Annotated in this window: 47 protein-coding genes (2 of these 47 only partly in view); 29 read left to right on the top strand and 18 right to left on the bottom strand. The window is 69.8% G+C overall.

What is annotated here, in order from left to right:
- The 6 genes from MA876_RS14385 to MA876_RS14360 form a co-directional block, all read right to left on the bottom strand.
- Positions 1-317, bottom strand: the beginning of a protein-coding gene (locus tag MA876_RS14385; RefSeq protein ID WP_248150835.1) for a mannitol-1-phosphate 5-dehydrogenase. It extends 835 nt beyond the left edge of the window; 317 of the gene's 1,152 nt are visible here — the first part of the coding sequence; it begins with the start codon at positions 315-317; the stop codon falls past the left edge of the window.
- The gene (locus tag MA876_RS14380; protein ID WP_248150832.1) at positions 317-754 is read right to left on the bottom strand and encodes a PTS mannitol transporter subunit IIA; all 438 of its coding nucleotides are present in this window, start codon (positions 752-754) and stop codon (positions 317-319) included. The genes MA876_RS14385 and MA876_RS14380 overlap by 1 nt, the downstream gene beginning before the upstream one ends.
- A gap of 123 nt (positions 755-877) precedes the next feature.
- Positions 878-2,431 (bottom strand): PTS mannitol transporter subunit IIBC, encoded by a 1,554-nt coding sequence (locus MA876_RS14375; RefSeq protein WP_248150829.1) that lies wholly within the window; start codon positions 2,429-2,431, stop codon positions 878-880.
- On the bottom strand, positions 2,428-4,101 hold the full coding sequence (ptsP, locus tag MA876_RS14370; RefSeq protein ID WP_248150826.1) for a phosphoenolpyruvate--protein phosphotransferase: 1,674 nt from the start codon (positions 4,099-4,101) through the stop codon (positions 2,428-2,430). The genes MA876_RS14375 and ptsP overlap by 4 nt, the downstream gene beginning before the upstream one ends.
- Positions 4,102-4,104: 3 nt before the next feature.
- The gene (locus tag MA876_RS14365; RefSeq protein WP_248150823.1) at positions 4,105-4,380 is read right to left on the bottom strand and encodes an HPr family phosphocarrier protein; all 276 of its coding nucleotides are present in this window, start codon (positions 4,378-4,380) and stop codon (positions 4,105-4,107) included.
- A gap of 45 nt (positions 4,381-4,425) precedes the next feature.
- Positions 4,426-4,776, bottom strand: coding sequence for a PTS sugar transporter subunit IIB (locus MA876_RS14360; protein ID WP_248150821.1), 351 nt, complete (start codon positions 4,774-4,776; stop codon positions 4,426-4,428).
- Positions 4,777-4,933: 157 nt separating this feature from the next.
- Between MA876_RS14360 and MA876_RS14355 the strand changes: the two genes are divergently transcribed.
- Complete coding sequence (locus tag MA876_RS14355) at positions 4,934-6,856, top strand: BglG family transcription antiterminator (RefSeq protein WP_248150811.1); 1,923 nt, start codon at positions 4,934-4,936, stop codon at positions 6,854-6,856.
- A gap of 249 nt (positions 6,857-7,105) precedes the next feature.
- Here MA876_RS14355 and MA876_RS14350 read toward each other — a convergent pair whose 3' ends face one another.
- The 5 genes from MA876_RS14350 to MA876_RS14330 all read right to left on the bottom strand — a co-directional run bounded on the left by MA876_RS14350 (position 7,106) and on the right by MA876_RS14330 (position 12,941).
- Entirely contained in the window at positions 7,106-8,218 is a 1,113-nt protein-coding gene (locus tag MA876_RS14350) for a hypothetical protein (protein WP_248150809.1), read from the bottom strand.
- 83 nt (positions 8,219-8,301) lie between these two features.
- Positions 8,302-8,886 carry a GNAT family N-acetyltransferase gene (locus MA876_RS14345; protein WP_248150806.1) on the bottom strand — a complete coding sequence of 195 codons (585 nt, stop codon included), beginning with the start codon at positions 8,884-8,886 and terminating at the stop codon, positions 8,302-8,304.
- Between the two features lie 9 nt (positions 8,887-8,895).
- Positions 8,896-10,281, bottom strand: a complete 1,386-nt coding sequence (locus tag MA876_RS14340; protein ID WP_248150803.1) for an MFS transporter — start codon at positions 10,279-10,281, stop codon at positions 8,896-8,898.
- 105 nt (positions 10,282-10,386) lie between these two features.
- Complete coding sequence (locus MA876_RS14335) at positions 10,387-12,114, bottom strand: phospho-sugar mutase (protein WP_372491535.1); 1,728 nt, start codon at positions 12,112-12,114, stop codon at positions 10,387-10,389.
- Complete coding sequence (locus tag MA876_RS14330; RefSeq protein WP_248150802.1) at positions 12,111-12,941, bottom strand: purine-nucleoside phosphorylase; 831 nt, start codon at positions 12,939-12,941, stop codon at positions 12,111-12,113. The genes MA876_RS14335 and MA876_RS14330 overlap by 4 nt, the downstream gene beginning before the upstream one ends.
- A 92-nt stretch (positions 12,942-13,033) precedes the next feature.
- Here MA876_RS14330 and MA876_RS14325 point away from each other — a divergent pair, with 92 nt between their 5' ends.
- Positions 13,034-14,482, top strand: coding sequence for an NAD(P)H-quinone dehydrogenase (locus MA876_RS14325; protein ID WP_248150800.1), 1,449 nt, complete (start codon positions 13,034-13,036; stop codon positions 14,480-14,482).
- Positions 14,483-14,503: 21 nt separating this feature from the next.
- Here MA876_RS14325 and MA876_RS14320 read toward each other — a convergent pair whose 3' ends face one another.
- The 3 genes from MA876_RS14320 to MA876_RS14310 form a co-directional block, all read right to left on the bottom strand.
- Positions 14,504-14,965, bottom strand: a complete 462-nt coding sequence (locus tag MA876_RS14320) for a hypothetical protein (RefSeq protein ID WP_248150798.1) — start codon at positions 14,963-14,965, stop codon at positions 14,504-14,506.
- A gap of 32 nt (positions 14,966-14,997) precedes the next feature.
- Positions 14,998-16,779, bottom strand: coding sequence for an acetyl/propionyl/methylcrotonyl-CoA carboxylase subunit alpha (locus MA876_RS14315; protein ID WP_248150782.1), 1,782 nt, complete (start codon positions 16,777-16,779; stop codon positions 14,998-15,000).
- A gap of 75 nt (positions 16,780-16,854) precedes the next feature.
- Positions 16,855-17,529 (bottom strand): Maf family protein, encoded by a 675-nt coding sequence (locus MA876_RS14310; protein WP_248150779.1) that lies wholly within the window; start codon positions 17,527-17,529, stop codon positions 16,855-16,857.
- An 89-nt stretch (positions 17,530-17,618) separates the two neighbouring features.
- Here MA876_RS14310 and MA876_RS14305 point away from each other — a divergent pair, with 89 nt between their 5' ends.
- The 4 genes from MA876_RS14305 to MA876_RS14290 are packed head-to-tail and all read left to right on the top strand — an operon-like array spanning position 17,619 to position 21,890.
- The gene (locus tag MA876_RS14305; protein WP_248150777.1) at positions 17,619-18,932 is read left to right on the top strand and encodes a class I SAM-dependent RNA methyltransferase; all 1,314 of its coding nucleotides are present in this window, start codon (positions 17,619-17,621) and stop codon (positions 18,930-18,932) included.
- Positions 18,929-19,603 (top strand): response regulator transcription factor, encoded by a 675-nt coding sequence (locus MA876_RS14300; protein WP_248150775.1) that lies wholly within the window; start codon positions 18,929-18,931, stop codon positions 19,601-19,603. The genes MA876_RS14305 and MA876_RS14300 overlap by 4 nt, the downstream gene beginning before the upstream one ends.
- Positions 19,600-20,859 (top strand): sensor histidine kinase, encoded by a 1,260-nt coding sequence (locus MA876_RS14295; protein ID WP_248150773.1) that lies wholly within the window; start codon positions 19,600-19,602, stop codon positions 20,857-20,859. Before MA876_RS14300 ends, MA876_RS14295 begins: the two co-directional genes overlap by 4 nt.
- Positions 20,856-21,890 (top strand): hypothetical protein, encoded by a 1,035-nt coding sequence (locus tag MA876_RS14290; protein ID WP_248150771.1) that lies wholly within the window; start codon positions 20,856-20,858, stop codon positions 21,888-21,890. The genes MA876_RS14295 and MA876_RS14290 overlap by 4 nt, the downstream gene beginning before the upstream one ends.
- A gap of 260 nt (positions 21,891-22,150) precedes the next feature.
- Here the strand turns inward: MA876_RS14290 and MA876_RS14285 are convergent, their stop codons facing one another.
- Both MA876_RS14285 and MA876_RS14280 read right to left on the bottom strand, forming a co-directional pair.
- On the bottom strand, positions 22,151-22,366 hold the full coding sequence (locus MA876_RS14285) for an acyl-CoA carboxylase subunit epsilon (RefSeq protein ID WP_248150769.1): 216 nt from the start codon (positions 22,364-22,366) through the stop codon (positions 22,151-22,153).
- Positions 22,363-23,952, bottom strand: a complete 1,590-nt coding sequence (locus MA876_RS14280; RefSeq protein ID WP_372491534.1) for an acyl-CoA carboxylase subunit beta — start codon at positions 23,950-23,952, stop codon at positions 22,363-22,365. The genes MA876_RS14285 and MA876_RS14280 overlap by 4 nt, the downstream gene beginning before the upstream one ends.
- Positions 23,953-24,053: 101 nt before the next feature.
- Between MA876_RS14280 and MA876_RS14275 the strand changes: the two genes are divergently transcribed.
- From MA876_RS14275 to MA876_RS14225, 11 genes are all read left to right on the top strand, one after another.
- Complete coding sequence (locus MA876_RS14275) at positions 24,054-24,851, top strand: biotin--[acetyl-CoA-carboxylase] ligase (protein WP_248150767.1); 798 nt, start codon at positions 24,054-24,056, stop codon at positions 24,849-24,851.
- A gap of 80 nt (positions 24,852-24,931) precedes the next feature.
- On the top strand, positions 24,932-25,486 hold the full coding sequence (locus tag MA876_RS14270; RefSeq protein ID WP_248150751.1) for a PH domain-containing protein: 555 nt from the start codon (positions 24,932-24,934) through the stop codon (positions 25,484-25,486).
- Between the two features lie 31 nt (positions 25,487-25,517).
- Positions 25,518-26,654: a 5-(carboxyamino)imidazole ribonucleotide synthase gene (locus MA876_RS14265; RefSeq protein ID WP_248150748.1), complete on the top strand. Its 1,137-nt coding sequence runs from the start codon at positions 25,518-25,520 to the stop codon at positions 26,652-26,654.
- Between the two features lie 94 nt (positions 26,655-26,748).
- Positions 26,749-27,216 (top strand): 5-(carboxyamino)imidazole ribonucleotide mutase, encoded by a 468-nt coding sequence (purE, locus tag MA876_RS14260; RefSeq protein WP_248151135.1) that lies wholly within the window; start codon positions 26,749-26,751, stop codon positions 27,214-27,216.
- Positions 27,213-28,691 (top strand): LCP family protein, encoded by a 1,479-nt coding sequence (locus tag MA876_RS14255; RefSeq protein WP_248150745.1) that lies wholly within the window; start codon positions 27,213-27,215, stop codon positions 28,689-28,691. Before purE ends, MA876_RS14255 begins: the two co-directional genes overlap by 4 nt.
- Before the next feature lie 3 nt (positions 28,692-28,694).
- The gene (locus MA876_RS14250) at positions 28,695-29,813 is read left to right on the top strand and encodes a glycosyltransferase (RefSeq protein ID WP_248150742.1); all 1,119 of its coding nucleotides are present in this window, start codon (positions 28,695-28,697) and stop codon (positions 29,811-29,813) included.
- A gap of 117 nt (positions 29,814-29,930) precedes the next feature.
- Complete coding sequence (locus MA876_RS14245) at positions 29,931-31,760, top strand: cell wall-binding repeat-containing protein (RefSeq protein WP_248150739.1); 1,830 nt, start codon at positions 29,931-29,933, stop codon at positions 31,758-31,760.
- Positions 31,761-31,965: 205 nt separating this feature from the next.
- Complete coding sequence (locus tag MA876_RS14240) at positions 31,966-34,134, top strand: cell wall-binding repeat-containing protein (protein WP_248150736.1); 2,169 nt, start codon at positions 31,966-31,968, stop codon at positions 34,132-34,134.
- 67 nt (positions 34,135-34,201) lie between these two features.
- Positions 34,202-35,110, top strand: coding sequence for an ABC transporter permease (locus MA876_RS14235; protein WP_248150733.1), 909 nt, complete (start codon positions 34,202-34,204; stop codon positions 35,108-35,110).
- Positions 35,107-35,844 (top strand): ABC transporter ATP-binding protein, encoded by a 738-nt coding sequence (locus tag MA876_RS14230; RefSeq protein WP_248150730.1) that lies wholly within the window; start codon positions 35,107-35,109, stop codon positions 35,842-35,844. Before MA876_RS14235 ends, MA876_RS14230 begins: the two co-directional genes overlap by 4 nt.
- A 1-nt stretch (position 35,845) precedes the next feature.
- Positions 35,846-37,801: a DUF6541 family protein gene (locus MA876_RS14225; protein ID WP_248150716.1), complete on the top strand. Its 1,956-nt coding sequence runs from the start codon at positions 35,846-35,848 to the stop codon at positions 37,799-37,801.
- Between the two features lie 4 nt (positions 37,802-37,805).
- Here MA876_RS14225 and MA876_RS14220 read toward each other — a convergent pair whose 3' ends face one another.
- Together MA876_RS14220 and MA876_RS14215 are read right to left on the bottom strand one after the other, a co-directional pair.
- Positions 37,806-38,162 carry a DUF2304 domain-containing protein gene (locus MA876_RS14220; protein ID WP_248150712.1) on the bottom strand — a complete coding sequence of 119 codons (357 nt, stop codon included), beginning with the start codon at positions 38,160-38,162 and terminating at the stop codon, positions 37,806-37,808.
- The gene (locus MA876_RS14215) at positions 38,162-38,857 is read right to left on the bottom strand and encodes a glycosyltransferase family 2 protein (RefSeq protein ID WP_248150710.1); all 696 of its coding nucleotides are present in this window, start codon (positions 38,855-38,857) and stop codon (positions 38,162-38,164) included. The genes MA876_RS14220 and MA876_RS14215 overlap by 1 nt, the downstream gene beginning before the upstream one ends.
- 126 nt (positions 38,858-38,983) lie before the next feature.
- Here MA876_RS14215 and MA876_RS14210 point away from each other — a divergent pair, with 126 nt between their 5' ends.
- The 12 genes from MA876_RS14210 to MA876_RS14155 all read left to right on the top strand — a co-directional run.
- A complete protein-coding gene (locus MA876_RS14210; protein ID WP_248150708.1) occupies positions 38,984-41,164 on the top strand; it encodes a cell wall-binding repeat-containing protein in 2,181 nt (726 codons plus the stop codon).
- 157 nt (positions 41,165-41,321) lie between these two features.
- Positions 41,322-42,485, top strand: coding sequence for a glycosyltransferase family 4 protein (locus tag MA876_RS14205; RefSeq protein WP_248150706.1), 1,164 nt, complete (start codon positions 41,322-41,324; stop codon positions 42,483-42,485).
- Positions 42,486-42,588: 103 nt separating this feature from the next.
- The gene (locus tag MA876_RS14200; RefSeq protein ID WP_248150704.1) at positions 42,589-47,841 is read left to right on the top strand and encodes a cell wall-binding repeat-containing protein; all 5,253 of its coding nucleotides are present in this window, start codon (positions 42,589-42,591) and stop codon (positions 47,839-47,841) included.
- Between the two features lie 145 nt (positions 47,842-47,986).
- On the top strand, positions 47,987-49,087 hold the full coding sequence (locus MA876_RS14195; RefSeq protein WP_248150702.1) for a DegT/DnrJ/EryC1/StrS family aminotransferase: 1,101 nt from the start codon (positions 47,987-47,989) through the stop codon (positions 49,085-49,087).
- A complete protein-coding gene (locus MA876_RS14190) occupies positions 49,084-50,070 on the top strand; it encodes a Gfo/Idh/MocA family protein (RefSeq protein ID WP_248151132.1) in 987 nt (328 codons plus the stop codon). The genes MA876_RS14195 and MA876_RS14190 overlap by 4 nt, the downstream gene beginning before the upstream one ends.
- On the top strand, positions 50,067-51,041 hold the full coding sequence (locus MA876_RS14185) for a glycosyltransferase family 2 protein (RefSeq protein WP_248150699.1): 975 nt from the start codon (positions 50,067-50,069) through the stop codon (positions 51,039-51,041). Before MA876_RS14190 ends, MA876_RS14185 begins: the two co-directional genes overlap by 4 nt.
- Positions 51,025-51,456, top strand: a complete 432-nt coding sequence (locus MA876_RS14180) for a GtrA family protein (RefSeq protein ID WP_248150696.1) — start codon at positions 51,025-51,027, stop codon at positions 51,454-51,456. The genes MA876_RS14185 and MA876_RS14180 overlap by 17 nt, the downstream gene beginning before the upstream one ends.
- Positions 51,453-52,874, top strand: coding sequence for a glycosyltransferase family 39 protein (locus MA876_RS14175; RefSeq protein ID WP_248150693.1), 1,422 nt, complete (start codon positions 51,453-51,455; stop codon positions 52,872-52,874). The genes MA876_RS14180 and MA876_RS14175 overlap by 4 nt, the downstream gene beginning before the upstream one ends.
- A 5-nt stretch (positions 52,875-52,879) precedes the next feature.
- Complete coding sequence (locus MA876_RS14170) at positions 52,880-54,856, top strand: cell wall-binding repeat-containing protein (RefSeq protein WP_248150678.1); 1,977 nt, start codon at positions 52,880-52,882, stop codon at positions 54,854-54,856.
- Between the two features lie 168 nt (positions 54,857-55,024).
- Entirely contained in the window at positions 55,025-56,161 is a 1,137-nt protein-coding gene (locus tag MA876_RS14165; protein ID WP_248150668.1) for a cell wall-binding repeat-containing protein, read from the top strand.
- Between the two features lie 35 nt (positions 56,162-56,196).
- A complete protein-coding gene (locus tag MA876_RS14160; RefSeq protein WP_248150665.1) occupies positions 56,197-57,396 on the top strand; it encodes a glycosyltransferase in 1,200 nt (399 codons plus the stop codon).
- Between the two features lie 39 nt (positions 57,397-57,435).
- Positions 57,436-57,671: the beginning of an ABC transporter ATP-binding protein gene (locus MA876_RS14155; RefSeq protein ID WP_248150662.1), read on the top strand. It continues 1,549 nt past the right edge of the window; 236 of the gene's 1,785 nt are visible here — the first part of the coding sequence; its start codon is at positions 57,436-57,438; its stop codon lies beyond the right edge, outside the window.

Raw genomic sequence — 57,671 nt, 5'->3', positions numbered from 1 at the left:
GCGAGCGCGGCGACGATGTTCGGGGCGACGAACTTCAGGATCGTGGGGCCCACGGCCGTTGTCACGACGTTCGCGCCCGCGATCTCCTCTATGACCTGATCCGGATGCTCGGCGCTGTTGATGGCGCGGAATCCGGTGACGACGGTGTCGACGCCGCCCTCGCCGACCTCGTGCACCGTGTACTCCGAGACGCCGTTGATCGCGTCGACGAGGGGCGCCGCGACATCCGAGAACACGAGCTCGTACCCGCCCTGGTGCAGGAGCAGGCCGACGAACCCCCGGCCGATGTTGCCGGCGCCGAAGTGGACGGCCTTCATCACACGCCCGTCGCGGCGACGAGCCCGTAGAGCTCCTCGGGCGTCGAGGCGGCCTTCAGCTTGGCGACCTCGTCCTCGTCCGAGAAGAGGATCGCGATCTGGGACAGGATCTCGAGGTGCTCGTCGCCCTTGCCGGCGATGCCGACGACGAAGGTCACCGGCTCGCCGCCCCAGTCGACCCCGCCGTCGTAGCGGACGACCGACAGGGCCGAATCGAGGATCGTGTGCTTGGTCTCGTTCGTGCCGTGCGGGATCGCGAGCTCGTTGCCCATGTACGTCGACACGGTCTGCTCGCGCTGCTGCATCGCGTCGAAGTACGCGTTCGTGACGGCGCCGGCGGACTCGAGGATGTCGGCGGCCTCCTTCATCGCCTCCTCGCGCGTCGCGCTGCCGGAGTGGATGCGCACCTGACCGATGCTGAGGACCTCGCGTGCCATGATCATGCCTTCCTGTCGTCCGCGGGATGCCGCGGAACCGTCTGTTTCGAACGTACCGATGTGATCGAGCAAAAGCCACGGGGCCGGAGGCCTCCCGCCGTCCGGCCCCGCAGCGGTCTGGAATCAGCTCTCGTGCTGGTCCTTCACGAGCTCCACGACCTCGTCGTACTTCGGCGAGTTCATGAAGTTGTCGACCGAGACGTGCACGGCATTGGGCGCCTGTGCACGAGCGCGATCGGTCAGCTGGTTCTGCGTGATGATCAGGTCTGCCGTGCCGTCGAGGTTCGCGATCGCCTTGTTGACGACCGTGACGTCCTCGACGCCCGCCTTCTTGATCTTGTTGCGCAGGACGCTCGCGCCCATCGCCGACGAGCCCATGCCGGCGTCGCATGCGAACACGATGTTCTTGATCTCGCGCTCGGTCATCGTGGCCGGCTCGATGCCGCCGCCCGCCTGCGTCGCGGCGCCGCCGCGCAGGTTCGCGAGCGAGTCGGACGACTTGCCCTTCGCCGCCTCAGTCTGGGTGATCGCGGCGCCGAACGCGTCATCCGTCGCCGCCATGGCTTCGAGGTCGCGCTTGCGCGATGCACGAAGGATGACCCACGAGACCACGAAGGTGACAGCCGCGGCGAGGACCACCGACAGGATGACGGCGAAGTACGACCCGTCGGCTGTCTGCGCGAGCACGGCGAGGATGCTGCCGGGTGCCGCAGGTGCGCGCAGCGCGCCGCCCAGGAGCATGTTCGTCGTGACGCCGGTCGCGCCACCCGCGATGAGGGCGAGGATGAGCATCGGCTTCATAAGGGCGTACGGGAAGTACACCTCGTGGATGCCGCCGAAGAACTGGATGACCGCCGCTCCCGGAGCCGAGGCGCGCGCTGCGCCCAGACCGAAGAACGTGAAGGCCAGCAGCAGACCCACACCGGGGCCGGGGTTCGCCTCGAGCAGGAACAGGATCGACGATCCCTCCTCAGCCGACTGCTGGATGCCCAGTGGCGTCAGCACGCCGTGGTTGATGGCGTTGTTGAGGAACAGGACCTTGGCCGGCTCGATGAGGATGCTCGTGAGCGGCAGCAGGTTCATCTCGACGAGCCAGTTGACCGCATTGCTGAGGATCTGCATCAGGCCGTTGACCAGCCAGGCGATCGGGTAGAACCCGACGACGGCCATCACGAAGCCCCAGATGCCCGCCGAGAACATGTTCACGAGCATCTCGAAGCCGGCCTTGATCTTGCCTTCCCAGAGGGAGTCGAGCCACTTCATCGTGTAGGCCGCGAGCGGAGCCATGATCATCGCGCCGATGAACATGTGGACCTGGCCGAGCTGCGATGCGCCCTCGGGCAGTGCCGCGTTGACGTCCGCGATGAGCTTGTCGGATCCCGCGATCGCACCCATGACGGCGATCGAGGCGACCACGCCACCACGCACGCCGTAGACGATGCTGCCACCCGTGTAGGCGATGATGATCGGCAGCAGGTAGTGGATGAACGGCCCGACGATGGTGGCGAGGTCGGCGTTGGGCGTCCACCCCACGTCGATGAAGAACGCCGTGAAGATGCCCCACGCGATGAGCGCGGGGATGTTCGGCATGATCATGCCGGACAGGTACGTGCCGAAGCGCTGGACTCCGACTCGTACCGAGCTGCCGCCCTTGGCGGGCGCTGACGCCGTTGTCATGACTGTGTCTCCTTTGATCGGGTCGCGGCATCCTGGGCCGCTGTTCTTGCGGATGCCGCGTCGTTCGCGGCGAGGGCTGCCTCGGCGATGACACGCGCATCGTCGAGGGAGTGCTGGAGCAGGGTCGCCCGCACGTCGGCGAGCGCTGTCGGCGCCATCGAGAGCGAGGTCGCGCCGAGGCCGACGAGCACGACGGCAAGCAGAGGATCGGCCGCCGCCTCGCCGCAGATGCCGACGGGCTTGCCGTTGATGCGGCCCGCGTCGCCCACTTCGCGGATGAGGCGGAGGACGGCGGGGTGCCACGGGTCCTGGAACGACGCGACCGACCCGAGCAGCCGGTCGGCCGCCATCGTGTACTGGGTGAGGTCGTTCGTGCCGATGGAGGCGAAGTCGGCGTGACCGAGCACACGGTCGGCCAGGAGCGCCGCCGAGGGGACCTCGACCATGACGCCGGCGGTCTTGATGCCGTAATCGCGGCAGAGGTCGACGAAGTACTCCGTCTCCTCCATCGTCGCGATCATCGGCGCCATGACCCAGAGGTCGGCCTGCGTCGCCTTGTCGGCCTCGGCGAGGGCCGTCAGCTGCTCGCGCAGGATGTCCTCGCTCGCCCGCAGGGCGCGGATGCCGCGAAGGCCCAGCGCAGGGTTCTCCTCGTGCGCATCGTTGAGGAACGCGAGGGGCTTGTCGGCTCCGGCATCCAGCACGCGGACCACGACCTTCTTGCCGGGGAACGCCGCGAGGAGCTTCGTGTAGGCCTCGCGCTGCTGCTCCACGGTGGGCGCCTGGCTCGACGACAGGAACAGGAACTCCGTGCGGAACAGTCCGACGCCCTCGGCGCCGAGCTCGACCGCCTCGGCAGCGCCCTCGGGCTTGCCGAGGTTCGCCAGCAGCGGCACGGGCGTGCCGTCGGCGAGAGCGCCGTCGGTGATGGGGGCGGATGACGCGTCCCGTCGGGCGTCGGCGCGGTGCTGCGCCTGGGCGAGCTCCTCGGCGGTCGGGTCGGCCGTCACGACGCCCTTCGCGGCATCCACGATCACGACCTCGCCGTCGGCGAGGTCCTTCGCGGCGGCCGTGCCGACGACGGCGACGATGGACTTCTCGCGGGCGAGGATCGCCGTATGCGAGGTCGGTCCGCCCTCCGTCGTGATGAGTGCGAGCACCTTGTCGAGGTCGAGCAGCGCGGTGTCGGCGGGTGCGAGATCCTTCGCGACGAGGACGAAGGGATGCCCGGGGTCGGGCACGCCCGGCGCCGGAAGACCGCGCAGCCGCGCGATGACGCGCTGGGCGACGTCGTCGAGGTCGGCGGCGCGCTCGCCCAGGTACCCGCCCATCGCGACGAGCTGGTCGCGGAACGAGGCGAAGGCGTCGTGGACGGCGAACTCGGCCGTCTTGCCCGCGGCGATGCGCGTGTCGATCTCGGATTCGAGCGTCGGGTCCTCGGCCATCATGGCCTGCGCCTCGAGGACGTCCTGCGCCGCGCCGCCCGCCTGGGCGCCGCGCGACTCGAGTTCGCGGGCGACGGCGGCCACGGCATCCCGCGCCCGCGCCGTCTCTTCATCGGCGCTCAGCGCGCTCGGCGCGTCAGCCGGTGCCGGCAACGGCTCGGCCATGCGCGCGACGGGGCCTTGGGCGACGCCCAGGCCGATGCCCACTCCACGGAGTTCGGTCATGGCCTACTCCGCATCGTGATCGGTCGTGAGCAGTTCGCTCAGCTGGTCGAGCACGGCTTCGGCGTTGTCGCCGTCGGCCGTGAGGGTCACGTAATCGCCCTGCTCGATGCCGAGCGCGATGACGCCGAGGATGCTCGCCGCGTTGACGGGTGCTCCGGCGTCTTTGGCGAGGGTGACGGGGATGCCGGACTCCTTCGCCGCTTGTGCGAACAGCTTCGCGGGGCGGGCGTGCAGGCCATGGGAGGAGCCGATCCGGACAGTCCGGGTGAGAGTGGGCAAGGCCTGTTCCTTTCTCTTCGTTGCGTATCGTGCGGGTGCGTGGTGTCAGGTGGGCCGGTCGCTGCTCGCGGTCGGAGCGATCCCCCCGGAGTCTCCGACCGCGTCGCGGACGAGTTGCAGCGTCCGGGAGCCGTCGAGATCGCTGAAGATGTCGGACGGCAGCAGCACGACCGTCGTCCCTCGGTGGGCCGCATCGTGCTCGATGCGCGTGAGCGCGTGAGCCAGGTGCGGGCCGACGAGGACGACGTCCGCGGCATCGAGGTCGATCGGGAGCGACAGCTCGGTGCCGGCGAAAGCGGTGTAATGCATGAGCCCGATGTCGTGCGCCGCATGGCGCACGCGCTGCGCGACGAAGGTGCTCGACGCACCCGCTCCGCAGACCACCAGGATCCTCATCGATCCGCCTCCTTCTTCGCCATTCTTGTGAAAACGCTGGGAGCCGACAACCACACCTTCTTCCGCGGGGGCGGAAACCGCGACCCTGGTGCGGGGCATGCATGGTTGACTGGCCTGGACGCGCGCCGGGGGGCTTGCGCACGCGAAGAGGAGTGCCGTGACGAGAGCGAGACAGGACCGCCTGCTGGGGCTCCTCGCGCGCGACGGCGACTGGGCGACGGCGGCCAGCCTCGCCGACAGCCTCGGTGTCACGCCCCGCAGCATCCGGTCGTACGTCACGGCCGTCAACGCCCGTGTGCCGCAGGGATCCGCGATCGAGTCGGGCCCCCAGGGCTATCGTTCGGGTCCGGATGCCGCGGCCGCGCTGCGCGTGACGGTCGGCGCCGACGCGCCCCGCGATCGCCTGCACACGCTCGTGAGGCGACTGCTCGACGCCCCCGACGGGATCGACGTCTTCGAGACCGCCGACGCCCTGCACGTGAGCCCCGCGACGCTCGACGCCGATCTCGCCCGGGTGCGCAGCCTGCTCGGCGGAACGGAGCTCACCCTCGAGCGCTCCGCCTCGCAAGCCCGCCTGCGCGGCACCGAGATGGCTCAGCGGCGGCTGCTGTCACGGCTCGCCCACGACGAGATGGATGCCGGATCCTTCGACCTCGAGGCGCTGCGCCGCACCCTCGGCGAAGGCTCGGTCGGCGCCCGCGCGTTCGGCCCGTTCAAGAACGATCTCGTGACCCAGCTCGGCGCGCTCGGCTACTTCGTGAACGAGATCGGCATCGCCGATGTCGTCATGCACATCGCGATCGCGGCCGACCGTGTGTCGCGCGATCGTGGACTCGAAGGCGCAGGCTCCGCCGAAGTGCGCCCCGCGCAGCAGGAGGTCGCGGCGATCCTCGCGTCGCTGTCGGAGCAGCACCTCGACGTGCGCCTGGGCGCCGGGGATCTGCAGCACCTCGCGACGCTCGTGCTCACGCGTGTCGTCGCGCCCGGCACCGACACGCCCTCCGACCACGCGAGATCGCGCCTCGAGCCCGAGGTCGAAGCGGTCGTGCGCGATGTCGTGGGGCAGGCGGCATCCGAGTTCCTCGTCGACATCGCGCACGAGGACTTCATCCTGCGCCTCGCGCTGCACGTGCAGAACCTGCTGCATCGCGCGAAGGAGCAGGCGTGGTCGCGCAATCCGCTCACGCGCTCGCTCAAGTCGACGTACCCGATGATCTTCGAGGTCGCCGTCTTCATCGCCTCTGGCCTGCACGAGCGGCTCGGCATCCCGCTCCTGGACGACGAGATCGCCTACATCGCGATGCACGTCGGTGGCAGGCTCGAGCGCAGCCGGCGCGCCGACCAGCTGCTCGCCGCGACGATCGTCTGCCCGGGGTACTACGAGCTGCACGAGCTGCTGCGCTCATCGGTCGACCGTTCGCTCGGGCAGGCGATCGAGGTCGTGGGCGTCGAGACGCGCGTCGACCCGGACTGGTCCTCCATCGACTCCGACCTCGTGCTCACCACGATCGATCCGGCCGTCGCGGGCGACCGGTTCGTGCGGATCCAGCCGTTCCTCACCGACGCCGATGTCGAGCGCGTGCAGGCCGCCGCCGGCCGGATCCGGCGCGCGCGCCGCCTCGCGCGGCTCCGCGAGGAGCTCGAGCGGTACTTCTCGCCCGACGCCTTCGTGCGCGGGCTCGACGGACAGTCGACGGATGACGTCATCCATCGCCTCGGCTCGCTGCTCATCGCGCAGGGCGTCATCGACGACGACTACGTCGAGCGCGCGATCCAGCGCGAAGAGCTCTCGTCTACCGCCTTCACCGACGCGCTCGCCGTGCCGCACGCGATCGGCATGACCGCTTCGCGCACCTCGATCGCGATCGGCATCGCCGACCCGTCGATCCCGTGGGGCGAGGGCCGTGTGCAGGTGGTCGCGCTCGTCGCGTTCTCGGAGAACGATCGCGAGGCGTTCCAGACCGTGTTCGAGCAGTTCGTCGAGGTCTTCAGCGAGCGCGACAGCGTGCAGCGCATCGTACGTCGGTCGTCGGACTTCGCCGGCTTCCTCGACGAGCTGGTCGCGGTCATCGACGGCTGACCCCTCCACCCTCGCGAGAGCGCTGGGATTGGGGCGGCCCATTCACGTGGGGCGCAGGGGTGGCCAGTGGCGCTGGGATCGGGGCGGCCCATTCACGTTGGGCGTAGGGAGTGGCCTGTGGTGCTGGGATTGGGGCGGCCCATTCACGTTGGGGCGTGGGATCGCCCGCCCCAAGGCGAATGGGCCGCCCCAATCCCGGTCTGGCGGGCTCAGCGCTCAGCCCCGTCAGAGCGACTGTGGGCGCGATCGTCACAGACCGGGCGGGACGATCCCGAAGGTGCGGAGGCGCGCGCCCAGCTGGTCGGCTGTTCCGATGTGCGGCCAGCCCCAGCGCGCCATGCGGCGCTGCGTGGTGCCCCGGATCCAGTCCTCGCGCTGTTTCTCGCGGTCGAGCACCTCGCTGCTGGTGCGGTCGTCCAGCATCCTTCCGTCGACGTACTTGATGGCTCCGTCGAACTCACCGAACGCGTTGACCTCGTCCAGCGCGAAGTCGACGAAGTACGAGGAACCGCCAGGCGCCGGCACCGCGTGCTGGAGCCCGACTGCTCGGAAGCCCAGCTGATGCAGTCGCACGCGACTGACGCTTTCGCCGGGAAGCTGTGCGCGGCCATCCGCGAAACTCACGACGCGTCGCGCCCGATTCTGACCGTGTGCCGAGCGCCGCACGATATCGAGCACTTGCTCGCGGACCGCTTGTGCGTCATCAGCGCGATAGGACCCGCCCTCGTCCCAGCACAGACGTCTGAGCGCGGCATCCGCAATGACCACGCCCTGCTCGAACGAGGCAGTCCGGGCCACGTCGGCGACCGTCTGCAAGAGGCTGGTGAACCGCAGTCCGTCCGTCGCGTCGAACTCCTCGATATCGCCGCGATGACGCACCAACCCGGCGACGGCACCCGGACGCTCCGGGCGTGCGATGACGTGCACCCGATCCGGTGAGGGCCGATACAGCGGCAGACCGTGCAGAGCCGCCGCCGTCTCGTGCGAGAACACGAGCGGATCAGCAGTCACGAGCTGTGCCGCGGTCGCGCGCGCGACGACACGGTCTGCCGGAAATCCGGCACGCATCGCATCGCCATCCGCGTAGACGCCGTAGCGGATCCGCACCAGCGCGCTGTCGGCCACTGCCTGGGCGAGCGAGCGCTTCGATGCGCCGGAGGCGATCAGGTCCTTGTAGCGGTGCACGTGGATGCGAGGCATCGGGTCATCCTCGAACACTGCGGTCGATCGACCGCTCTCATCGCCAGCACGCTCTGAGCAACTGCACCGGGTCGGCTTCTGTGGAGGAGTCCGGAATCCGGCGCGCACTCCTCGCGATTGGGGCACGGCATTCCCTTTGGGGCGCGGGATCTCGCGCCCCAAAGGGAATGGGGCACCCCATTCCCGAATGAGGCGCGCGGGTCCGAATGAGGCGTGCGGGTCCGAATGAGGCTCGCGGGCGGTCGTCAGTGGCGGGCGAGGCGCTCGATGAGGCCGAGGCGCACGGCGGGCCACTCGGTCGGCAGGATCGAGAACACCACCGTGTCGCGCAGCGTGCCGTCGGGACCGAGGCGGTGGTTGCGCAGCACGCCGTCCTGCTTCGCGCCCAGGCGCGCGATGGCGGCGCGCGACTGGCGATTGTGCCAGTGCGTGCGGAACTCGACCGCGATCGCATCGCACGAATCGAACGCGTGGCCGAGGAGGAGGAGCTTGGATGCCGTGTTCACGGCCGTCCGCTGAGCCTCGACCCCGATCCACGTGTGGCCGATCTCGACGTGTCGGTTCGCCTGGTCGATGTTGCAGAACGTCGTGGTGCCGATGACCGTGTCCGTGTCGAGTCGTCGCACCGCCCAGGCGTTCATGTGCCCTTCGGCGACCCACGCGAGGCGCTGCGCGACGTCCGCCGCCGCGCTCTCGGGCGTCGGGACCGACGTGTACCAGGCATGTTCGAGACCGATGGATGCCTCTCCCAGCGCGGGTGCGTGGTCCGGCGAGAGCGGCTCGAGGCGTACCCACTCGTTCTCGAGGACGGTCGGTCGAGTGAGGAGCATGCCCCGAGCCTAGGGCCGGTCGCGTGGCAGCGCCGACCCCGGTTGCGCCCGGTCCGCCTCGGTCGGCGAGTCGACGGCCTCGGCGCGGGTCGACGCTTCGCGCGCCGCGACGATCGCACGTCGCCCTGCCGGAAGCCAGACCGCGAGCCCGACGACCACGAACGTCAGGACGCCGGCCGCGATGAGCAGGATCTCGATCGGCAGCACGTCGGCGAGCGGACCGAAGACGACCATGCCGAACGGCATCGCGAGGGCCATGACGATGCCGACGAAGCCGAACACCCGCCCTTGGCGCTCGGGCTCGACGGTCTCCTGCAGAAGGGTCATCGACGGCGTCGAGAAGAACGGCACTGCCAGGCCCACCAGGAACATGAACCCGAAGAAGACCCAGATGTTCGCCGAGAGGCCGAGCGCGATCGACAGCACGCCGAACACGAGCGACGAGACCACGATCATGCCGACGCGGCTGCGCTTGGCGAAAAGGGACGCCACGAGGATGCCGCCGAGCATCATCCCGATGCTGAACGCGATCTCGAGAACGGCGAGGTTCACGACGTTCTGCGCCTCGCCCGCGGGGAACGTGCGGACGAGCATGAGCGGCGTCAGATTGGACGGCGCGACGGTGAGCACGAAGATGATCGCGAACAGGACGAGCAGCCACCGCACGAACGCGTGATGTGCGATGTACCTCACACCGTCGACGAGGTCGGCGAAGTAGCCGCTCTCGGTGTCGGCCGCGCGCCGCACGGCGCGCACGGGGATGAGCGCGAGCAGGCCGATGCCGATCACGGCGGTCACGACGTCGATGAAGAAGATCGGGATGAGTGCCGCCGCCGAGCCGTCGTACACGACCGATGCCCACGCGTAGAGCGCACCGCCGACAACGGGGGCGAGGAGCATCATCGCCGACTGGATCGAGCCGTTGACGCCGTTGACGCGGATGAGGTTGCGCGTCGGCACGATCTGGGGGAGGAGCGCCGACACAGCGGGCGTCTGGATGCCGGCACCCGCCGAGCGGATCGCCAAGGTCAGGAAGATGAGCCACACCTCGGCGAAGCCCGTCATCATGATGATCGCGAGGGTCAGCGTCGATGCCGCGATGACGGCATCCGCCCCCATGATCAGGAACTTGCGGTTGTGCCGGTCGGCCCACACGCCGCCGAAGATCGACACGACCGCCTGCGGCAGGAACCCGAACACCGCCGCGAGGGTCATGATGAGCCCGGACTGGTAGGTGATCGTGAGGTACCAGAACACGGTGTACTGCACGAGCATCGAGCCGAACAGGCTCGCCGTCTGCCCGCTCAGGAACAGGATCGTGCTGCGCAGCCAGTGAGGGTGATCGGATGCCTCGGCCTCGACCTCAGCCGATTCAGCGCGCGCGTCGTCAGTCACCTTCGTCGTCCTCGTTGGTATCGCGATATATCGTGAGCCGTTACGCTACCACGAGCCCCCGACGCAGCCCGTCGCGGCCGAGCATCCGAGCCCCTCCGGAGCGCGTCAGCCGATCGCGTCGAGGAGATCCCGCGCACCCGAAGACAGCGCCGCGATGCGCTCCTCGGCGTCGGCGGGGGAGTCGCCGCGCACGTCGAGGTAGAGCTTGAGCTTGGGCTCCGTGCCGCTCGGGCGCACGATGATCCGCGACCCGCCCTCGAGCCAGAACCGCAGCACATCGCCGGGCGGGAACCCGTCGACCCCCTCGAGCAGATCGTCGACCTTCTCGACCGCGACGTCACCGATGGACGCGGGATGCTGCGCCCGCAGCGCGGCCATGATGCGGCCGATGTCGGACAGGTCTTCGACCCGCACCGAGATCTGGTCGCTCGCGAAGGAGCCGAACGTCTCGTCGAACTCGGCGAGGAGGTCCGCGAGCGTCGCGCCGCGCCCCCGTGCCTCGGCGACGAGACCGAGCATGGCGATCGCCGCCGAGATGCCGTCCTTGTCGCGCACGGTCTCGGGGTTCACGAGGTAGCCGAGCGCCTCTTCGAACCCGAAGACCATGCCCGGCGCGCGTGAGATCCACTTGAAGCCCGTGAGCGTCGTGTGGAAGTCGAGTCCGTAGTGCTCCGCCACCGCGCCGAGTCCGGGCGACGACACGAGCGAGCACGCCAGCGAGGCTCCCTCACCGGGCGAGGCGAGGCGCGCCGCGCGCCATCCGAGCAGCAGACCGACCTGGTTGCCCGTGAGGCGGCGCCAGCCGCCGTCCGCCGCGGCATCCGGAATCGCCACCGCGAGGCGATCTGCGTCCGGGTCGTTCGCGATGATGAGTTCCGCCTCGGCGGCCCGCGCGGTCTCGAACGCGAGGTCCATCGCGCCGGGCTCTTCGGGGTTGGGGAACGACACGGTGGGGAACCGTCCGTCGGGTTCGATCTGCGCCTCGACGACCGTCGGTGCGGGATAGCCGGCCGCCTCCAGGATGCGCGACAGCGTCTCGGCGCCGACGCCGTGCATCGCCGTGTACACCCAGCGCAGCCCCTCGGCGCCCGCGGGTGCCGGGGCGACGGCCGCGGTCGCGGCGACGTAGTCCTCGACGACGGTCTCGGCAGCGGTCTCGTAGCCGAGCGATCGCGGGATCGCGGCCAGGTCGCCGACAGCCGCGACGCGCTCGATGTGCGCCGCGATCTCGGCATCGGCGGGCGAGACGATCTGCGCCCCGTCGTCGACGCCGCCCAGGTAGACCTTGTACCCGTTGTCGTCCGGCGGATTGTGGGATGCCGTCACCATGACGCCCGCGTCGGCGCCGAGCCGGCGCACGGCGAACGCGAGGACCGGGGTCGGCAGCAGGCGGGGGAGCAGGATGGCGCGGAGCCCCGCGCCCGCGAAGATCTCGGCCGAGTCGACGGCGAAGACGTCGGAGTTGCGTCGTCCGTCGTAGCCGATCACGACGGTCGGCGGGGTGTCGCCCTCGTTCTTCTCGAGGAGGTAGGCGGCGAAGCCGGCGGCCGCCTGGCCGACGAGCACGCGGTTCATGCGATTGCTGCCGGCGCCGAGGCGCCCGCGCAGACCCGCCGTGCCGAACGCGAGGCGACCGGCGAAGCGGTCAGCGAGATCGCCCACAGCGTCCGGAGCGCCGGACGACGCGGCCTCGATCACATCGCGCAGTTCGGCGCGCGTCTGGCCGTCGGGGTCCTGCGCGAGCCACGCCTGCGCGCGGGCGAGCAGGTCCGAGGAGGCGCCGGGTGCGGCATCCGTCCCCGCCGTCTCGTCGACGGCATCGTCGCCGTTCACAGTGCGCCGATCACGCGGGCCAGGAGCGATGAGATGACCGGTTCGGCCTCGCGGCCGGCGTCGATCACCTCCTGATGGCTGAGTGGGGTGGTCTGGATGCCGGCCGCCATGTTGGTGATGAGCGACATTCCGAGGATCTCCATGCCGGACTGGCGCGCGGCGATCGCCTCGAGCGCCGTCGACATGCCGACGATGTGGCCGCCGAACGACTTCGCCATCTGCACTTCGGCCGGCGTCTCGTACTGCGGGCCGCGGAACTGGCAGTAGACGCCTTCGTCGAGCGACGGATCGATCTGCCGCGCGACGTCCCGCAGGCGCAGCGAGTAGAGGTCGGTCAGGTCGATGAAGGTCGCGCCCTCGAGCGGCGATGCGCCCGTGAGGTTGATGTGGTCGCTGATCAGGACGGGCGTGCCGGGCTTCCACGTGTGGCGGATGCCCCCCGCGCCGTTCGTGAGCACCATCGTGCGTGCGCCCGTCGCCGCGGCGGTGCGCACGCTGTGCACGACACGGCGGGGACCGTGGCCTTCGTAGAAATGCGTGCGTGCCCCGATGACGAGGACGTTCCGGCCCTTAGGCGTGCGCACGCTGCGCAGAGTGCCGACGTGGCCCTCGAGTGCGGGCTTGCTGAAGCCGGTGACCTCGGTCGCGGGGAAGCTGGCCGTCGTCTCGCCGATGAGCTCCGCGGCCTTGCCCCACCCGCTCCCGAGCGTGAGGGCGATGTCGTGGCGGTCGACTCCCGTCAGGCGGGCGATGTCTTCCGCGGCCTCGGCGGCGATCGCGAAGGGGTCCGCGGTGGGGTCGTCGAGGGGGTTGTTGGTCTCTGACATGCCCCGAGTCTAGGAACGCGCGCCCGTCGGGGCCAGAGATCCCGTGCGACGGGAGTGTCGTGGCGCGCCCGGTCACAGGGGAGAATGGATGCATGTCCTTGAGCTTCGAGACCACGCAGTCCGTCGCCATCCTCGGTGGCGGCCCCGGCGGCTACGAAGCGGCGATCGCCGCGGCCCAGCTCGGAGCCGAGGTGACGCTCGTCGAGCGAGCCGGTGTCGGCGGCTCGGCCGTCATCACCGACGTCGTGCCGTCGAAGTCGCTCATCGCGACCGCCGACGCGGCCGTCGCGATCAAGGGCGCGAGCGACCTGGGTGTTCAGCTGTTCGCCAAGACGGCCGACGGCAAGCCCCTCAAGCCCGAGATCGCGATCAACCTGACCGCCGTGAACAAGCGGCTGCTCTCGCTCGCGCGTCAGCAGTCCGACGACATGCGCGCATCGCTCGTCGAGGCGGGGGTCAAGATCATCTCGGGCCACGGCCGCCTCGAGGGCGACAACGCCGTCGTCGTGTCGACCGAGCCGGGCGGCATCGACTTCGACCGTGTCGAGGCAGACACGCTCGTCGTCTCGGTCGGCGCTTCGCCGCGCGAGCTCGACAGCGCCAAGCCCGACGGCGTCCGCATCCTGACCTGGACCCAGCTCTACGACATGAAGGCGCTCCCCGAGCACCTGATCGTCGTCGGCTCGGGCGTCACGGGCGCCGAGTTCGCCGGCGCCTACATGAACCTCGGCGCGAAGGTCACCCTCGTCTCGAGCCGCGACCAGGTGCTCCCCGGCGAGGACGCGGACGCCGCGGCCGTGCTCGAGCGCGTCTTCAAGCGCGGCGGGATGACGCTGCTGTCGAAGTCTCGGGCCGAAAAGGTCGAGAACACCGGGTCGGGCGTCCTCGTCACCCTGTCGGACGGCCGCACGGTCGAGGGCAGCCACTGTCTCATGGCGGTGGGCTCGATCCCCAACACCGCGGGCATCGGTCTCGAAGAGGCCGGCATCCAGATGACCGAATCGGGACACATCCAAGTCAACCGCGTCGCGCGCACCTCGGTGCCCAACATCTACGCCGCCGGCGACTGCACGACGTTCGTCCCGCTCGCCTCGGTCGCTTCCATGCAGGGCCGCACGGCGGTCTTCCACGCTCTCGGCGACGTCGTCATCCCGCTCGAGCGCCGCCGGATCACCTCGAACATCTTCACCGCGCCCGAGATCGCGACGATCGGATGGCAGGAGAAGGACATCGAGGACGGGCTCATCAACGCCGTCGTGCACAAGCTCCCGCTCGCCGCCAATCCGCGCGCGAAGATGATGGGCATCAAGGACGGCTTCGTCAAGCTCATCGCGCGCCAGGGCTCGGGGAGCGTCGTGGGCGGCGTGATCGTCGGTCCTCGGGCATCCGAGCTCATCTATCCGATCGCGATCGCCGTCGAGCGCCGCCTCACGGTCGACCAGGTCTCGCGCGTCTTCGCGGTCTACCCGTCGCTGTCGAGCAGCATCACCGACGCCGCGCGTGCGATGCACGTCGTCGACCACACGATCTACGGCGCCTGACCGACTCCGCAGCGTCGGCGGTCACGGCGTTGTGCCGACGACCGCGACCGTGAACGTCGTGTCGGAGTCGGGGCTGGTCATCCGAGTGACGACCGACGAGACGTCCGCGACCTCGGTGGCGCCGTCGACGCCCACGTCGATCATCGCCGGCACCTCGGTGCACTCCACCTCGGATTGCACGCCGATGCCCACGCCGTCACCGCTCAGGGAGTAGCCGAACTCGGCCGAGCCTCCGCCGAAGCACGCCACTTCGAAGGCAGACACCGTGACGGGGTCGTCGAAGGAGAGGGTGATTCCGTCGTCCGACGAGCGGCTCGTCATACCCGACGTCGTTCCGAGCAGGTCGGTCCGCCCGTCGATGCTCTTCTCGCTGTCGCGCAGCCAGCTCTGGGCGGCTTCCTGGTCGACAGCAGGGGCGGCGGCGCATCCAGTCAGCAGGGCGACGACGGTGGCGGCGACCAGGGCGGCTCGGCGGATGCGCATGGGCTCACGCTAGTGCCAGTCAGGCCGCGGCGTCAGACGATCGTCAGGAGCTGGTGGCCGGCCGAGACCGTCGTACCGGCGGCGGCGTTGATCGCGCCGATCGTGCCGTCCTTGTGCGCCTGGATCGGCTGCTCCATCTTCATCGCTTCGAGCACGATCACCAGGTCGCCCTTGACGACCTGCTGGCCCTCTTCGACGGCGACCTTGACGATCGTCGCCTGCATGGGCGCCTTGACGGCGTCACCCGAGGCCCCGGCCATCGCGGTCGTCTCGTGCGAGCGCCGCGACGGCGGAACGGCCGCGGGACGGCCTGCGGAGCCGGGCGCGGCGACGATGCGGTCGGGAAGGCTCACCTCGAGACGCTTGCCGCCGACCTCGACGATGACGGTATGACGGTTCTCTTCGCCGCGCGGCCCTTCGAGCTCGCCGTCCCACGGGGGGATGTCGTTCACGAACTCGGTCTCGATCCACCGCGTGAACACGCCGAAACGGCCGTCCTCGGCGGTGAAGGCGGGATCGCGCACGACGGCGCGGTGGAACGGGAGCACGGTCGGCAGACCGGCGACCTCGAACTCGTCGAGCGCACGGCGCGAGCGCTCCAGCGCCTCCGCGCGGTCGCGGCCGGTCACGATGATCTTCGCGAGCAGCGAGTCGAACGCACCCGAGACGCTGTCGCCCGCGGTGACGCCGGAGTCGAGGCGGATGCCGGGGCCGCCGAACGTCTTGAAGACGCGGATCGGACCGGGCTGCGGCAGGAACCCGCGGCCGGGGTCTTCGCCGTTGATGCGGAACTCGATCGAGTGGCCGTCGGGCTGCGGGTCGTCGTAGCCGATCTCCTCGCCCTCGGCGAGGCGGAACTGCTCGCGCACGAGGTCGAGGCCCGTCACTTCTTCGGAGACGGGGTGCTCGACCTGCAGGCGCGTGTTGACCTCGAGGAACGAGATCGTGCCGTCGGCGCCGATGAGGAACTCGCACGTCCCCGCACCGACGTAGCCGACCTCTTTCAGGATGGCCTTCGACGCGCGGTAGAGGATGTCGTTCTGCTCGTCGGTGAGGAACGGCGCGGGCGCCTCTTCGACGAGCTTCTGGTGCCGTCGCTGCAGCGAGCAGTCGCGGGTCGAGACCACGACGACGTTGCCCGCGGCATCCGCCAGGCACTGCGTCTCGACGTGCCGGGGCTTGTCGAGGTACTTCTCGACGAAGCACTCGCCGCGACCGAAGGCGCCGATCGCCTCGCGCGTCGCGGACTCGAACAGCTCGGGGATCTCGTCGAACTCGCGCGCGACCTTGAGCCCGCGGCCGCCGCCGCCGTACGCGGCCTTGATCGCGATGGGCAGACCGTGCTCACGGGCGAAGGCGACGACCTCGTCTGCTCCCTCGACCGGGCCGGGCGTGCCGGGGGCGAGCGGGGCGCCCACCTTCTCGGCGACGTGACGCGCCGTCACTTTGTCGCCGAGAGCCTCGATCGCCTCGGGCGACGGGCCGATCCACGTGAGGCCCGCGGCGATGACGGCGCGGGCGAAGTCGGCGTTCTCGGCGAGGAATCCGTACCCGGGATGCACGGCGTCGGCACCCGAGCGGCGGGCGACCGAGAGGATCTTGTCGATCGACAGGTAGGTGTCGGCGCTCGTCGACCCGTCGAGCGCGTACGCCTCGTCGGCGAGACGGGCGTGCATCGCATCGCGGTCCTGATCGGCGTACACGGCGACCGAGGCCTTGCCGGCATCCCGTGCGGCGCGGACGATCCGGACGGCGATCTCGCCGCGATTCGCGACGAGGACCTTGGCGATCGAGGACGGGGGGGTCGCAGGCATGAATGCCAGCCTAGCGAGCGACCCCCGGTGCCTTTTGAGCGCTTCGCACAAGAACGGACGCGAAACGTGGGCTTCCTACAACAAAGACGGAGGGGCTTCCTGATCCTCCAGCCCCCACAGGCTCGTCCAGTCGACGCCCAGTTCGCGCACGAGCGAGCGCAGCGTCGACACCGACATCCCGACCACCGTGGACGGATCGCCCTCGACGCGCTCGATGAATGCGCCGCCGAGACTGTCGACGGTGAAGGCTCCCGCGACGTGGAGCGGCTCGCCCGTCGCGACATACGCCTCGATCTCGGCATCCGTCACATCGGCGACGAATGAGACGGACGCCTCCGCCACCGCGTGCACTTCGCGCGCGGGCGCCTGCGGCGATACGCGCACGACGGCGTGCCCCGAGTGCAGCACGCCCGTGCGGCCCCGCATCGCATGCCAGCGTGCGATCGCGTTCTCGGGCGTATGGGGCTTGCCGAGCACCTGCCCGTCGAGTGCGAACATCGAATCGCCGCCGATGACGATGCCGTCGAAATCGGGGATGTCGTCGGCGAGCCGCGCGGCGACGTCGGCCGCCTTGCGCCGAGCGAGGAGCAGCACGTGCTCGTCGGGTGCCAGAGTGCGCCCTTCGGCGCTCTCGACAGCCGCGACGACCGCTTCTTCGTCGACGTCCGGCGCGATCGTGAGCGGATGGATGCCGAACTGGCGCAGAAGCATGAGCCGGGCGGGTGAGGTCGAGGCGAGGCAGATGCGCATGCAACCACGCTAGACCGCGCGCCCGTGTCCCCCGAAAGGCCGACACGAATCGTCCGATTCGTGCCAGATCTCGATGGGAGACTGGGGGGATGGACGCCGGCACCCTCATCGACCTCGACATCACGGGTGTCGCGCACGGCGGCGTCTTCGTCGGCCGCCACGAGGGGCGGGTCGTCTTCGTCCCCGACGCGATCCCGGGTGAGCGCGTGCGCGTGCGACTGAGCGACGTCACGAAGAAGTCGTTCTGGCGCGGCGAGGTCATCGAGGTGCTGGATGCCTCGCCCGATCGCCGCCCGCACGTCTGGCGTCAGGCGGACGTCGATGTCGCGCCCGAAGTCCGCCCGGGGGGCGCGGACTTCGGGCACATCGATCTGCAGCGCCAGCGGTCGCTCAAGGTCGAGGTGCTGGGCGACGCCCTGCAGCGTTTCGGCGGCATGGCGAACCCGGCATTCGCGATCGAGCCCGCGCGGCCGATCCTCGCGCCGGACGGGCGGGTCCTCGCCGAGGAGACGGGCGACGGCACGGGCTGGCGGACGCGCGTCTCGCTGCACGTCGACGAGGCGGGCCGTGTGGGGCCGTATGCGGCGCGCAGCCACACCGTCATCCCGGTCGACGAACTCCCGCTCGCGACCGCGGAGGTCGCCGAGGCTGCGCTCGCACTCACGCGCGGTGAGCCCGGACGCATCGACCTCGTGCAGCCGGCGGACGGCCGGGTGCGCGTCCTCCGCCGCCCCGACGGCGGACGGCGCGACGGCAAGGATCCCGGGCGCGAGGTCGTTGTCGAACGCGCTTCGGGTCGCGACTTCCGCGTCGACGCCGGCGGGTTCTGGCAGGTGCACCGGCTCGCGGCGCACTCGCTGACCGGGCTGGTCACCGATGCGCTTCTCGCCGAGGGGTCGGTCGACCCCGACGGGTGGCACCTCGATCTGTACGGCGGTGTCGGCCTGTTCGGCGCGACGCTCGCGAGCCTCGCGGGGTCTTCGGCGCGCGTCACGAGCGTCGAGTCCGATCCGCGCGCGACCGAGCACGCGGGTGAGAACCTCGCGGAGTGGATAGGTGCGCGCGCCGAGACGGGGCGCGTCGACCGCTGGGTGACGCGGCTCGCGGCCGAGGCATCCACCGCCCAGCGCGAACGCCTGTCGCGCGGCATCGTGCTGCTGGATCCTCCGCGCGCCGGAGCCGGACGCGTCGTGGTCGAGTCGGTCGCCGACCTCGGCGCCCGCACGGTCGTCTACGTCGCATGCGATCCCGTGGCCCTCGCACGCGACCTCGCGACCTTCCGCGACGTCGGCTACGACACCGTCGCGGTGCGGGCGCTGGACATCTTCCCGAACTCGCACCACGTCGAGGCCGTCGCGACTCTGAGACGCGCGGACGCCGCGAAGCTAGGGTGGAGCGCATGACGCGGGTCGCGCTGATCGACGACCACGAGTCCGTCCGGCTCGGACTCGAAGCGTGGTGCGCCCGTGTGCCCGGCACCGAGGTCGTGTTCTCGGGGAGCGGCGTCAACGAGTACCTGCAGTGGCGCTCCTTCAGTCGCGCTCCCACGGCCGACGTCGTCGTGCTGGATCTGACGCTTGGCGACGGCACGACCGTCACCGAGAACGTCACACGGCTCATCCGCGACGGCTCGAGCGTCATCATCCACTCGGTCGCCGACCGCCCCGCCGCAGTGCGGGAAGCGCTGTCGGCAGGAGCCGCGGGGGTCGTGAGCAAGGCTTCGCCGATCTCGGACGTCATCAAGGCCGTGGGCACGGTCGCCCGTGGCGAGCCCCTCAACAACGTCGAGTGGGCGAGCGCCGTGGACGGCGACCGCGACTTCGCCGACGCGCAGCTGTCGGCCCGGGAGCGCGATGTCCTGCGGCTGTACGCCGCCGGCCTGCCGCTCAAGGTCGTCGCGGACCGCCTCGGCGTCGCGTACTCGACGGCGAAGGAGAACATCACCCGCATCCGTGTGAAGTACGTCGAGGTCGGACGCCCCGCCCCGACCAAGGTCGATCTGCTGCGCCGCGCGATGGAGGACGGCATCGTCGCCGGCACCGCATCCGATCCCGGTGCGGAGCGGATGCCGTGACCGACAGCGAGGAGATCCTCGACGAGGCGTGGGGTCACATCCCGCAGTCCCGCGACGCGAGCGCGAGCATCGGCTCCTTCACGAGGTTGCGCGTCGAGCGCATCATCTGGGTCGCCGCCGGCGCGGGGTCGCTCGTCCTCGGTGCACAGGCGCTCGTCGTCGCCCTCGGCTCGACGATCGAGCAACCCGGCTGGCACGAGCCGCTCGTCCTCGCGGCCTTCGTGCCGCTGGCGCTCATGATCATCGCGTGCTTCGTCGGACGCGGTGTGCGCTTCACGGCCGGGCTGTTCGTCTTCATGTACATCGGGGTGCTTGCGCTGTGGCCGCTCGCTGCGGCGGGCTCCGACGCGCCGCTGTCGGAGGCGCCCTGGCCGTGGCACATCGTCAACATCGCGACGCTCGCCGCCGTGCTGGCCTTCCCGTTGCCGATCCAGCTCGCGGGGAGCGTCCTGATTCCCCTCCTGTACGGACTCGTCCGGCTCATCGCCGACAACTTCGCGACCGGACTCTGGTACTACGTCATCATCGAAGTGTCGTTCTCCCTGATCTTCGGCGGCGTCCTCCTGACCCTCGCCTGGGTGTTCCGGTCCGTCGCCGTAGGCGTCGACGAAACCCGTGCGCACGCCGTCGAGTCGTACTCGCGCGCCGCCGCCGCCAACGCCGCGGAGCAGGAGCGGGTCGCTGTCGCAGCGCTCATGCACGACAGCGTCCTGGCCGCACTCATCGCCGCCGAGCGCTCCGACACTCCGCGCGGGCGGGTGCTGGCGGTGGCGATGGCGCGCGAGGCGCTGACCCGCCTCGCCAATACGGAGCAGGATGCCGGAGAGGGCAGCGACGACGTGCGCTCGGCAGACAGCATCGCCGAGGCCATCGAGACCGCGTCGCGTGAGCTCGGCACGAGGATCGCGATGCACCGTGAGATCCGCTCCGGCGACCTCGACATCCCCGGACGGATCTCCCGCGCCCTCGTCCTGGCGGCGACCCAAGCTGTCGCCAATGCGGTCGAGCACGCCGGGGGAGTCGGTCTCGAGGCTTCGCTGTACGCCGACGACGAGCGCATCAACATCGAGGTGCGGGACGCGGGCGGAGGCTTCGATCTGAACGCCGTGCCCGACGACCGGCTGGGCATCCGGGCATCCATCATCGCGCGCGTCGCAGCGGTCGGCGGCTCCACAGATGTCGAATCGGATGCCGGGGGCACGACGGTACGCCTGGAATGGCGGCCGCGGCGGGACGCCTACCTGGAGGACGCATGATCAGCGTTCGGAACATCCTCTCTGGCCTCGCGGTCGCCTTCTCGCTGTATCTCGCGGCGCGGGGTCTGTCGTGGGGCGAGGACGCGCCGCGGTATCCGCTCATCATCGTCGCCGCCTTCGCGCTGTACCTCGTCACGACGACGCTGTGCACCTTCTGGCAGCCGCGCAAGCCCGACCGCCCGACGCATCCGGCGCCCCGGCAGTCCCGGCTGCCGCGCACGGCCGGGATCCTCGCGATCGCGACGGCTGCGATCGTGCCGACGGCGATCTCGTACTCCGCCGGTCCCGGCTCCTACACGGCGTCCTATGCGACGTGGTACCTCGGCGGGATCGGCGCGCTCATGACCATCGTCATGGCGCGACGCCGCCCGTGGATGGCGTGGTCGGGCACCGCACTCCTCGCGATCGGCTCGATCGCATGGATGGGACTCGACGCACTGACACTGGGACTCATCGGCTCGATCGTCTGGGTGTTCGTCGCACAGCTCCTCGTCCTGTCGCTCGACCGCGCTGCACGCGACACGTCGCAGCTCGCCAACCTGCAGACCGCAGCCTCGGCATGGCAGGCATCGCAGGTCGTGCGCCAGCGCGAGAGGCGCGTGCAGGTCCAGGAAGCCCTCGCGATCGCCGGCCCCGTCCTCACGCGGACCGTCGCCAACCGCGGCGTGCTCGACGACGCCGATCGCCTCGAGGCTCGCATCGCCGAGGGACGCCTGCGCGACGAGCTGCGCGGCCCGAGACTGCTCGACGACGCCGTGCGTGCGCAGCTGGAGCTGGCCCGTCGCCGAGGTGCGACGGTGACGGTGCTCGACGAGGGCGGGCTCGACGGCATGGACGAAGCATCCCTCGCCGTCATCCGCGCCGAGCTCGCCGAGACCCTGCGGACGTCGGAATCCAACCGGCTGTACATTCGCACGGCGCCGCACGACAGCGTCGCCGTGACGGTCGTGGGTCGGTCGGAGTCCGACGGCGGGCTCTCGGACGAGGACGCCGTCGACCTCTGGCGCGAGATCGTCCGGCCCACGAACTGACGCCGCATCTCGGCATACCGCTCCCGTGACCGGTGCGGGGGAGGGGAACCGGGCGCGAGAGCGGAGTAGATGAGAGGCGAGGGGCGGCGTGACGCCGGCCCCTCGCCTCGCGAGCGATTACCCGAAAACCGCTCGCGTGGCCGAACCTGGGCTCCGCCTCGCGGCGAAGCAGGTCGACCGAACGCAGAATGCGTTCCAGCACAACCAGTATCGGAGCGCCCTGCCGGCTCTGTCTGTAGGTATTTCGGGGGACAAGCCCGTCAGCCGCGCACCCAGCCGACCTCACGTCGGAGCGGCTCGCGCAGCGACCGCTGCGAGACCGACCACGCCGATCGCACGTGGGTCTCGTCGGCCACCGCTTCGGCCGCCTCGACGCTGTAGGCCTCGGTGACCACGGCGATCAGGGCCGCGAGCTCCTCGGGTGTCGGATCGCCGCGTGTGACCTCGATCGCCACGGGCCGCTCGTCGGGGCTCACAGCGGGATGTTCCCGTGCTTCTTGGGCGGCAGCGTCGCCCGCTTGCCGCGCAGTGCCCGGAGCGCCTTGGCGATCGCGACGCGCGTCTGGGCGGGCTCGATGATGCCGTCGAGCTCGCCGCGTTCGGCCGCGAGGAAGGGGGACGCCACGTTGTAGGTGTATTCGTTCGCGAGGCGGGTGCGCACGGCCGCGACGTCCTCGCCCGCCTCTTCGGCCTTCTTGATCTCGCCGCGGTAGAGGATGTTGACGGCACCCTGACCGCCCATGACGGCGATCTCGGCCGTCGGCCAGGCGAGGTTGATGTCGGCGCCGAGCTGCTTCGAACCCATGACGATGTAGGCCCCGCCGTACGCCTTGCGCAGGATGACGGTCACCAGCGGCACAGTCGCCTCGGCGTAGGCATAGAGGAGTTTCGCGCCGCGACGGATGACGCCCGTCCACTCCTGGTCGGTGCCGGGGAGGTACCCGGGCACGTCGACGAGCGTGACGATCGGGATCGAGAACGCGTCGCAGAACCGCACGAAGCGGCTCGCCTTCTCGCCGGCTTCGATGTTGAGCGTGCCGGCCATCTGCGATGGCTGGTTGGCGATGATGCCGACGCTGCGCCCCTCGATGCGGCCGAAGCCGATGACGATGTTGGGTGCGAACAGCGGTTGCACCTCGAGGAAGTCCTCGGAGTCGACGATGTGGCGGATGACGCCGTGGATGTCGTACGGCTGGTTCGGCGAGTCGGGGATGACGGTGTTGAGCGTGCGGTCGGCATCCGTCGTCTCGAACTCGAACACGGGCTCGTAGCCGGGCAGTTCGGCGAGGTTGTTGTCGGGGAGGAAGCCGAGGAGCGTGCGGACGTAGTCGATCGCATCGTCCTCGTCCTCGGCCAGGTAGTGCGCGACGCCCGACCGGGTGTTGTGCGTGTATGCGCCGCCGAGCTCCTCCATGCCGACGTCCTCGCCCGTGACGGTCTTGATGACGTCGGGCCCGGTCACGAACATCTGGCTCGTCTTGTCGACCATGACGACGAAGTCGGTGAGTGCGGGGGAGTACACCGCGCCGCCCGCGGCGGGACCCATGATGATCGAGATCTGCGGGATGACGCCCGACGCACGCGTGTTGAGACGGAAGATCTCGCCGTACTTGCCGAGGGCGACGACGCCCTCCTGGATGCGGGCGCCGCCCGAGTCGAGGATGCCGACGATCGGGATGCCGCTGCGGAGCGCGAACTCCATGACCTTGATGATCTTGTCTCCCGCGACCTCGCCGAGCGACCCGCCGAACGTCGAGAAGTCCTGCGCATAGACCGCGACCGTCCGGCCGTGGATCGTGCCGTGGCCCGTGACGACGGAGTCGCCGTACGGCCGCGAGCGGTCCATGCCGAACGCCGTCGTGCGGTGGCGCACGTACTCGTCGAGCTCGACGAAGCTGCCGGGGTCGACGAGCAGCTCGATGCGCTCGCGCGCCGTGCCCTTGCCCTTCGCGTGCTGCTTGGTCTGCGCGGCGGCCTCGGCGTCGAGGACGGCCTCCTGGTAGCGGGCGCGCAGGTCGGCGATCTTGCCGGCGGTCGTGAAGAGATCGGGCTGGTCGGTCACGGATTCCACCCTATCCACGGGGGTCCGCTCGAGGTTGGAGGGATCGCACAAAGGCCCGCGGCATCCGCTGTCCGCCCCGACATGACGGGTAGCGTGTGGCCATGACGATTCCCGCAGAGGGGTACCCGCTCACGGCGGCCGTGAGTCCGCGTGTCCAGGTCGCCGACACGACCGACTCGACGAACGCCGACGTCGTGCGGCACGCGACGGCGGAGCCGGACGCCTGGCCCCACCTGTCGGTGCTGCTCACGACGGACCAGCGCGCGGGACGCGGGCGGCTGGACCGCAGCTGGGTCGCGGCCCCGGGCACGGCTCTCGCCGTCTCGACGCTCGTGCGGGTCCCGCACATCGCATACGCCGCGCGGGGCTGGATCCCGCTCATCGCGGGGGCGGCGATGACGCGGGCGATCTCGGCGCAGCTGAGCGGGACCGGTCACTCCGCGACCCTCAAGTGGCCCAACGACGTCCTGCTGGACGGAGGGAAGGTGTGCGGCATCCTCGCCGAGGTCATCCCGGGAGACCCCGATGCGATCGTCATCGGCGCCGGCGTCAACACGACCATGACGGCCGCAGACCTGCCGGTCACGACCGCGACCTCGTTCGCCGCGGTCGGCCTCGTCGCCGACGAGGACCGGCTCGTCGCCGACTATCTCGCAGCCCTCGACGAGCAGCTCAGGGCGCTCGCCGAGGCCGTCGGCAATGCGAGTGCCGCGGGGATCCGCGGCGAGATCGAAGCGCTGTGCTCGACGCTCGGACGCGATGTCGTCGTGCACCTGCCCGGCGGCGAGCTGCTCGCGGGACGCGCGCAACGCCTCGACGAGGACGGCCGGCTCGTCGTCGCCCTGCCGCTGGGAAACGAGACCGCCGTCTCGGCGGGCGACGTCGTGCACGTGCGCTGAACCCGCGATCGCCGCGCGATCCGTGACGAAACGCGTCGTGTGCACCGGAGTTCGTCGGCTCCTCACCCCACAATGGGACCATGACCCAGCCCACGAGCTACGGCGGGCGCCCCGTGCTCCCGGCGCCCGGCGCGCCGACGCAGGAGCTGCGCGTCGCGCGGTTCCGAGGTCATGCGCGCCGGCTCACGTGGTGCGCGCTCGTGCTCATCGCCGTCGCAGGAGCCGTCGGCTTCTTCTACGGCAACCTGCCGAGCGGATTCGAGAACTGGATGCTGGTGGCCGCGGCATCCGTCATCGTCCTCCTCCTCGTCCTGATCCCGTTCCTGGTGTGGTGGACGCACGTGGACACGATCACGACGCGCCGCGTGATCGAGCGCTCCGGCATCTTCGCGACCCACCGGCGCGAGCTCGGCCACGTGCGCGGGTACACGATCGAGCTGCGCCGCGGCATCCTGCAGCGCATGTGGGGCACGGGCACGCTCGTGCTCTCGAACGGCGTCGACGCCCCGTTGCGCCTCGCGAACGTGCCGAGCGTCGCTCTCGTGCACGAGGCGCTCATCGATCAGGTCGAGGTCAACCAGATCCTCGCGCACCGCGACGCGCAGCCGCCGCTCCCGCCGCTTCCGACGTCGTAGTCCGCGTCCGCGGTTTGGGATGATGGATGCCATGACCTTGCGCATCGGAGTCGTCGGCGGCGGGCAGCTGGCCCGCATGATGATCGCCCCGGCGACCGAGCTCGGCATCGAGCTGCGGGTTCTCGCCGAAGAACCCGGGATGTCGGCATCCCTGGCAGCCTCGGCCGTCGGCGACTACCACGACGCCGAGACCGTCCTCGCCTTCGCGCGCGACGTCGACGTCATCACGTTCGATCACGAACACGTCCCGCAGGACGTCCTGGCCTCGCTCCACGGCGCCGGCGTCCGCGTGCACCCCGGCCCCGGGGCCCTCGCCATCGCGCAGGACAAGCTGGTCATGCGCGCGCGGCTCGAGGAGCTCGGGATGCCGCAGCCCGATTGGGCGGCCGTCTCGACGCCCGAGGAGCTGCAGGTGTTCCTCGATGCCCACGGCGGACGCGCCGTCGTCAAGACCCCGCGCGGCGGCTACGACGGCAAGGGCGTGCGCGTCGTGTCGGCCGCGACCGAGGCCGATGACTGGTTCGCCGCGCTCGCCGAAGACGCCCGCGGCGGCGCCCTGCTCGCCGAGGAGCTCGTCGACTTCTCGCGCGAGCTCGCGCAGCAGGTCGCGAGGCGCCCGTCGGGCGAGATGCGGGCCTACCCCGTCGTCGAGACCGTGCAGCGCGGCGGTGTGTGCGCCGAGGTCATCGCCCCGGCGCCCCACGCGGGGGAGCGCGTGCGGTCGGTCGCCGAGGAGATCGGCCTCGCGATCGCCGAAGGGCTCGGGGTCACCGGCATGCTGGCTGTCGAGCTGTTCGAGACGACGGACGAGCGTCTGCTCATCAACGAGCTCGCGATGCGGCCGCACAACAGCGGCCACTGGAGCCAGGACGGTGCCGTCACGGGCCAGTTCGAACAGCACCTGCGCGCCGTGCTGGATCTGCCGCTCGGCGACCCCGCCCCGCGCGAGCCCTGGACCGTCATGGTCAACATCCTGGGCGGGCCTACCGAAGGACCGCTCGAGGCGCGGATCCCCGCGGCACTGGCGAGCCACCCGTCCGCGAAGGTGCACACCTACGGCAAGGCGCCGCGGCCGGGCCGCAAGGTCGGTCACGTCAATGTCGCCGGCGCCGATCTCGACGACGTCGCGTACGAGGCGCGGGCCGCGGCATCCCTCTTCCTCGACTAGCGCGCCGTTGCGGGGTTCTGCCAGGCTCGCGGCCTACCCTGGGCAGGTGACGCGGCCACTTCATTCCTCCGACGCGCCCCTCGTCGGGGTCGTGATGGGCTCCGACTCCGACTGGCGGGTCATGAGCGACGCCTCGCAGGTGCTCACCGACTTCGGCATCCCGCACGAGGTCGAGGTCGTCTCGGCCCACCGCACGCCCGACAAGCTGATCCGCTACGGGCGCGAGGCGCGCGGCCGCGGCATCCGCGTCGTCATCGCCGGCGCCGGCGGCGCCGCGCACCTGCCGGGCATGCTCGCCTCGGTCACCGCTCTTCCCGTCATCGGCGTGCCCGTGCAGCTCGCGACGCTCGACGGACTCGATTCGCTCCTGAGCATCGTTCAGATGCCCGCCGGCATCCCCGTGGCGACCGTGTCGATCAACGGCGCGAAGAACGCGGGCCTGCTGGCCGCACGGATCCTCGGATCCTCGGATGGAGCGCTCGCCGATGCCGTCGAGTCCTACGCTCGTGACCTCGAGTCCCAGGTCGAGGAGAAGAACCGCAGACTGAAGGATTCGCTGTGAGCGTGATGGCTCCCGCGCGGGTGCCGTCGCCGGCGGATCGCGGGATGCAGCTCGTGAACGAGCGGCCGTTCCGGCATCCCGACACCCGCTCCCGCGCGTTCATGTCGCGGCGGGGCTGGTGGCTCGTTCTGCTGAACTTCCTGGTCCCGGGCTCTGCGCAGGTGCTGGCGGGCAACCGCCGCCTGGGGCGGATCGGGCTCGGCGCGACTCTGGCTATGTGGGTCATCGCCGCCATCCTGCTGCTGAGCGCCCTCCTCGCGCCGGCGGCGCTTCTCGGCTTCGCCACGGGGGCCTGGATCCCCGAATTCCTCTCGCTCCTGCGGCCCCTGCCGCTGCTGCTCGCGCAGGGAGTGCTCATCGCGTACGCGGTTCTGTGGGCCGTGCTCACGATCGACACGCTGCGCCTCGTCCGGCTGGTCAAGACCGGCACGGGTGCCCGCTTCGGAATCGTCGGACTCGCGATCGCGCTGCTGGTCGCCTCGACGGGCACGGCCGCGTACGCGGCCAACGTCGCGGGCACGACCCGGGACACGATCGCGGTCATCTTCGGCGAGAGCGGGCCGGCCGTGCCCCCCTCCGACGGGTACTACAACATCCTCCTTCTCGGCGCGGACTCGGGTGAGGGCCGGGACTCGATGCGCTTCGACAGCATCTCGGTCGTCTCGATCGACGCCACCACCGGGCGCACGACGATCACCGGCATCCCGCGCGACATGCCCAACTTCCCGTTCGCCCCCGGTCCCATGCAGGACAAGTACCCGAACGGCCACCAGAGTCACGCGGACGCGAACTGCGGCTGGGGGAGCGGGATCAACCAGCTCCGGACCGAGGTCGAGGTCTGCCAGGACGGCAGCCTCCTCTACCCGGATGCCGCCGCGAACGGCTCGGCGCCCGCGATCGAGGCGACGAAGGATGCCGCCGAGGGGATCCTGGGCATCGAGATCCCGTACTACGTCTTCATCGACATGCACGGGTTCGCCGCCCTCATCGATGCGCTCGGCGGTGTCGACATCACGGTCGCGGAGCGTCTTCCCAAGGGCGGCGGCCCCGCCTATCAGGGGCAGCCGGCCGAGGACTGGGCGACCGGCTGGATCGAGGCCGGGGCGCAGCACATGGACGGCGACACGGCGCAGTGGTACGCGCGTTCGCGCTACACCACGAGCGACTTCGATCGCATGGCGCGCCAGCGCATCCTGCAGCAGGCGATGCTCGCGCAGTTCACTCCCCAGACGGTGCTGACGCGGTTCCAGGATGTCGCGGCGGCCGGTGCCGCGATCGTCGAGACCGATCTGCCGCAATCCCTGATCCCGTTCCTCGCCGATCTGGCGTTGAAGGCGAAGGAGCAGCCCGTCACGGCGATCGAGCTGACCCCGGAGGGCGGAATCGACGAGTACGCACCCGACTACGCGTACGTGCAGGAGCTCGTGCGCACGTCGCTCCACCCGCCGACCCCGACTCCGTCGCCCGAGGGCTGAGACGTGGTGGCCACGCTTCGCGTCGTGCTCGATCAGCTCGTCGCCCCGACAGACCCGGACCTCGCCGAGGCCTCCCGCGAACTCGCGACTGCGCTCGCGATCGCCGCGCCGTCGGGCTGCGAGGTCGAGGCGATCGTTCCGTCCGGCGAATTCGTCCCGGTCGACGGCCTCGCCGGGGTACGGAGGGCAGGCCTCCCACGTCGAGAGCTGTCCGCCGCCCTGCAGATGGGGATCGGCAGCGGCATCGCCGGCGGCATGATCCACTCACCTTCGCTGTTCGCTCCCCTCGTGCGGCACGACCGCGTGCACGACAACGACCAGACGGTCGTGACGGTCTGGGACCTCCGCGCGTGGGAGGCTCCCGACGAGCTGCCTCGCGGCGTCGCGGCGTGGCAGCGGTCGATGCTCAAGCGTGCCGTCCGACACGCCGACGCGGTCGTCGTGCCGACGCATTCGCTCGCGGTGCGCCTCACCGAGATCGCGCCGCGTCTGGAGGACCGCATCCGCGTCATCGCCGGCGCGTCTCCGCTCGGCTTCGCCGTCCCGACCGACGAGGTCGGCCGCCGTCGTCACCTTGATCTGCCCGAGGGCTTCGTGCTGCTCGCGGGCGGGCCGATGCCGTCCGAGAGTCTGTCGACGGGACTCGCGGCGGTCGCGGCGTCCGGCACCGACCTTCCCGTCGTCGTGATCGATGTCGAGGATGGTCACGAGCCCGCCGTGGCGGACATCGCCGCGGCCGCCGGCATCGCCGAGCATCGCCTGCACGTGCGCGGTCGACTCGCGCCGGCGGATCGCGCCGCTGTCTACGGGGCGGCGATCGTCTTCGTCGCGCCCTCTCGCCGCGCGGGCTTCCCGTGGCGGCTGGTGGACGCGCTGACCCTCGGCGTGCCCGTGATCGCCGCAGACTCCTCCGTTCACCGCGAGATCGTGGTCGACGGGGGCGTGCTGGTCGACGAGGCGGATGACGCGCAGCGAGAGTCTGCGCTCGGCAACGCCCTCCGCGCGGCGCTCGGATCGACGTCCTCGGTCGATCGGCTCGCGGTGCTGGCGGGCGATCGGGGGCGCGCCTTCTCGTGGCGCGAAGCGGCCGACAAGGTGTGGCTGCTGCACGCCGAACTCTGACCGCGGAGCCCGTCGGAGACGCTTCGGTCCGGAGCGGGCCTCCCGGACCAGTAGTATGCGAGCACATGCACCGCGAGCCTGGGGGCTGCGGTCGATCACGATGCTGGGGAGCCTGTGATGAGTCGAATCGCTGTCGGTCGTTCCGCGCCGGGGAGGTCCCTCCGTCGCATCCTGGGGGCTGTCGCCGCACTCGCCACCATCTTGGTGGGAACCGTCGCGCTGCCGGTTGCCGCGCAGAGCGCCGAGACGGCATCGGTGGTCTATCGGTCGGCTGCGCAGGGCGTGGTGTGGCCGAAGGTGTCGAACGTGGTCATCACCGGAACCGCGACCGGGTTCGATCTGGCCTTCGACTGGCAGCAGCCTGCGCAGAGCGACTCGTGCCCTGGTGGACCTGGGTCGCAGGGATGCTGGACCTCGGTCACGGTGCAGCCCGAGCTCGGGGTATACCGGGGCACGTTCGCGGAGAATCCAACCGCGGACGATTTCGATCGCGGCTACGGGATGAATGGCGGAGACTTTCCGATCCAGACGATCGAGACCGGCGCGTCGGCGACGGTCCGCACCGGTCATTACAGCGGATCGTTCACGTTCGATCGCTCCGACGACCTGACGGTCATGCTCATCGGCAGTGTGGCGATGGGGGATTCCTGGAGCGGCGCAGCGCTTTTCCTCGCGGCTGCCGAGCTTCCGCCTGTCGTCACTCCGGGGCTCGTCCTGAACTCGAACTTCGGAACGCCCGTGTGCACGCCCGGCGGCGCTGAAGTCACGGTGAAGGCGGGGAGTGGGGGTGGGCCTGGTCGCGCCGGCGTGGTCGCCCACATCGCGGTCTGGTACGACACCGATATGGACGGACAGCAGGACGCCGGTGAGTCGGTCGAGACCTATTCCGGGCCACTCGAGACGGTCACGACGTTTGCGAAGACCATCCCTGTCGAGCGTGAGGGAATCACAGACGTCACCGTCAACTTCACCGACCCGGCGATCAGTCAGACCCAGACCATCTATGCGGGCGATCGCCAGTACTTCTTCCCCCGGCGCTGCGAGGCGTCGCCGGTGCAGCGGTGGTCCGGTCCGGGTCGGTACGACACGGCGGTGAAGATCAGTCAAGAGGCGTTCCCGTCGGGCGCGGACGTGGTGTTCATCGCGAATGGGACGGCGTTCCCTGACGCTCTGGCGGGTGCTCCCGTGGCCGGCAAGGATGGGGGTCCGGTGCTGCTGACCCCGTCTGGCGCTCTGCCGCCTGCAGTGAAGGCCGAGGTCGCCCGACTCGATCCGTCGAAGATCGTGGTCCTGGGCGGTAGCGGGGCTGTGGGTCCTGCGGTCGTTTCGGAGTTGGAGGGGATCGCGCCGGTGGAGCGGTGGTCGGGCCCCGGCCGCTACGACACGGCTGTTGCGATCAGCCAGAAGGCGTTCCCGACGCGCGCGGACGTGGTGTTCATCGCGAACGGGACGGCGTTCCCTGACGCTCTGGCGGGTGCTCCCGTGGCCGGCAAGGATGAGGGTCCGGTGCTGCTGACCCCGTCTGGCGCTCTGCCGCCTGCAGTGAAGGCCGAGGTCGCCCGACTCGATCCGTCGAAGATCGTGGTCTTGGGCGGTAGCGGGGCTGTGGGTCCTGCGGTCGTTTCGGAGTTGGAGGGGATCGCGCCGGTGGACCGCTGGTCGGGGCCGGGTCGATATGACACGGCCGTCGCGATCAGCAAGAAGGCGTTCCCGACAGGGGCCGATGTCGTCTTCATCGCGAACGGGACGACCTTCCCCGACGCGCTTGCCGGAGCCCCGGTCGCCGGCATGCAGGCCGGCCCCGTACTCCTGACCCCGGCTGGCGCGCTACCGCCCGCCGTGCAGGCGGAGGTCTTCCGGCTGGGGCCGGAACGGGTGGTCGTCCTCGGAGGCAACGGCGCGGTGAGCCCCGCCGTGATCGACGCTCTCGAGCTCGCGATACCCTGAGATCCGCGCGAGCTGAAGAAGTCCCCGACCTCGACTCATACGAGTCGCTGTTCGGGGACTTCTTCTGCGTCGGTGCCGCCGACACGCCGGTGTTTTCGGCGTGTCGGGCGTGGATTTCGTGCGAGGACTGGTAACAGTGGATGACTTCCGTCACACTGTTCACATGGTGCACAGGTCTCGGGTCTCCTCTTCGCGCTCAGGCTGGGTGCGATCCGCGCTCGGTGCGGCTCTCGTCATCGGCGTGGTGATCGCCGGAGTCTCGACTCCCGCGGCGGCGTCCACGACGCCGACGCCGATGCCGACGCCGACTCCTTCGGTCGAGCCGAGTGCGACACCGACGACTGAGCCCGAGACCGCGCCCACGGAGGAACCGACGCCGGCGCCCGAGCCCGAGTCCGAGTACGCGCAGTGGGAGGCCGGCGCACCAGGCGACACGCCGTCCGACCCGACGGCGGGCAACATCGACGGGTGGACTCCGTCATCCTCGTCAGACGGCCTGCGCACGGCGGCGACCCTCGCGGGATTCAACCCGGGCAACATCATCAGCGACGCCGTGTTCTTCAACTCGGGCACGATGACCGAGGCGCAGATCCAGGCATTCCTCAACAGCAAAGTGCCGAACTGTCAGAGTGGCTACACCTGCCTCAAGGACTTCCGACAGAACACGACCACCCGAGAGCCGTCGCTGCTGTGCGGCGGACGGTACGCCGGAGCGGGCAGCGAGAGCGCGGCCCGCATCATCTTCAAGGTCGCGCAGGCCTGCGGCATCAACCCGCAGGTCATCCTCGTGACGCTCCAGAAGGAGCAGGGGCTCGTGACGCACGTGTGGCCGAGCGAGTGGCGCTACACGATCGCGATGGGGCAGGGCTGCCCCGACACCGCCGCCTGCGACACCCACTACTACGGCTTCCAGAACCAGGTGTACGGCGCCGCCGCCCAGTTCAAGCGCTACGCCAATCCGCCGGGTACGAGCAACTACTTCACGTGGTATGCCCCCGGCAAGACCTGGAACGTCCGCTATCACCCGAATGCGGCATGCGGCACGTCGCCCGTCTACATCGCGAATCAGGCGACGGCGAACCTCTACTACTACACGCCGTACCAGCCCAACCGCGCGGCGCTCGCCGCGGGCTACGCCGCCGCCAACGACGCGTGCTCGTCGTACGGCAACCGCAACTTCTACAACTACTTCACCGACTGGTTCGGCTCGACGCAGAACACCGTCGGAGTCTGCACGCCTCCGAGCGGCTCGGCCGTCACCGCGGGGTCGGGGGAGTACCGGGTCACCGCATCCGTCCTCTACGCACGCAAGGCGCCCACGACCGTGTGCAGCGAAGGCATCCGCTCCCTGACTGCCGGCACGATCGTGACCCGGACGGGAACGTTCGGCGAATGGTGGCGGGTCCGCATGGACGGCGTCGTGGCGTGGGTGCACAGCGCGTACGTGACGCCGACCGCACCGCCGACGTACTCGACGACGCGGATCTCGGGGACCGATCGCTACGCGACATCCGTCGCCGTCTCGAAGGCGGCGTACCCGAGCGGCGCTTCGACCGTCTACCTCGCGGCGGGCATGGACTTCCCCGACGCACTCTCGGCGGCGGCGATCGCCTCCGGCACCGGTGCGTCGCTGCTCCTGGCTCGCGCGGACGGCATCCCGGCCTCGGTGGTGACCGAGATGAAGCGGCTCAATCCCACGAAGGTCGTGCTGGTCGGCGGTGAGGGCGTGCTGCAGGCGTCCCTGGTGAGCGCGGCGCAGGCCGCGATGCCGAGCGCGGCGATCTCGCGCATCTCCGGTGCGGACCGCTACGAGACGAGCGTGTCGCTCGCCCTCGCGGCCTTCACGAACGTGTCCACGGCGTACATCGCGACCGGCGCCGACTTCGCCGATGCACTCGCAGCCTCGGCCATCGCGGGCGCGAAGAAGGCACCGGTCTTCCTCGTCGACGGAAAGGCCGGGGCCGTTGACGCACGGACTCTCGCCGCGCTGCGTTCCCTCGGAGTCACGCAGGCCGTGATCGCGGGCGGCACCGGAGCGATCTCAGCCGGCGTCGAGACCTCGCTCAAGAATGCGGGGCTCGGCGTGACGCGATATGGCGGCTCGACGAGGTATCAGACCAGCCTCCTCATGAACAACGCGACGTATCCGGGCACCGCCTCGACCGCGTACCTGGCGACGGGAATGGACTTCCCGGACGCGCTGTCGGGGACGGTGCTCGCAGGCCGCAACGCCGCACCGCTGTTCTCGCAGCCGAACTACTGCATGACCGGTGCCGCGAAGGACTACATGCTCACCCACGGGACGAGCACGGCGACACTCATCGGCGGGGCCGGCGTCCTGTCCGCCGGCGTCGCCCGCTCGGAGCGTTGTTGAAGACGGCGCCGGGTACACTCTTCTGAGTCCCCGGCGCCCGTCGCCGACGAAGCGTTGTGAGTAGGCAGTGTCCGATACCCGAGATCTCTTCGCGCACGTGCCCCGTGCGCAGTTCGACGTACCGGGGACCGCGGGGGGACTCCTCGACGTGTTCCGCTGGCACTATCTGCTGCGGCTCCTCGTGCGCACGGGCGTCACCACCCGCTACCGCAACTCGGTCCTCGGCTGGACGTGGTCGTACGTGCGGCCGGCGGCCCAGTTCCTCGTCTTCTTCGTCGTCCTGGGCATCTTCCTCAGCCTCGACAAGGGCATCCCGAACTACGCCGTCTACCTGTTCAGCGGCATCGTCGTCATCAACCTCTTCAGCGAGGGGTTCAAGAACGCCACGACGTCGATCGTCGGCAATGCAGCGCTCGTGCGCAAGGTGTACCTTCCGCGGCAGCTGTTCGCCGTATCGGCTGTCATCGTCGCGTTCGTGCACTTCCTGCCGCAAGTCGGCCTGCTGCTGGTCGTGTGCCTGTTCTTCGGCTGGATCGTGCACGTCTCGGCCATCGGGGTCCTCGCGATCCTCGCCGGGACGCTTCTGATCATGGTCTTCGCACTTGGACTCGGTCTCTTCTTCGGCGCACTCAATGTGCGCTACCGCGATTCCGAGAACATCGTCGAGCTGCTGCTCCTGCTGGCGACCTGGGCGTCACCGGTGCTCTACTTCTGGACGATGGTCGCCGACGTCCTGCCCGACTGGCTCCTGAGGGTGTATCTGCTTAACCCGATCACGCAGGCTGTCGAGCTGTATCACTTCGCCTTCTGGCGTCCCATCAGCGAGCAGACCGATCCCGATCGCCTCGCAGCGCTTCCGATCCCCCCTGACCTCGCCCTCGACACACTGTGGACGTTCCTCATCGCCGTCGTCGTGCTGTGGCTGGGGCAGACGGTGTTCCGCCGTCTCGAGGGAAGGTTCGCACAGGACCTATGACCGCAGCATCCACCCGCCGTCCGAGCATCATCGCCCGCGACGTGCGCAAGACCTTCCTGCTCAACCACGCCTTCTCGCTGAAGGACACCGTGGTCTCGCTCCTGCGAGGCAAGAAGACGACCAGCGTGTTCGAGGCGCTCCGGGGCCTGGACGTCGTCATCGACGAGGGCGAGTCGGTGGCCATCCTCGGCCTCAACGGCTCCGGCAAGTCGACCTTCCTCAAGCTCATCTCAGGCGTCATGCAGCCCGACGGCGGCGAGGTGCTGACGCGGGGTCGCGTGGCGGGACTCATCGAAGTCGGAGCCGGCTTCCATCCCGAGCTCTCGGGCCGCGAGAACGTCTTCCTGAATGCCGCGATCCTGGGCATGAGCCGCAAGGAGATCGAGGCGCGCTACGACGAGATCGTCGCGTTCAGTGAGATCGAGCAGTTCATCGACCAGGAGGTCAAGCACTACTCCTCGGGCATGTTCATGCGACTCGCCTTCTCGGTCGCCATCCACGTCGAACTGGACGTCCTGCTGGTGGACGAGATCCTCTCGGTCGGCGATGCACCGTTCCGGGAGAAGTGCCGGCTCAAGTTCCAGGAGCTCATCGCGCAGAACAAGACACTCGTCGTGGTCAGCCACGACATGGAGATGGTGCGCGAGCTCTGTACACGCGGCATCGTGATCTCTTCGGGCACCGTCGTCTACGACGGGCCGATCGAGGGCGCGATCGCGACCGTCGAGGTCTGACGTGCTGTCCTGGCTCACCGAGAGCGTCGCGCTCGCCGGGGCCGTGCTCGTGGTGTTCGGCCCGGGGGTTCTCGTCGGCTGCGCCCTGCGGCTGCGCGGACTCGCGCTGTGGGCGATCGCGCCGGCAATCGGGGCGGCCGTGCTCACGGGCTCATCGCTCGTCCTCGGGCTCTTCGGGGTGGGGTGGACTCCGCTGTCGGCGGCGATCTCCCTCGTCGTCGTCGCTCTGATCGTGTGGGGCGTGCGTCACCTCCTCGGGCTCGGTCCGGCGCCGGCGGCGCGCACCGATCGGCGAGCACGATTGCTCCTCAGCGCGGGGATCGCCATCGGCATCGTGCTGGTGGCCCTGCGCGTCGGACTGTACATCGGCGATGCCGGGGCGATCTCGCAGACCAACGACGGCGCGTTCCACCTCAACGCCCTGCGGTTCGCGGTCGAGACGGGCTGGGCGTCTCCGCTCCGACTGAACGGCGTGGTCAGCCAGTCCGGCTTCTACCCGTCCGCCTGGCATGTCCTGGCCTCCCTGGTCGTGCAGCTGACCGGCACGTCGGTCGAGGTCGCGGCGAACGTCGTGACTCTCGTGCTCTCGGCCGGGGCGTGGACCCTCGGAATCGCGTACCTCACGCGGGTGGTCGCGGGGCCGGTCGCCGCATCCATCGCCGCCGCGCTCGCGGCATCCATCTCCGCCTTCCCGCTCCTTCTCGTGCAGTGGGGTGTGTTGTATCCCCAACTCCTGGCGACGGCGGTCCTGCCCGCCGCGATCGCCGTCGTCGCGGATGCGCGACGTCTGATCGGAAGTGAGGATGCCGGAGCCCGATGGGCGAGGTCACTGCGTCTCGGGGTCGTCGCCGCCCTCGCGGTCGGCGCGATCCTCGCCGCACAGCCGTCGGTGGCGCTCGCCTGGGCGCTCGCGGCTCTCTCGATCGGCGCGTGGGCTCTCGTCGCCCGGTGGTCGAGGCTGACGCGTCGTCTTCGCATCCTGGCGCTCGGCGGCCTGGGCGTCGGTCTGTTCCTGACGGCGGGGGTGTGGGCGCTCTTCTCGGCGTCGACCTCGGTCACGTGGCCGCCGAGCACCCGGCTGCTGACCGCCGGGGTAGAGGTCGTCATGAACGGGTTCCTCGGGTATCCCTGGGCCGTGCTCACGAGCATCCTCATGATCATCGGCATCGTCGTGGCGGTCCGGATGCCACGTCTTCGCGGCATCGCGACGACCTGGATCGTGCTCGTGGTGCTCTACGGCGTCGCCGCCGCGATCGGTGACCCGCGGCTCCGGGCCGTGCTCGTCGGCCCGTGGTACGAGGATCCGTACCGGCTCGCCGCGCTGATCCCCGTCGTCGCGCTCCCCCTCGCGGGAGCCGGCGCCGCCGCGATCGTCGCGCGGGCGAGCGTGGTGTGGGGTCGAAGGGGCGAGGACGTCGACGCGGGCGCCACGCGCGCCGCGACCTGGACCGCGCTCGGTGTCGTCGCGGCCATCGGCGTCATCTCTCTCGTCGTCGCGCCGCAGATCGCACGACGGGATGTCTTCGCCCACCGGGTGGACCCGAACCTGTACGCCGTGACGGCGGACTCGTTCCTCAGCGCGGACGAGCTCGCCGTCCTGCGGCGCCTCGCTGAGACGGTGCCCGAGGATGCCGCCGTCATCGGGAATCCGAGCACCGGGATGGCCTTCGGCTACGCGCTCAGCGGACGCAACGTCATCCCGCACAGCTGGGCACCCCCCGGTGGGCCCGACTACCCGATCCTGTGGGAGTCGCTGCGCGACGTCGCGACCAACCCCGAGGTCTGCCCGGCGCTGGACGCGTTCGGCGCCCGGTACGTCCTGGACTTCGGTCCGGGCGAACAGTACCCCGGGCGATGGATCATGCCCGGGTTCACGGACATCGACGGCCAGCCCGGGTTCGAACTCGTCGACCGCGAAGGTGACGCGATGCTCTGGCGGGTGACCGCCTGCGATTGAGCGCTCAGCGCTCGCTGTCGTCGTCCGAATGCTCGCGCTCGCGGGCATCCAGCAGCGCGACGCGGCGCGCGAGCTGCGTCAGCTGACGCTGGGTGGCCGTGTTGCGTCGGTACTGCGAGTACACGAACACGAGGAAGACGACCACCAGCGCGTACAGCAGCAGGTCTGTTCCGCGGCCGACGCCGACCAGTCGTGCGAACCAGGTCAGCCAGGCGGGGAACAGCACCGAGAGGATCGCTGCGACGATGAAGAGCGCGAAGAAGATGCGTCGGATGGCGAGGTGGGAGTCCGCGCCCGTACGCCGCATGACGAAGAAGCCGAGGGTCACGATCGCGACGATGAGAAGGAGCTGGATCCACATCAGCGCACCACCAGATCCACGAGGATGTTGACCGAGTTGAGCAGGCTCTGGCCCTTCGACTTCGAATAGTCGGTGTAGAGCAGCTCGACCGGCTGCTCCGCCCAGGGCAGACCCGTCCGGCCGAGCTGCAGCACGATCTCGGTCGCATGCGCCATGCGGTCCTGGACCAGGTGGACCTGCTGCGCGGCATCCCGTCTGATGACTCGCAGGCCGTTGTGCGCGTCGGTCAGCCGCGTACCCGTGGTCATGTTCGTGACCCAGACGGCCGTCTTCAGCACGAGCTTCTTGAGCGCGCCGGGCCGCGTGCGATCGTCGAGGAAGCGTGAGCCGAAGACGACGGCGAGATCCTCCTCACGGGCGCGGCGCACCATGGCGACCGCGTCGGTGACCCGATGCTGCCCGTCCGCGTCGAAGGTGACGATGAACTCGGCCCCGGGGTGGGCGAGCACGAAGTCGAATCCGGTCTGCAGCGCCGCACCCTGGCCGAGATTGATCGGATGCCGCACGACGAACGCTCCGGCCTGCTCGGCGATCTCGGCCGACCCATCCGAGGACCCGTCGTCGACGCACACGATGCGGCCGAAGAACGGAGTGAGACTCGCGATGACCGAGCCGATGACGGATGCCTCGTTGTAGAGGGGGATGACGACCCACGCTCCGCGATCGGGAGTCGGTGGTGCGGGCGGAGAAGTCATGGATTCCATTGTGACAGAGGGGATGCCGCGGCACGGGGTGGGGAGTGGGGCGCGACTGGGCACGGATCGACCATGTCCGAGCATCCGCCGCCCGTAGACTGGCGCGCACGATCAGCTGGGGGCGGCATGCGGACTGAGACAGGTGCACACTCGACGCGGCGGTCGGCGATCGTCGGTGCGAGTGTCGCGGCGCTCATCGTGTCGCTGTTCGCTGTGCCGCCCGCGCACGCCGATGAGGAGCCCGTGCCTCCGAGCGTCATCTCGGTCGAGGGGAGACTGCTCACACCCGACGGCGCGCCGGCGGCCGGCGTCGCGGTGCGCGCGCTCGAGTACGGGATCGATGAGCCGATCGAAGAGACGCTCACGGCGGCGGACGGACGCTTCCAGATCGCCGTCGTCACCGACAGATGTTTCGAGCTGGGGTTCGCGGGCGACCATCGCTTTCCCGCCGTGACGTTGACCGATCGGGCGCTGGAGCCTGGCCGCTACCGCGACGACGCGCGAAGCTTCTGCGGGTGGCGCGGACCTCAGCAGAGTGTCGGCGATCGTCGGCTGATTGCCGGTGTGACGCTGTCAGGATCGATCGACATCACCGGCCTGTCCGGCTCACGCGAACTCGAGATACTCATTGCCGACGACGCGGCGCACTCCACGCATTTCACCCACCGCGCGGTGGGGTCGGACGGTGTTGCTGAGTGGTCGACGCTCGCGGTGCCCGGAAGCTACTTCGTCAGAGCCTCGATCGAAGGCACGCGGTACGTCGAGTACTTCGGTGGCGGAACGACCGACGCCGACGCTCAGCGTGTCACGGTCGACCCTTCGGGCGCGACGGAGCTCGACTTCGACGTCGACCTGCCACTTGCACGGGTCACCGGTCGGATCACGGATGCCGCGGGCGCTCCCTGTGTGGACGAGGTCGCTCGGCTCGCAGACGGGCTCGGCGTGGTCCTCCCGTTCGAGACGACAACCGATGACAACGGCCGGTACTCGTTCGCCGGGGTGGAGCCCGGCGACTACGTGCTCGTCGACGCTCCGTGGGGCAGCGGATGCCGCAGTGAGGACGTCACGACCGCTTTCACCGTAGTGGGGCCGGGGGAGCACGTCGTCGATGCCTCATGGCGACGAGACGAACGTATCGTCGCCAGGGTGGCGTTCTCAGGCGGCTCCCCGGCGGCACACCTCGCGGTGCACGTGAGCGGCGAGGAATACATTCCGCACCGCTACACGGATCACTCCGGTCTCGTGGAGTTCGCCGTGGAGCCTGGCGTCTACCGGCTCGGCGCGTTCGGTTCCGAGATCGAGGGGGAGACGACCTGGACCCCCGAGATCACCGTCGCGGAGGGCGAGACGGTGGAAGCGGATCTGACGAACCTCGTAGGTGCGACGCGTTTCGGTGGACAGTCGCGCTACGACACGGCTGTGGCGATCACGCGCTCGCACTTCGCGTCGGGCGTGGAACGCGTGTACCTCGCGAACGGGACGGGGCTCGCCGACGCGCTCGCTGCGGCTCCGGTGGCCGGAGCGGGCGGCGACCCGATCCTGCTGACGCAGCGCACGGCGATCCCGGGTGCGACGTGGGCCGAGCTGCGGCGCCTTCAGCCGAAGGAGATCGTTCTGCTGGGCGGCGGCGCCGCGATCGACGAGAGCCTGGTCGACCGTCTCGCGGAGGCGGCGCGGATCGCCCCGCAGAGCGTCGTGCGGTGGTCGGGCGCGGATCGTTATGCGACGGCCGCGGCGATCGCGGAGTCCGCGTTTCCGGAGGGAGCAGAGACGGTTTTCGTGGCCAACGGCGCCGCACTCGCGGATGCGCTGGCGGCCGCGCCTGTGGCCGGGTCGCAGGACACACCGATCCTGCTGGTGGGCGCGGCATCCGTCCCCGCCTCGACGGTCGCGGCGATCGAGGCGCTCGGTCCGTCGAAGATCGTCGTGCTCGGCGGCAAGGGCGTCGTGTCGGATGCCGCGGCCACGCGTCTGAGCGAGATCGCCGACGGTGCGACGATCGAGCGGTGGTCGGGCGTGGATCGGTACGCGACGGCGGCCGCGATCGCGGCGGAGAACTATCCGGACGGAGCGGCGTCGGTCTTCGTCGCGAGTGGTGCCGGTCTCGTGGACGCCCTGGCCGCGGCTCCCGTCGCCGCACGCGACGGCGCGCCGCTCATACTGGTACGGCAGAACGCGATCCCCCCGTCGGTGACAGCGGCGCTGCCGCAACTCGGCCCGTCGTCGTTCGTCCTGTTCGGCGACGACGGCGTCATCTCGCACGAACTCCAGACGACGCTTCGCGATCTCACCGACCCCTCCGACTGAGCCGGCGCTGGTCGTCGATGATGGGAAGGGCATGGTGAGCGACCCCCTGCTCGCGCAGCTGCAGAGCTACGTGGTCCCGTAGGGTGGATCGCGGTCCGGGCGCCAGGTCCGGGCCGCGGTCCACCCGGCCGCCGCCCGATGCGAGAGGCCGACGAGTATGACACCCTCCCGGCGGCCCCGCGTCGTGATCGCCTCGCGTCTGTACGTGCCCGAGCCGAGCGCGGCATCGTTCCGCATCGCGGCACTCGCCCGTGCATCCGCTGATGACGGGGCCGACGTGACCGTCCTGACATCGACCGCGCCCCGGGGGGCTGGTACGGCGGCGCCCGTCCGGGGCGTCCGGGTGCGCCGGGCGCCGGTGCTGCGCGACGTGGCGGGCGCGATAAGGGGCTACATCCCGTACCTGAGCTTCGACCTCCCGGTGTTCTTCCGGATGCTGTTCTCGCGCGCGGACGTGTTCGTCGCCGAAGCCCCGCCGACCACCGGTCTGGTCGCGCTGGTCGCAGCCCGGCTGCGTCGCCGCCCACTCGTCTACTACCCGGGCGATGTGTGGACCGACGGCGTGATCTCGATGGGTGCGCCCGACGCGGTGGTCGGTGTCATGCGCGCAGTCGAGCGGCGCGTGCTGCGCGGCGCGCGCACGATCCTGTCCGTGTCACCAGAGGTCACGGAGCGGCTCGTCGCGATCGGCGCCGACCCCGCTCGCATCGTCCTGGTCGGCAACGGCATCGACACCGACACCTTCATGCCGAGCGTGGCCGCGCCCGAGGTCGAGCGCCCCTACTTCGTCTATGCGGGAACGATGTCGGAGTGGCAGCGCCCCGAGGCCTTCGTCGAAGCGCTCGCGCAGGTCGAGGATGTCGACCTGCGCTTCTTCGGCGGCGGGACGTCGCTTCCGGCGATCGAGGCGGCCGCAGCACGACTGACCCCGGGTCGCGTGCACATCGGCGGTGTGGTCTCACCGGCGGAGTCGGCGGCGTGGATGCGGGGCGCCGTCGCCGCGCTCGTGAGCATCGTCCCGGGGATCGGCTACGACTTCGCGCGGCCGACGAAGACCTACGCCGCGGCCGCCGTCGGAACACCCGTGCTCTACGCGGGCGCCGAGACCGGCGGACGGATCGTCACGGATGCCGGGCTCGGCGAAGCAGTAGCCCTCGACGCGGCGGAGATCGCCGACGCGATGCGCCGGCTTCTGGCATCCCGTGACGATGCGGAACGGTCTCGCGAGGCGCGGTCTTCGTGGGCGAAGGCGAACGTGTCGCTCGCCGGTGTGGGACGCCGCGCTGCAGAGGCCGTTGCGGCGGTCGCACGACGCCGCTGACCGCCGATCCGGCACGAAACCGCTCCCAGCGAGTGCATCCGTGTGGATAGAATCCGGGTGATCGCAGGGGCAGGGGATGCTCCGCGGCGTGTATGGGGGAAGCATGCCGAGTCCGTCTGTGTCGCGCGCCCGATCGGGTGCCGCAACCGTGGCCGTCATGGCGATCGTCGCCTCGCTCCTGATCGGTTTCGCGGCTCCCGCGAGTGCCGCGCCGGGCGAGGCCGAGGGCGGCATCGCGTCGCGCGCCGTGCCGGGCGGCGCGACGGCCGAGGTCGAGCGGCTCTCGGGCGCATCGCGCTTCGATACCTCGGCGTCGATCTCTCGCGAGCGGTTCTCGCCCGGCGTCGAGGTCGCCTATGTCGCCAACGGCATGCAGTTTCCCGACGCGCTGTCGGCAGCTCCCCTCGCAGCCATCGACGGCGCGCCGCTTCTGCTCTCGAACACCGCCGCGCTTCCGCAGCCTGTTCGGGTCGAGCTCGAGCGACTCCGCCCGCAGTCCATCGTCGTCCTCGGCGGGCGAGGCGCCGTGTCGGACGCCGTCGCGGCCGACCTCGCCGCACTGACCGAGGGCGACGTCACGAGGCTTTCCGGCGCCAGCCGATTCGAGACCTCGGCCGCGATCAGCCGGCGGGGCTTCGCTGACGGTGCCGACACCGTCTTCATCGCGAACGGAATGGCGTTCGCCGACGCGCTGTCGGGCGCGCCCGCGGCGGGCATGCTCGGCGGGCCTGTGCTCCTGGTGTCTCCGACCGAACTCCCCGCCGCGGTCGAGACGGAACTGGAGCGCCTGGGCCCGGACCGGATCGTCGTCCTCGGTGGCACGGGTGCGGTGTCCCAGCGCGTGGCGACGCGCCTGGCCTCTATCGCACCCGACGCCGAGATCGACCGTTGGAATGGCGCGTCGCGCTACGAGACCTCCGCGAAGATCTCGAGCGAATCGCTCGACCCCGGAGTTCCTGTCGCGTACGTCGCGAGCGGCGCGAGCTTCCCCGATGCTCTCTCCGGAGCGCCGGTCGCGGGCATGGAGTCCGGCCCCGTGCTCCTCGTGCCGGGCAAGGAGATTCCGGATGCGGTGCGCGCCGAGCTCGCTCGCCTCGACCCCGGAGCGATCGTCGTCCTCGGCGGATCCGGTGCCGTGAACGCGTCCGTCGCGGCCGAACTCGCGACGTTCGCAGATCCGTCGATCGTGCGCGTACGCACCGCCGACGGCGCGAGCGTCCCCCTCGCGGGCGCCGCCGACGGCAGCGCATTGGTGAACGTGCGCGTCCCGGCGGGGCGTTCACCGCTCGAGCTGAGCGCCGGGGGCGCGCCGGTTCTCTCCGTCGATCGGGGGGTCGCGGCATCCACGTCCGTCCTCGTTCCCGTCGTAGACGGTCGCGTCGCACTCACCGGTTCGGCGTCCGCGTTGGTGACGATCGAGACGCTCGTGAGCTTCGCCCACGGTTCCGCGATGCCCGGGGCGACGGCCGCTCTGCCGAAGCCCGTGCTGCGAGCCGACACGACGGCGGGACTCTCGGGCGACGCGCTCGGCCAGACGCCCCTGCACGTCGGCCTCACTGGGCTCGGCGGTGTGCCGGCGACCGGTGTGCGCGCAGTGCACGTCACGGCGACGGTCGACGTAGATGCCGCGACGACGCTCGCACTGGGTGACCAGTCGATGCCGATCCCCGCCGGGTCGACCTCGATCACGACGATCGTCATGCCGGGCGCTGGCGGCGCGGTGCCGGCATCCATCGCCGACGGCACGGGCTCGCTCCGGCTCGACGTGCGCGGTTGGGTCGCCGAGGCCGACGGGACGACGAACATCGTCAACGTCGAGGGCGGGTACGTGCCCGCGCGCGCAACCGACCCGGGGGTGACCGCCGTGACCGACGAGGCTCCCGCAGCGATCGACGTCGCGGCCGTCAGCGACCGCGAGTTCTCGCTCCTCCTGGTCACCGCGATGTCCGACGAGTCGGCGCGGTTGACGGCATCCGCCGACGGTGAGGTCCTCATCGATCCTGAGCGAGGCGCAGCGCCGCAGCTCGTCGTCGCCGACGCGGAGGAGTTCGCTCTGAGCGCCGGCGCGGCCGATGTCACCTGGACGCACGTCGGCGACGTCCTCGGCGAGGCGCTGGTGGGGGGAGCAGCCCCGACCGTTGCCATCACGAGCCCGTCCGCCGGTGCGACGATCGACCTCGCCGAGTCCGGCATGGTCGCCATCGAGGGCACCGTCGAGACGTCGGGTGCCAGCATCCGTTCCCTCGATGTCGATGCCCGAGGGTCTCGGGTCGGGTGGGCGGTACCCGTCTATTCGGGCGCCGGGCTCGCCTGGCGGTTCGACACCAGCTCGCCCGTCGACGGCGACGTCACCTTCACCGTCGAGGCGCGAGACCGCGCGAACGGCGTCGGCTCCGACACGCGCACGGTCGAGTTCGTGCTGCCCGGTGAGACGGACGTCGTGATGGCTCCGGATGCCGCGGTCGTGCCGTCAGCAGGCGAGAACGCCGTCGTGGCCGCCGTGACCGACGATGCCGTCGTGCTGACCGAGTCGCCGGAGTTCGTGCCGGGCGACGTCATCGTCTCGGGGGTGTCGGACGAGGCGCCCGAGGGGTTCCTCCGGCGCGTCACGGCGATCGACGAGACCGACGGCGAATGGCGGGTACACACCGTGCACGCGGCCATCACCGACGTCGTCTATCAGGCTGATGAAGAGGACGTCATCGACCTCATGGGGGTCGGCGAACCCACTCTCGACACCGACGTGGCACCCGGGGCCGGGGACACCCCGGTCGAGATCATCGATGAGGGCGAGCCCGCCGTCGTCTTCGTCGACGAGGAAGACGTCGACCTCGAACCGTACGACCAGGTCGACGCCGGTCCCGTCGCCGCGGCGGGCGCGGGACTGCGGACGTCTGCCCTCGACTTCGGGATCGACGAAGAAATCACCCGCACGCTCAAGATCGGGGTCGACCTCGGGTGGAAGACGGGCGACGAGAAGCCGAAGGACACCTCGAAGGCCACCAAGGCCAAGAAGGACGTGGTGAAGACCGAGATCAAGGCGACGGGTGGGCTCAGCCTCTCGGGCGCGATGGAGTTCGGCACGTCGCTGCACATCGTCCTCAAGATCTCGGCGACCTGGGACTGGGGTGGCCCGAAGGTCACGGTGAACGAGTTCTCGACCGTCATGGGAGTGAAGGTCAAGCAGTCGGCGACGGTCGAAGCGTTCCTCCAGGTGCAGATGTCTCACTCCCACGAACACTCGGTCGCGAAGGTCAAGCCCGCCCCGGTGACATTCCCGGTGGGGCCAGTGCCCGTCGTCATCACCACCGACTTCACCGTCAGCAGCCTCGCGTCGTTCACTGCTCGCGTCGCCGTCAAGACGGAGCTCTCGGGGCAGTCCGAGCAGAAGTACGGCTTCACCTACTCGACCGACGATGGTCTCGAACCGGTGAACACCTCCACGCGCACGTTCAAGACGCCCGTCCTCGGCCGCTACGGCGATGCCGAGGTGTCCGGGGCGCTCGAGGTGTCGCTCGGACCCAAGGTCAGCATGTCGATGAACATCTACGACGCCGCAGGGCCGGAGTTCTTCGCATCGGCGAAGGTGGGCGGCAAGGCGACTTTCACTCAGGATGCCTCGGGCACCGACGTCGATGTCAGCGTCTTCATCGACGCGGGGGTCGGCGGCAAGGTCAAGCTGCTCGTGCCGATCATCGACCACGTGCTGCTCGAGCACGAGCTCTTCTCTCGGTCTGAGCGCTTCAACCTCGCGCACTGGGAGTGGGACCTCACGAACGTCCCCGTCATCGGTGGGGGCGACGGGGGCGACGATGACACGCCGCCTGACACGGTCATCGACATCCCCGACCCAGAATTGCGCGACTGTATCAACGAGATCCTCGAGCGGCCGTCGGGTGAACCGATTTCGAAGGGCGATCTCGACCAACTGACGAGCGTCTGGTGCACGGGGGCTTACGACATCTCGAGCCTCAGTGGACTCGAACACGCGTCGAACCTGGAACTCGTCGATATGCGGGGGATGGCTGGGCTGGAGTCGATCGCTCCGCTGGCAGGGCTCGACCTCAGACAGCTCCTGCTCGGGGAGTCGGGAGTATCCGATCTCAGCCCCATCGCACTACTCAGCCTCAGCAAGCTCGATATCGGGGGAACCGCAGTGACGGACCTCAGCGCGCTCACGTCTCACCGTGAGATGCGAGAGCTTCGGATCTACGGGCTGCCGGTCGGCGACCTCGGCCCCATCCGCGATATGCGGAAGCTCCGGTCTCTGAACATCAGTTCGACCGAGATCAGTGATCTGGCGGGCATCGAGAGTCTTACGGGGCTGGAAGAGCTCAGCATGCAGTACGCACCGCTTGAGGAGGGCGCTCTCTCTCGCATTGCAGGTCTGACGAAGTTGACGTCGCTCGCCGCCGACGGAACGGTATCAACGGATCTCGAGCCACTGACTCGGCTGACGTCGCTTCGCGCTCTCACCCTTGCCGGTAACGGCATCACCGACATCACGCCGTTGGCGGGACTCACGGACCTCGAGCACCTCATACTGTCCGACAACGACATCTCCGACGCTTCTGCGCTGGGATCTCTGACGTCCATTCGAACGCTGAGCGTGAACGACAATCAGATCGAGTCGGCGCTGTGGCTTGAGGGGATGCGAGACCTGACATCCCTGAACCTGCAGCACAACCGGATCCGAGAGCTCGGCAGCGTGGCGGATGCTGCGGGACTGAGGCACGTCGCACTGGGTGACAACGCCATCACGGATCTCTCCGGGCTGGGGGACACCAGTCGGCTGGAATCCCTCGGCGTTGACGATCAGCGGGTGCTGGCCGACGACGCGTACGTGAACACGCCGATGCCAGCACCCCGCGTCCACATCCCCAGCGGCGAGGTCGCTGTGGATATCGAACCTGCACCCTCGGCGGCCGGAGCGATCGCGGATGGTGTGCTGACCTGGACGACGACGGGGATGGGAACACTCACGTGGTCGACGCAGATTCCGTTCGGTGCGGGGGAGGCCGACTTCGGCGGGTCGATTCAGATGGCGGTGCTCGACCCGCCCACGTTCCCGCTCGATCAGATCACCAGCTCACCAGAGCCGTACATCTCGGGCGACCCGCGACCCGGTGTCACCCTGACCTTGCAGGGGGGCGACTGGCAGCCGTGGCCGGTCGAACTCTCCTACCAGTGGTTCCGCAATGGCGTCGCGATTCCCGGCGCGACCTTCATCAGCTGGGGAGCGGGGCCCTCCGACGTGGGTGCCCGATACTCTGTCCGCATCATCGCGACGAAGGACTTCCCTGACGGAACGAAGACGGTGACGAAATGGACCCCGGAGGTGGTCATCGTCCGCTGAGCGGTGTCGGCGCGGCGGTTGCCAAGGCGTGTCCGGCTACAATCGAACGGCCCCGGCTCACCCGGCGCTCGGCACCACCCCGCCGCGCGGCGACCGGCGCATCCCCGCCCCATCGGGCGGTCCCCGCCTGAGAGAGGTCACACCTGTGCCGGTCGATTTCATCCCCCCTGCCAAGCCGATCATCGGCGACGACGAGCGCGAGGCCGTCGACCGCGTCCTGCGCAGCGGGATGGTCGCGCAAGGGCCCGAGGTCGCGGCCTTCGAGCAGGAGTTCGGCGACCACTTCGTGAACGGGCGCGCGAGCGTCGCGGTCAACTCGGGTACCGCGGGCCTGCACCTCGGACTCCTGGCGGCCGGAGTGAAGGCGGGCGACGAAGTCATCGTGCCGAGCTTCACGTTCGCCGCGACCGGCAACTCCGTTGCGCTGACCGGAGCGACCCCCGTCTTCGTCGACATCGAGCCCGAGACGTTCACGCTCGACCCCGCGGCCGTCGAGGCGGCCATCACGCCGCGGACCCGCGGCATCCTTCCCGTACATCTCTACGGTCACCCGGCGCGCATGCGCGAGCTGAGCGCGATCGCCGAGAAGCACGGGGTCGCGCTCTACGAGGACGCAGCACAGGCGCACGGTGCGGCGCTCGACGGGCAGCCGGTCGGCACGTTCGGCGAGTTCGCGATGTTCAGCCTCTACCCGACCAAGAACATGACCAGCGGCGAGGGCGGCATGGTGACGGTCGCGACGCCCGAGCTCGCGCGCATGGTCAAGCTGCTGCGCAACCAGGGCATGGAGCGCCAGTACGAGAACGAGGTCGTCGGCTTCAACGCGCGCATGACCGACATTCACGCGGCGATCGGTCGCGTGCAGCTGACGAAGGTGGATGCCTGGACGCAGACGCGCCGCGAGAACGCGGCGTTCCTCGACGCGAACCTGCAGGGCGTCGTGGTGCCCCCCGTCGCCGACGGAGCCCGGCACGTCTACCACCAGTACACCGTCCGCGTTCTCGATGACCGCGACGGGTTCGTGAAGGCGCTCAAGGATGAGCACCAGGTCGGCGCCGGGGTCTACTACCCGATCCCGAACCACCGGCTCCCGTCGCTCGCCCCGTACGCCCCGGGGCTCGACCTGCCCGTGACCGAGGTCGCGGCATCCCAAGTCGTCTCTCTGCCGGTTCACCCCTCGCTGTCGTCCGCTGATCTCGACCGGATCGTCGCCGCTGTAGGCGCCGTCGCGAAGGCGGGCGCCTGATGACGCTGCGCGCGGGCCTTCTCGGCGTGGGGATGATGGGCCGCCATCACGCGCGCGTGCTGCGCGAGCTCGATGGTGTCGAGCTGGTCGCGATCGCCGACCCCGGCGGCGACCCGCACGGGGTCGCGGGCGACCTGCCGATCCTGCCCGACATCGACGCGCTGATCGCGGCGGGCATCGACACCGCCGTCGTCGCCGTGCCCACCCGCTTCCACGAGGAGGCCGCGCTCGCCCTCGCGGCGGCAGGCGTGCACACGCTCGTCGAGAAGCCGATCGCTCACACCGTCGAGGCGGGCGAGCGCATGGTGTCGGCGTTCGCGGACGCGGGTCTCGTCGGCGCGGTCGGTCACATCGAGCGATTCAACCCCGCACTGCAGGAACTGCGTCGTCGCATCGCCGCCGGCGACCTCGGTGGGGTCTACCAGATCGCGACGCGCCGCCAGGGACCCTTCCCGTCGCGCATCGCCGACGTGGGTGTCGCGAAGGACCTCGCGTCGCACGACGTCGACCTCACCGCCTGGGTCGCGCAGAGCGATTACGCGACGATCTCGGCGCAGACGGCGTTCCAGAGCGGCCGTGACCACGAGGACATGATCGCGATGACGGGGCGCCTTGCGAACGGCGTGATCGTCAATCACCTCGTCAACTGGCTGAGCCCCATGAAGGAGCGCGTGACGATCGTCACGGGCGAGAAGGGCGCGTTCGTCGCCGACACGTCGACGGGCGATCTCACGTTCTACGCGAACGGCACGGTCGCCGTCGAGTGGGAGTCGATGAGCGTCTTCCGCGGAGTGTCCGAGGGGGATGTCACGCGATACGCCTTCGCGAAGCGCGAGCCGCTCCGGGTCGAGCACGAGGCGTTCCGCGACGCCGTGCTCGGCGAGCAGAGCGATGTCGTCACGATGCAGCAGGGCCTTCGCACGCTCACCGTCGTGGAAGCCGCGCTCGCCTCGGCGGGCTCCGGCACGGCGCTCGCGCCATGACCGAGCCCTCGGCCGGCGGCGACGATCAGCTGCGCCGCACCGTGACACTGCTGGTCCCGGTGTTCGACGAGGAGGAGGTCGTCGACCGGTTCCACACCGAGGTCAGCGCCGTGCTCGCGGGTCTCCACTCCTACGTCTTCGAGATCCTCTTCGTCGACGACGGAAGCCGCGATTCGACTCCTGAGCGTCTCGCCCGTCTCGCACTGGCAGATCCGCGCGTCTCGATCCTGCGTCTCAGCCGAAACTTCGGCAAAGAGAGCGCGATGCTCGCCGGTCTCGATGTCGTCGCGTCGGACGCCGTCATCCTCATCGATGTCGACCTGCAGGACCCGCCGGCGCTCATCGTCGAGATGCTCGCGGCGTGGGAGGAAGGCTACGACGACGTCTACGCGCGGCGCAGGACGCGGGCGGGGGAGAGCGCCGTGAAGCGGGCATCCTCGCGCTGGTACTACCGCCTCCTGCAGCGCACGACCCGCATCGAGATCCAGACCGACACGGGGGACTTCCGCCTCCTGGACCGACGGTGCATCGACGTCCTCGTCCGCCTGCGCGAGTCCGAGCGGTACACGAAGGGCCTGTACAGCTGGATCGGGTTCCGCAAGAAGGAGATCCTGTTCGATCGCGCGCCCCGCGCCGCCGGCCGCACGAAATGGAACTACCCCCGCTTGATGGGGCTCGCCGTCGACGGATTCACCTCTTTCACCACGACACCGCTGCGCATCTCGACGTTCCTCGGCCTCATCGTCTCGCTCGCCGCCTTCATCTATCTCGTCGTGATCCTGCTGCGCACGATCTTCTTCGGCATCGATCTGGCGGGCTACCCGTCGATGATGGCCGTCATCCTGTTCCTCGGCGGCGTGCAGCTCATCTCGCTCGGCATCATCGGCGAGTACGTCGCCCGCATCTTCACCGAGTCCAAGCGTCGGCCCGTCTACGTCGTGCAGGAGCATCATCGTGGCGACCCCCGCTAGCCGGATGCAGCGGCCCTGGCGATTCATCGTGGTGGGGCTCGCGAACACGGCGATCGACATCTGCCTGTTCCTCGCTCTGACGTGGCTGAACATGGCGGTGATCCCCGCGAACATGATCTCCACGACGGTCGCGCTGGCCTTCAGCTTCTTCGTCAACCGCTTCTACACATTCCGCGCAGGCCCCGGGATGATCGGGCAGGCCGTGCGCTTCCTCGTCGTGACGATGTTCGCACTGTGGGTGCTCCAGCCGCTCGTGATCTGGATCGTCTCCCTGTGGCTGGTTCCCTTGCTGCCCGAGATGTGGGCGCTGCTGATCGCCAAGCTCGCCGCGACCGTCGTCTCGCTCATCTGGAACTACCTGCTCTACAGCGCATTCGTGTTCCGCACACCCGCCGACGCGAAGGACCGTGGATGACTCGCCCCATCGCACGCAACGCCGCACTGCTCGGCGTCTCTGCGCTGTTCGTGACCCTCCTCTCGGGCACGACCAGCCCGCTGCGTCCCTGGTTCGGCGGCGACAGCGCGATGTTCCGGCTCATCGGGACCGCGATGGCGCAAGGGCAGACGCTCTACGTCGACATCTGGGACCACAAGGGTCCGGGCCTGTTCGTCATCCAATGGCTCGCGCAGGTGCTCGTCCCGGGTCGGATCGGCATCTTCATCCTGCAGATCCTCTTCCTCTACGCGACGCTCGCTCTGCTCTACGCGATGACGCGCCGGATGACGGGAGCCGTCGGCGCGTGGACCGTGATCGCGGCATCGATCGCCTTCCTCGCCCCGGCGTACGAGCACGGCAACCTCAGCGAGGAGTACTCGCTTCCCTTCATCGCGCTGGCGATGTTCGTCCTCACGCGGGAGTGGATGACGCAGCGCGAGGCGCGCTTGTGGTGGTTCGCCGCCGCGGGCGCGGCGTTCGGCTATGTCGTCTTCATCCGCATCAACAACGCCCTGCCCATCTTCGGAATGTTCCTGGCCTTCTTCGTCTGGACCCTCGTCCGCCGCCGGCGCTTGTGGGCGCCGCTCCTGGCATCCCTCGCGGGCTTCGTCGTCGTCTGCGGAGCGTTCCTGCTGGGATTCGCCATCGTCGGCGCGCTCGACGAGATGATCGACGGGACGTTCCTGTTCAGCGCCGCGTATCGCGGCAACGAGGTCATCACGCTCGACCGGATCTTCGTCAACGGGTTCGTCTATCTCGCGATCATCGGCATCTTCGCGCCGCTCGTCGGCGGATTCGTCGATGCGCAGTTCCGCAAACGGGGGCGGTTCCTTCTCCTCGGGTGGATCCTCGCGGCATCCACGGCCGGCGCTCTCCTGCTGTCGACGACCGGCTACTTCCACTACCTCCAGGTCGCTGTTCCCGGGGTCGCGCTGGGCGTGGCCCTCGCGCTGCAGCCGGTCACCGGCCGGTTGCGGCTGCACGTCCTCGCCGCGGCGCTCATCGTCGCCGTCGCGCTGGTGTGGACGATGTCGGGGCGCGAGGCCGCGGCACAGGTCCGCGCGAACGAGCCCGCCTACACGGCGGACGTCGAGGACATCCTCGCGGGGGTCCCGGAGTCCGAGCACCAGGGCGTCTACGGCTGGAACCTCGACGCGCGTTTCTTCCTGAATGCCGGCACCCTGCCCGTTCAGCGCTACTTCACGATGCAGGAGTGGTGGGGGTCCAACGATCCCCGTGTGCTCGACGAGTCGCTCGGCTTCGTCGAAGAGGAACGTCCCGAGTGGATCGTGGCCACGTCGGTGGGTGATGAGCGGATGCAGGCGATCCTCGCGCGAGACTACGCCGAGGTGGCACGCAACGACCGGTTCGTGCTCTACGAGAGCACCGGGCGATGAGGGGCATGAGGATGCAGAGGAGTCGGCCCAGGTGGCGGTCGGCCGCCGTCATCGCGGTGCTCGTGGCATCCATCGTCGTGCCCTCCACCGCCACAGCCGCACCGAGGCCGGTCCTCGAGACCTCGTCGGCGCAGGCCGAGCGGCTCTCGGGAGCGAGTCGGTACGAGACGGCCGCGCGCATCGCGGAGGAGTTCCCCGTGGGCGTCGAGGCGCTCTACGTCGCCACCGGCCTGGACTTCCCCGACGCGCTCTCGGCCGCAGCCGCGGCGGCGCACTTCGGCGGGCCGCTGCTCGTCACGGCGCCGGACGCCCTGCCCGCCGTCGTCGAGGAAGAGATCCGCGCCCGCGCGCCTCAGCGAATCGTCGTGGTCGGAGGCAGGTCGGTCGTGTCGGATGCCGTCGTCGCGACGCTCGAGACGATCGCCCCCACGACGCGCATGGCCGAGACCGACCGCTACGGAACCGGGCGTTCGATCGTCGAGGACGCCTTCGGGGCCCAAGGTGCGTCGACGGTCTTCCTGGCGACGGGGCGCCAGTTCCCCGATGCGCTCGCGGCGTCCGGCGCGGCGGCGGCGATGGACGCGCCCGTCGTGCTCGTGGACGGCGCGGCATCGAGCATCCCCGCCGCCACGATGGCGATGCTCGCCGGCCTCGGCGTCGAGTCGGTGTCGATCGCGGGCGGCTACGGGGCGGTGAGCGCCGACATCCAGGGGCAGCTGCAGGCCGTCGGGTTCGTCGTGAATCGCTACGGCGGTCCATCGCGGTTCGACACCGCCGCGCTGATCAATCAGGCGTTCTTCCCCGCCGACGGACCGAGCGGAACCCTGCTCGCGGGCGGCATGGACTACCCGGATGCGCTCGCGGGAGCAGCGCTCGCGGGCCACTGGGGTGTGCCGTTGTTCATCACGTCGCGCGACTGCATCCCCGCCGGCATCCACTCCGCGCTCGCCCAGCGACCTGCGGACGAGGTCCGCACGCTCGGCGGCACCGGCGTCGTCTCGGAGGCCGCCGCGAGCCTCGAGCCCTGCGTCGCCCCCGACACGTCGGTGATCGACGAGACGTGGGCGTCGGGCGGGTGGGACTTCGCGACCGACGTCGACGCACCGTACAGCGATCGTCCTCCCGTCGACGTCCGCAATCCCGCGCGCGGACTCGATCCGACCGGGCTGCTCATCTACTACCGGGTGTACACGCGCATCCGTGAGGATCACCCCGTCGCCTATGCCCAGTACGGCATATCGGCGCTGCTCGAGTACGAGCGCACGGGCGAGACGCGCTGGCTGCGGTCCGCCGTGCGCCATGCCGAGCAGCTCGCCGCCATCCGCGTTCCCCGTGGCGACGCCTGGTGGTTCCCGTACAAGTTCCCGTGGTCCTATGACGATCGGCGGTTGTCGCCGCCGTGGTGGTCCGGGATGGCGCAGGGAGAGGCGCTCTCGCTCTTCACGCGCCTGGCCGTCGAGACGGGCGAAGAGCGGTGGGATGTCGCCGCGCACGCGACATGGCTCAGCTTCACCCAGCCGCGCGCCGAGACGGGGCCGTGGTCCACCTTCGTCCGCAACGGGTCCCTCGTCTTCGAGGAGTACGCGAAGGGCGGTGTGCCGCCGCTCGTCGTGCTCAACGGCCACGCGTTCGCCGTCTTCGGCCTCTACGACTACTGGAAGTACACGGGCGACCCCGAAGTCGAGCGCTATCTCGACGGCGGTGCGCAGACCGTGCTGGACTGGATGCCGTCGATCCGGAATCCCGGCGGGATCTCCTACTACTGCGCGGACGAGGCGTACTGCCAGCGGAAGTTCTGGGAGAACTCGACCTACCACGTCATCCACTCGTGGCAGCTCGATACGCTCGCACGCATCACGCGTGACCCGGAGTTCAGCGAATGGGCTCAGCTGCTCCGCGAAGACTGGGTCCCGCCGGCCGGTCGCATGCCGACGACCGCGCCCTGGGACATCGACCCGCTCGACGTCGCGCCGGCCGACTGATCCGGCACCGCAGTACGCAACGGCGCCCCTCTCACCACGCAACCTCTCCTCCACAGCACGGTATTCGGACGCACGACTACGGATGTGCATCGTTTCGGACGAAGCGGTGGCCCACGCCTGCCTACGTTTGCTTCGGCTCATCCGCCGAATCATCCGAGAGGAATCGTCATGTCCACTTTCCAGCGGGTCCGTCACGCTCGTATCGCGGCTCTCGCCGCAGCACTCGCACTCGTCGTCACGGGCCTCCCGATGGCCGCGCACGCCGATGCCCCCGTCGACGACCCGTCCGTCGTCGAGCTGCCGGGGCCCGCGGTCGAACCCGCCCCGGTGACGTTCTCGTCGTCCGTCGCGAGTGGTCGCATCTCAGGCCCCGACCGCTACTCGACCTCGGTCCAGGTCTCGCAGCGCGTCATCCCCGCCGGTACCCGCGCCCCCGTCGTCTATCTCGCGAGTGGTGAGTCGTTCCCCGATGCGCTGACCGCCGGCCCGGCGGCGAGCGTCCGCGAGGGCGTGCTGCTGCTGGTGAAGAAGACCGAGATCCCGTCGGCGGTGGCCGCCGAGATCGCCAGGCTCGACCCGGAACGCGTCATCATCGCGGGCGGCACGGGTGCCGTCTCAGCCGCCGTCGCCGCGCAGGTCGACGCGCTCGTGCGGCCGGGGACGTCCGTGACACGGCTCGGCGGCATCGACCGCTACGAGACGGGGCGGAAGATCGTCCGCGACGCCTTCACGGGGCCGATCCGCGTGACGCGGACCCTGATCGCGACGGGGCTGGACTTCCCCGACGCGCTCGCCGGCGGCGCGGCGTCCGCCGCGTTCGGCGAGCCGGTCATCATCGTCGATGGAAAGGCGGACCGCCTGGATGCACCCACGATCGCGCTGATCGATGATCTCGGTGTCTCGAAAGCCATGGTGGCGGGTGGCGCCGGAGCGGTGAGCGACGGCATCCTCGACCAGCTCGAGAACCGGCTCGACGTCGCCGAACGGGCTTCGGCGCTGACCGGCAGCCGCTATCACACGGCCACGGGGATCAACACGACCTACTTCGGCCGGAAGTTCGAGGGCATCCCGACACAGGCGCTCGTGGTCTCGGGAACCGGCTACGCCGACGCGCTCGCCGCGATCCCGCTGGCGGGCAAGCTCGCGCGCGATTCCAAGTTCACCGGCGGCGCCGTCTACCTCGCGACCACGACCTGCATCCCGGCCCCGGGCAGCCACTACATCGGAGGCTGGGATCGCGTGACCCTCGTCGGCGGCCGTCTCGTCTTGGGGGACGAGGTCGCATCGCTCGCAGGATGCTGGTGATCGGGATAGGGCGACGGCATCGCTAGGGTCGACTCATGCTCCGTGCGCTGAGAATCCGCCTGCAGCGCATCCCCCTCGTGCAGCGCTCGTGGCGCCGTCGGCAGGACCGACGGGCCGCGCGCGCCGCGGGGACGACGTCGTCCGGTCGCACCCCCGTCCGACTGCTGATCGGTCCCGTCAACTCTGCGGGGCAGGGATACGCGTGGGCGCGCGCCGCAGAGCGACTGCCGGGAGTCTCCGCGTCGGACTTCATGTACCGCACTCCGCAGGACGTGTTCGCGTATCCCGCGGACCACGTAGTGGACACCGTGCTCTTCCGCACGAACGGGTTCTGGCGCGCCCGCCAGCGCCGCGCCGTCCTGCGGAGGTTCACGCATGTGATCGTCGAATCGGGTCGGCACCTGTTCGGCACCGACGGCACGGTGAGCGGCCAACTCGACATGATGACCGCTGCGGGCATCCGCGTCGCGCTCCTCTTTCATGGGAGCGACATCAGGCGCCCGAGCGCCCACGCGCAGGTCGAGCGGGACTCGCCGTTCCACGCGGGCGGCTACGACGACAGCGGTCGGCTCGAAGAGATCACGGCGCGCAATCACGCCCTCGCCGATGCCGCGGGTCTGCCTGTGTTCGTCTCCACGCCCGATCTGCTGGGCGAGCTTCCCGGCGCCGAGTGGCTGCCCGTCGTCGTCGACGTCGACCGCTGGGGTCGGGCGGCGAAGCAGCCGCCGCTGTCGCGCGAGCGGCCGATCGTCGTCCACGCTCCGAGCAACAGCGGACTCAAGGGGAGCGCCCTGGTCGCCCCGGCGCTGCGGCGTCTCGACGAAGAGGGACTCATCGAATACCGCGAGATCCACGGCGTGCCGGCCGACCGGATGCCGAGCGTCTACGGCGACGCGGACATCGTGCTCGACCAGTTCTCGCTCGGCATCTACGGCGTCGCGACGTGCGAGGCGATGGCCGCGGGGCGCGTCGTGATCAGTCATGTCGCCGAGCAGACGAGGCGCATCGTCCGCGAGCGCACCGGTCTCGATCTTCCCGTCGTCCAGGCGCGGGCCGACGAGCTCGAGGCGCTCCTTCGCGAGGTCGTCGCCGACCCGGCACCGTTCGTCGATCGTGCGGCGCGGGGTCCCGCGTTCGTGAGGGAGGTCCACGATGGCCGCCGGAGCGCGGACGCGTTGCGCGGGTTCCTCGGCATCCGGTCGGATCCGCCGTTCAGGAGCGACGTGGGACACTAGACGGATGCCGCTGCTTTCATCGATCGATTCGGCGCGCGCATGAAGCTCGTAGCTGGCACGTTCCGTGAACTCATGGTGTGGCTCCCCGTCGACGCGCGCCGCTACCTCGTGCGATACGTGATCGTGTCGTGCCTGCTGACGGTCCTGGACATCACGGCGATCATGCTGCTGGCAGTGAGCCTCGCGCCGATGATCTCGGGTGCGCCGATCCGACTACCCGTGATCGGCACGGTCGGCCCCGAGTCGTTCATCTGGGTCTTCGCCGTCGTCGCGGT

This window comes from Microbacterium aoyamense, from assembly GCF_023155855.1.
Lineage (GTDB): Bacteria > Actinomycetota > Actinomycetes > Actinomycetales > Microbacteriaceae > Microbacterium > Microbacterium aoyamense.
Note: the sequence above shows the minus strand (reverse complement) of the source record. Positions and strands in the feature narration are given on the sequence as shown.

What these genes read in the sequence shown, in the direction of transcription:
- MA876_RS14360 (WP_248150821.1), bottom strand. Translation starts at nt 4,776, where the DNA reads ATGAGGATCCTGGTGGTCTGCGGAGCGGGTGCGTCGAGCACCTTCGTC.
- MA876_RS14160 (WP_248150665.1), top strand. Translation starts at nt 56,197, where the DNA reads ATGCTCCGTGCGCTGAGAATCCGCCTGCAGCGCATCCCCCTCGTGCAG.
- MA876_RS14305 (WP_248150777.1), top strand. Translation starts at nt 17,619, where the DNA reads ATGGACGCCGGCACCCTCATCGACCTCGACATCACGGGTGTCGCGCAC.
- MA876_RS14375 (WP_248150829.1), bottom strand. Translation starts at nt 2,431, where the DNA reads ATGACAACGGCGTCAGCGCCCGCCAAGGGCGGCAGCTCGGTACGAGTC.
- MA876_RS14175 (WP_248150693.1), top strand. Translation starts at nt 51,453, where the DNA reads ATGACTCGCCCCATCGCACGCAACGCCGCACTGCTCGGCGTCTCTGCG.
- ptsP (WP_248150826.1), bottom strand. Translation starts at nt 4,101, where the DNA reads ATGACCGAACTCCGTGGAGTGGGCATCGGCCTGGGCGTCGCCCAAGGC.
- MA876_RS14165 (WP_248150668.1), top strand. Translation starts at nt 55,025, where the DNA reads ATGTCCACTTTCCAGCGGGTCCGTCACGCTCGTATCGCGGCTCTCGCC.
- MA876_RS14230 (WP_248150730.1), top strand. Translation starts at nt 35,107, where the DNA reads ATGACCGCAGCATCCACCCGCCGTCCGAGCATCATCGCCCGCGACGTG.
- MA876_RS14330 (WP_248150802.1), bottom strand. Translation starts at nt 12,941, where the DNA reads ATGTCAGAGACCAACAACCCCCTCGACGACCCCACCGCGGACCCCTTC.
- MA876_RS14205 (WP_248150706.1), top strand. Translation starts at nt 41,322, where the DNA reads ATGACACCCTCCCGGCGGCCCCGCGTCGTGATCGCCTCGCGTCTGTAC.
- MA876_RS14300 (WP_248150775.1), top strand. Translation starts at nt 18,929, where the DNA reads ATGACGCGGGTCGCGCTGATCGACGACCACGAGTCCGTCCGGCTCGGA.
- MA876_RS14345 (WP_248150806.1), bottom strand. Translation starts at nt 8,886, where the DNA reads ATGCTCCTCACTCGACCGACCGTCCTCGAGAACGAGTGGGTACGCCTC.
- MA876_RS14210 (WP_248150708.1), top strand. Translation starts at nt 38,984, where the DNA reads ATGCGGACTGAGACAGGTGCACACTCGACGCGGCGGTCGGCGATCGTC.
- MA876_RS14245 (WP_248150739.1), top strand. Translation starts at nt 29,931, where the DNA reads ATGAGTCGAATCGCTGTCGGTCGTTCCGCGCCGGGGAGGTCCCTCCGT.
- purE (WP_248151135.1), top strand. Translation starts at nt 26,749, where the DNA reads ATGGGCTCCGACTCCGACTGGCGGGTCATGAGCGACGCCTCGCAGGTG.
- MA876_RS14170 (WP_248150678.1), top strand. Translation starts at nt 52,880, where the DNA reads ATGAGGATGCAGAGGAGTCGGCCCAGGTGGCGGTCGGCCGCCGTCATC.
- MA876_RS14290 (WP_248150771.1), top strand. Translation starts at nt 20,856, where the DNA reads ATGATCAGCGTTCGGAACATCCTCTCTGGCCTCGCGGTCGCCTTCTCG.
- MA876_RS14310 (WP_248150779.1), bottom strand. Translation starts at nt 17,529, where the DNA reads ATGCGCATCTGCCTCGCCTCGACCTCACCCGCCCGGCTCATGCTTCTG.
- MA876_RS14185 (WP_248150699.1), top strand. Translation starts at nt 50,067, where the DNA reads ATGACCGAGCCCTCGGCCGGCGGCGACGATCAGCTGCGCCGCACCGTG.
- MA876_RS14325 (WP_248150800.1), top strand. Translation starts at nt 13,034, where the DNA reads ATGTCCTTGAGCTTCGAGACCACGCAGTCCGTCGCCATCCTCGGTGGC.
- MA876_RS14380 (WP_248150832.1), bottom strand. Translation starts at nt 754, where the DNA reads ATGGCACGCGAGGTCCTCAGCATCGGTCAGGTGCGCATCCACTCCGGC.
- MA876_RS14215 (WP_248150710.1), bottom strand. Translation starts at nt 38,857, where the DNA reads ATGACTTCTCCGCCCGCACCACCGACTCCCGATCGCGGAGCGTGGGTC.
- MA876_RS14275 (WP_248150767.1), top strand. Translation starts at nt 24,054, where the DNA reads ATGACGATTCCCGCAGAGGGGTACCCGCTCACGGCGGCCGTGAGTCCG.
- MA876_RS14315 (WP_248150782.1), bottom strand. Translation starts at nt 16,779, where the DNA reads ATGCCTGCGACCCCCCCGTCCTCGATCGCCAAGGTCCTCGTCGCGAAT.
- MA876_RS14320 (WP_248150798.1), bottom strand. Translation starts at nt 14,965, where the DNA reads ATGCGCATCCGCCGAGCCGCCCTGGTCGCCGCCACCGTCGTCGCCCTG.
- MA876_RS14220 (WP_248150712.1), bottom strand. Translation starts at nt 38,162, where the DNA reads ATGTGGATCCAGCTCCTTCTCATCGTCGCGATCGTGACCCTCGGCTTC.
- MA876_RS14270 (WP_248150751.1), top strand. Translation starts at nt 24,932, where the DNA reads ATGACCCAGCCCACGAGCTACGGCGGGCGCCCCGTGCTCCCGGCGCCC.
- MA876_RS14265 (WP_248150748.1), top strand. Translation starts at nt 25,518, where the DNA reads ATGACCTTGCGCATCGGAGTCGTCGGCGGCGGGCAGCTGGCCCGCATG.
- MA876_RS14200 (WP_248150704.1), top strand. Translation starts at nt 42,589, where the DNA reads ATGCCGAGTCCGTCTGTGTCGCGCGCCCGATCGGGTGCCGCAACCGTG.